This is a genomic window from Streptomyces sp. NPDC048606 (genome assembly GCF_040650855.1).
In the GTDB taxonomy this organism is placed as follows: Bacteria; Actinomycetota; Actinomycetes; order Streptomycetales; family Streptomycetaceae; genus Streptomyces.
Genome location: NZ_JBEZIB010000009.1, coordinates 56900 through 114570 on the forward strand (window position 1 = coordinate 56900; position 57671 = coordinate 114570).

Here is a 57671-nt window from a genome sequence, read left to right on the forward strand (position 1 = left end):
CCGTGGTGGAGCCGGTGGTCGAGCCCGTGGTGGAGCCGCTCGTCGTGGAACCGGTCGTGGCGCCCGTGGTCGTGCCGCCGGTCGTGGTGCCCGACGTCGTCCCGCCCGTCGTCGTGCCTCCGGTGGTCGTGCCGCCGGTGGTCGTGCCGCCCGTGGAGCCGGCCGACACGTCGATGGTGGCGCCGACGCCCACGGCTCCCGTCGGGGCGCACTTGGTGACGAACGTGCCGAACGAGAAGGTGACGGCGACGTCGTACTTGCCCGGGGTCAGGGTGATCTTCCCGGCCTTGGTGAGCTTCAGCTTGCCCTTCATCGTGGACATCCGCATCGGGGCCTTCTTGGGGATCGGCGGGTTCTTCTTCTCCCCGACGACCTTCAGCTCGCCTCCCCCGCCGACCGTGATCCAGCCGGTGGGCTGGACCGAGTCCTGCGGGATGTCCATCAGGTCCGTGTTGTTCGACGCGGGCTTGACGGTCTCCCAGGACACCTCGACCTCGTCACCGACCTTCGCGGTGGCGGGCGCGGTCACCTTGGCGGTGGTCTCGCCCTCCACCGGGCTGCCGCCGCCCGCCGGCGGCACGCACTTGACTTTGAAGCTGGTCTCGGCCGCCTGGGCGGGAGCGGCCCCGGTGGCCATGGCGGCGCCGCCGAGCAGCAGCGCGGTCAGGGCCGCGCTCACCCTCCGTTGGGTCTTCACGAATGTCCCTTCGTCGTCGAACGGTTCTCAGACGGTGCGGACGCCTGTGGTGCGGGTCCCGGCGCGCTGTCCGGGGTGAACCACGGCAGGACCGCCGTGGTGGTCTGGGGGGTGGGCGCGGGGGCCCGTCCGGGCGTGATCCTCGGGAGCCGGGCCGTCACGGCGCTCGCCACGTCCGGGAGCCGCCCGCCGCGGTGCCGGCCGGCGGCGGACCCGCCGCCGGGTCGCGGCCGGAACCGGTCGACGACGGCCATGCCGACGCGGAACAGGGCGGTCGGCACCACCACCAGCAGCAGGCCCCAAAACAGCAGCACCCCGTACGGGCGGTCCACGCCCCAGGGCTGGGTGGCCAGCAGGGTGTCCCCGTACATGAGGGAGACGGTGTGGTCGCCGTGCGCGCCGGCCGGGAGCGCCACGTCGAGGGCGATCTCGGCCTTGCCGCCGGGCGCGATGGTGCCCTTCCAGCGGGCCTCCTCCCAGGTCGGGGCGAACACCCCGCGGGCGGTGCCGAGGCGGAAGACGGGGTCCTTGACGGGGGCGGAGCCCAGGTTGCCGACGGTGACGGTGAACCTGCGGCCGGGCGGCGCCCCGAACCAGGTCAGCACCCCGTCCTCGCCCTTCAGGCGGACCCCGGTGAGCACGGCGAGCCGGGCGGTGCCCGCTTCGGCGGGGAGGTCCGCGACCGGATGGCCGGCGATCCTCAGGGGGACGGCGACGGTGGCCCCGTCCCCGTTGACGGAGGCCACGTTGACCACGCACGGGCAGGGTTTCGGCGGGGCGACGACGGCCAGCCGGGCCCCGAAGCGGCCGTCGTCGGCGACCGAGACGGCGGCTCCGTCGGCGTTGGCGCAGCTGTTGGTGCCGCCGATCATGTTCTGGCCGCAGACCAGCAGCATGACCATGGTCTTCGGCCGCCAGCCGGTGCCGTCGACGGTGATCTCGGTGCCCTGGCCGGCCTCCTGGAGGGAGAGCGTCACCGCGGGCCCGGCCTCGTCCGCGGCGGCCGGGCCGGCCGGCGTGAGGAGGGCGGCCGCGAGGAGGGCCGCCCCGAGGAGCAGCGCCGCGAGCAGGCGGGGCCCCGCGGCCCGGGGGGCGGTCCGGTGGGGGGTGGTCGGGGGGGCGGCCTTCGCGCCGGCCATGCGGCTCACCTGGTGGCTCCCGTCAGCTCGTGGTGCGGTACGTGGCGCCCCTCCCCGGGGGCCGGTCGGCGGTCGGGGTCGACGCCCCGTCGGCGGCGGCTCCGGCGGGCGCGCAGCAGGGCCCGCCCGGCCGCGAGGGCCCCGCCGAGGGCGATCAGGCCGGCGCCGGCGCGGGCGGCGGGGGTTCCGGGCAGGAACCAGGCGGTGGTGCGGGCGCCGGCGGGGGCCGCACCGGGGGCGGTGACCGTGAGGGTGAGGTCGACGCGGTCGAGGGCGGGGGCGTCCGGCCAGGGTTCCGTCAGCGCGAGCCGCCCGCCGGGCGGGAGCTCGACGGGCAGGGTGCGGGCGGCGGGGGCGGGAACGTCCCCGAGGCGGCCTCGGGCGGCCGGGGCGAGCACGGGGGCGGTGAGGACGACGTTGCCCCGGTTGACGAGGGTGTACGCGACGACGGTGGCGGCGCCGCGACCGCGCACGGAGACGTCCTCGACGGTGAGGGCGGCCAGCGTCGGGCCGCCGACCCGCAGGTGGATCCGTACGTCGACCTCGCGGCCGGCCTCGCCGGCGACGACGACGGCGGGGTGGTCCCCGGGGGTGGAGGCGGGCGGCACGCTGACGGTGAAGGGGACCACGGCGCGGGTGCGGGGCGGGATCCGCACGGTGTCGGCGGCGAAGCCGATCCAGGACCCGGCCCCGGCCCCGGACCAGGACCCGCCGGGGCGCCCGGCGGGGGCGTCGGCCCCGCGCAGGGTGACGACGCGTTCGCGGTCGGTGGTGTTGGTGAGCGCGAGGCGGTCCTCCAGCACGGTGCCGGGGGTGCCCGCGAGGTAGAAGTACGGGCGTGCGGGCGCCCCGGGGCGCCCGCCGGCGGGTTCGACGCTCCAGCCGGGCCCGTCGGCGGCGACCGCCGGCGCGGCGACGAGCCCGAGCACCAACCCGACCGCGAGCGCGAGCCCCGGCGCGGGCCGCAGCCACGCGCGCAGCCTCGGCCCGGGGCGGGCGGCCGTCCGGAGCGGGCCACCGGACCGGAGCACGGCACCGGACCGGGGCGGGGCATCGGGCCAGAGCGAGGCACCGGACGGGAGCAGGTTGCCAGGCCGAAGCGGGGCACCATGCCGGGGCGAGTCACCAGACGGTAGCGCGGCGCCAGACGGGAGCAGGCCGCCAGGCCGGAACGGGCCGCCGGACCGGGCCGTGGCACCAGGCGGGAGCGAGCCGCCGGACCGGGCCGTGGCACCAGGCGGGAGCGAGCCGCCGGACCGGGCCGTGGCACCAGGCGGGAGCGAGCCGCCGGACCGGAGCGCGGTACCGGACCGGAGCGGGCCACCGGACCGGGGCGGGCCGCCGGCGGGGTGGGGGCGGGTGGGGGGCTGGGGCATGGCCGGGCCGCTCCGTTCAGGACGGGTCGTGCCGGGGCCCGCGGCCGCGCCGGGTCAGCCAGAGCATCCCGGCGGCCCCGGAGAGCAGGACGGTGGCTCCGAGGGTGCCGAGGGCGAGGGCGGAGTCGGCGGGACCCGTCTGCGGGAGGGTGTCCCCCGGGGCGGCGGAGCCGGGCGGGGGCGCGTCCTGGCCGCCGCCGGCCGCCGTGACCTCCAGTTCGAGGGAGGGCTTCGGGCTGTTGCCGGGGGTGCAGGTGGTGGTGGTCCCCATGGCCTTGATGGTCAGCACGCCGGCGGTGAAGGTGACCTTGCCGCTCTTCTTCGGGGTGTAGGTGCCCGAGAGGTCGGTGATCTTGATGGGGGTGTTGGCGGGGGCGGCCTCGGGGTTGGGCGGCCCGGAGACCGGCACGGAGACCTTCTCGGCCCCGTCCGCCATGATCACGGCGCTGGGGTTCATCGCGCCCTTGCCGAGCTCGATGGGGCTGGAGGAGACGCCCTTCTGGAAGGACATCGTGAGCTTGTAGCCGTCGCCCTCCTTCACGGCCTTGATGTCGATGGGCGAGACCGCCGACTTGTCCCCGATGGGGGTCTGGCAGTTGTACTCGACGTCGACCACGTCGGCGTGGGCCGAGGGGGCGGCGAGCAGGACGGAGGCGACGGCGACGAGGGCCGGCGCGAGCACGGTGGAGCGTTTCCGGTCGGACACCTTCGGCACTCCTCGGACCACAGGTTACTGACGACACATCAGATCGGTGGCTCAAGGTACGCCCGGGGCGTTGAGGAGGGAAGACACGGGACGGGCCGGATCGACGGCCTGTCGGACGTACGGATTCCGGCCGCTCCGGGGCCTTCGGGCCCTCGGCCCCGGAGCGGTCGACGGGTCAGGCCGCGCGCACCCCGCGCTGCCAGACCGCGCGCACCAGCGGGACGCCCGGCCGGTAGGCGAGGTGGACGTGGCTCGGGGCGTCCAGCAGCGCGAGGTCCGCGCGGGCGCCGGGGGCGATCCGGCCGATGTCGGCGCGGCGCAGCGCGCGGGCGCCGCCGGCGGTGGCGGACCACAGGGCCTCGTCGGGGGTCATGCGCATGTCCCGGACGGCGAGGGCGATGCAGAACGGCATGGAACTCGTGTACGAGGAGCCGGGGTTGCAGTCCGTGGACAGGGCCACGGTGGCGCCCGCGTCGATCAGCCGGCGGGCGTCGGGCCACTGGGCGCGGGTGGAGAACTCGGCGCCGGGCAGGAGGGTGGCGACGGTGGTGTCGCGGGCCGCGGCGAGGGCGTCGACGTCGGCGTCGGTCAGGTGGGTGCAGTGGTCGGCGGAGGCGGCCTCCAGCTCCACGGCGAGCTGGACGCCGGGACCGTACGAGAGCTGGTTGGCGTGCACGCGCGGGATCAGTCCGGCGGCGGCGCCGGCGGTGAGGATCGCGCGGGCCTGGTCTCCGTCGAAGGCCCCCTTCTCGCAGAAGACGTCCACCCAGCGCGCGTACGGGGCGCAGGCGCGGAGCATCTCGCCGGTGACGAGGTCGACGTAGCCGGCCGGGTCGTCGGCGTAGTCCGGGGAAACGATGTGCGCGCCGAGGTAGGTGACCTCCTCGGTGTGGGCGGCGGCGATGCGCAGGGCGCGGGCCTCGTCGGCGACGGTCAGGCCGTAGCCGGACTTCGTCTCGAAGGTGGTGGTGCCCTGGCGGCGCGCCTCGTCGAGGTGGCGCAGCAGGTTGGCCTCCAGCGCGGCGTCGGAGGCGGCGCGGGTGGCGGCGACCGTGGTCCGGATGCCGCCGGCGGAGTAGGCGCGGCCGGACATGCGGGCGTTGAACTCGGCGGTGCGGTCGCCGGCGAAGACGAGGTGCGAGTGGGAGTCCACGAAGCCGGGGACCATGGCGCGGCCCTGCGCGTCGAAGCCCTCGTCCGCGGCCGGCGCCCGGTCGGCGGGGCCGACCCACACGACCTCGGCGCCGTCGATGACGACGGCCGCGTTCTCGATCAGGCCGAGGGGCGAGCCGTCGCCGAGGGCGGGGTCGTTGGTGACGAGGCTGCCGATGTGGGTGATGGCGGTGGTGGTCACGGGAGGTTCCTCTCAGAGCTGGGGGTCCCGCCGCCCGGCGCCCTCCCCGTGGCCCGGCTCCGGGGAGGGCGCGGGGCGGGGGAAGGGCCCGCCGCGGGCGGCGCGGTCAGGAGCGCAGGGCCGCGATGGCGGAGGCGAGGGCGGACGGGACGTCCTCGACCAGGGTGTGCCGGCCGTCGCGGACGATGTGCCGGCCCCCGACCACCGTGTGGCGGACGTCCGCGGCCGTCGCGGCGAACACGGCCGTCTCGGCGCCCAGCCGGGGCAGCGCCCCCGCCGTGCGGACGGAATCCAGGGCGAGGGTGGTGAAGTCGGCGGGCGCGCCCGCTTCCAGGCGGCCGGCGTCGGGGCGGCCGAGGGCCGCGTGGCCGTCTGCGGAGGCGGCGGTGAGCAGCGCGTTCGCCGTCCAGTGGCCCCGGGTGTGGCTGCGCAGCCGTTCGTTCAGCTCCATCGCGCGGGCCTCTTCGAGGAGGTCGACGACGGCGTGGCTGTCGCTGCCGAGGGACAGCGGGCTGCCGGCCCGCTGGAGGCGTACGGCGGGGCCGATGCCGTCGGCGAGGTCGCGTTCGGTGGTGGGGCACATGCAGGTGCCGGTGCCGGTGCCACCGATCAGGGCGATGTCGGCGTCGGTGAGGTGCGTGTTGTGGACGCCGGTGGTGCGCGGGCCGAGCACCCCGTGCTCGGACAGGAGCCGGGTGGGGGTGACCCCGTGGGCGGCCAGGCAGGCCTCGTTCTCGGCGGTCTGCTCCGAGAGGTGCACGTGCAGCGGCGCGCCCCGCTCGCGGGCCCATGCGGCGACGGTGGAGAGCTGGTCGGCCGGTACGGCCCGTACGGAGTGCACGGCCGCGCCGATCAGGGCGTGGTCGCGCGCCTTGAGGCCGGAGGCGCGTTCCGCCCAGGCGTCCGCGTCGCCGTCGGAGAAGCGCAGCTGGTGGGCGTTGGGGGCCTCGCCGAAGCCTGCGGCGAGGTAGGCGGTGTCGAGGAGGGTGATGCGGATGCCCGCGGCGGCGGCCGCCTCGATCAGGGCCTCGCCCATCGCGTTGGGGTCGGCGTACGGGGTCCCGTCGGGCGCGTGGTGGACGTAGTGGAACTCGCCGACGGCGGTGATGCCGGCGAGCGCCATCTCGGCGTAGGCGGCCCGCGCGAGGTCGAAGTAGGTGTCCGGGGTGAGGTTGCGCGCGATGCCGTACATGGTCTCGCGCCAGGTCCAGAACGTGCCGGAGCCGACCTGGACGGTGCCCCGCAGGGCCCGGTGGAAGGCGTGGGAGTGCGCGTTGGCCAGGCCCGGCAGGGTCAGGCCGCGCAGCACCTCGGCGCCGGGGGGCGGGGTGTCGGTTCCGGTGCGCACGGCGGCGACGCGGCCGTCGGCGGACACCTCCAGGGCGACGCCCGGCTCGACGCGGTGGTCGAGCCAGGCGTGTTCCAGCCAGTACGTCTTGTGCGCGGTCACCGGCACGCGAGTCCTTCCAGTACGTCGGCGAGGGCGAGGACTCCGGCCACGCAGTCGTCCTCGGCGGCGAACTCCCGCGGGGAGTGGGAGACGCCGGTGGGGTTGCGTACGAACAGCATCGCGGTCGGGACGGCCGCGGAGAGGATGCCGGCGTCGTGTCCCGCCCCGGTGCCGAGGACGGGTACGGCGCCGCCCAGGACGCGGTTGATCTCGTCGCGCAGGGCGTGCTCGAACTCCACGACGGGGGTGAAGGACTCGCGGACGACGGCGAGGTCGATGCCGTCGCGGTCGGCCTGTTCGCGGGCGGCCTTCTCGACGGCGGTGACGACCGTGTCGAGGGTGGCCTGGTCGGCGGCGCGGGAGTCGAGCCAGCCCCGGACGAGGGAGGGGATGGCGTTGACCCCGTTCGGTTCGACGGCGATCTTGCCGAAGGTGGCGACGGCGCCGGCGAGGGCGGCCTCGCGGCGGGCGGCGAGGACCGTCTCGGCGTAGGTGAGCATCGGGTCGCGACGGTCGACGAGGCGGGTGGTGCCGGCGTGGTTGGCCTCGCCGTGGAAGTCGAAGCGCCAGCGGCCGTGCGGCCAGATCGCGGAGGCGATGCCGACGCGGTCCCCGGACAGGTCGAGGGCGCGGCCCTGTTCGACGTGGAGTTCGACGAAGGCGCCGATCCGGGCGAGGCGTTCGGGGTCGGGCCCGATCGCCTCGGGGTCGTACCCGGCGGCCTCCATGGCCTGCGGGAGGCTGACGCCGTCGCCGTCGCGCAGCTCGTACGCCTTCTCCTTCGTCAGCTGTCCGGCGGCGAGTCGGGAGCCGACGCAGGCGAGGCCGAAGCGGGCGCCCTCCTCGTCGCCGAAGTTGGTGACGGCCAGCGGTCGCGTCGGGCGGGCGCCGCGGGCGCGCAGCTCGTCCAGGGCGGCGAAGGAGGACACCACGCCGAGGGGGCCGTCGAAGGCCCCGCCGTCGGGGACGGAGTCCAGGTGCGAGCCGGTGACGACGGCGTCGCCGGCGAGGGGGTCGCCGAGCCAGGCCCACTGGTTGCCGTTGCGGTCGACCTCGTACGTCAGACCGCGCGCCCGCGCCTGGTCGCGGAACCAGGCCCGGCAGTCGGCGTCGGCGCCGGTCCAGGCGTGGCGGCGGTACCCGCCGGAGTCGGGGTGGCGGCCGATGGGGGCGAGGTCGTTCCACATGGTGTGGAAGCCGGGGCGGGCCCGGTCGAAGCCCGCCGCCCCCGCCCCCGGGGCCCCGGAGGGGGCGCCGGGGGCGGGGGCGGCGTCGCGGCCGGTGTCGCTCACGCGGTGTCACCCTCGCGCATCGGGACGCGGACGCCGAGGTCGTCGGCGACGTTCTCGGCGATGTCGTAGCCGGCGTCGACGTGGCGGATGACGCCCATGCCGGGGTCGTTGGTCAGCACGCGGCGGATCTTCTCGCCGGCCAGCGGGGTGCCGTCGGCGACCGTGACCTGGCCCGCGTGGATGGAGCGGCCCATGCCGACGCCGCCGCCGTGGTGGATGGAGACCCAGGAGGCGCCGGAGGCCACGTTGACCATGGCGTTGAGCAGCGGCCAGTCGGCGATCGCGTCGGAGCCGTCGAGCATGGCCTCGGTCTCGCGGTACGGGGAGGCCACCGAGCCGCAGTCGAGGTGGTCGCGGCCGATCGCGAGGGGCGCGGCGAGGGTGCCGTCGGCGACCATGTCGTTGAAGCGCTCGCCGGCCCGGTCGCGCTCGCCGTAGCCGAGCCAGCAGATGCGGGCGGGCAGGCCCTGGAAGTGGACGCGCTCGCCGGCCATCTTGATCCAGCGGTGGAGGGACTCGTTCTCGGGGAACAGCTCCAGCATCGCCTTGTCGGTCTTGTGGATGTCCGAGGCCTCGCCGGACAGGGCGGCCCACCGGAAGGGGCCCTTGCCCTCGCAGAACAGCGGGCGGATGTAGGCGGGGACGAAGCCGGGGAAGGCGAAGGCGCGGTCGTAGCCGGCCAGCTGGGCCTCGCCGCGGATGGAGTTGCCGTAGTCGAAGACCTCGGAACCGGCGTCCATGAAGCCGACCATGGCCTCGACGTGGCGGGCCATCGACTCGCGGGCGCGGGTGGTGAAGCCGGCCGGGTCCTTGGCGGCGGCGTCGGCCATGTCCTCGAAGGCGACGCCGACGGGCAGGTACGACAGCGGGTCGTGGGCGGAGGTCTGGTCCGTCACGATGTCGATGGGGGCGCCTTCCGCGAGCAGCTGCGGGAGGAGTTCGGCGGCGTTGCCGAGCAGGCCGATGGAGAGCGGCTTGCGCGCGTCGCGGGCCTCGACGGCCAGCTGGAGGGCGTGGCGCGGGTTGTCGGCCTTGACGTCCAGGTAGCGGTGCTCGATGCGGCGTTCGATGGCGCGCGGGTCGACGTCGATGCAGATGGCGACGCCGTCGTTCATCGTCACGGCCAGCGGCTGGGCGCCGCCCATGCCGCCGAGGCCGGCGGTGAGGGTGATGGTGCCGGCGAGGGTGCCGCCGAACTTCTTGGCGGCGACGGCCGCGAAGGTCTCGTAGGTGCCCTGGAGGATGCCCTGGGTGCCGATGTAGATCCACGAACCGGCGGTCATCTGGCCGTACATGGTCAGGCCGAGGTGCTCCAGGCGGCGGAACTCCTCCCAGTTGGCCCAGTCGCCGACCAGGTTGGAGTTGGCGAGCAGGACGCGCGGGGCCCACTCGTGGGTCTGCATCACGCCGACCGGGCGACCGGACTGGACGAGCATGGTCTCGTCCTGCTTGAGGGTCCGCAGGGTGCGCACCATCGCGTCGTACGAGCGCCAGTCGCGCGCCGCCTTGCCCGTGCCGCCGTAGACGACGAGCTTGTCGGGGTGCTCGGCGACCTCGGGGTCGAGGTTGTTCTGCAGCATGCGCAGGGCGGCCTCCTGCTGCCATCCCAGGGTGCTGAGCTCGGTGCCTCGCGCGGCCCGTACGGGGCGGGGTCCTGACATGGCGGGTGCCTCCTCCGATGTTGGTCAATCCATTCACATCCTCTCCGGATGAATAGATCCAGTCAACAGCTGCGGGCGGGTCCGCCCGATGATGGGATGCGGACATGCCATCCGAGACGCACGACCCCGGCGCCGAAACCACCGCGCGCCGCGACCGGGCCGTACGGGCCGCCGTGGAAGCGGGCCTGCTCGACGCGGAGCCCGTGACCTGCCTCCTGGACGTGGCGGGCGTACGGGCCTCCGCCGCCGCCCTCACCGACGCGTTCGCCGCGCACCTGGCCCCCGGCACCCCGGTGCTGCACGCCTTCGCGGTCAAGGCCTGCCCCCTGGTCCCCGTCCTGCGCCTGCTCGCCGACGCCGGGCTGGGCTGCGAGGTGGCCGGCCCCGGCGAACTGGCCCTGGCACGGGCGGCCGGCCTCCCGGCGGAGCGGATCGTGCTGGACTCCCCCGCCAAGACACCGGAAGAACTGCGCGGGGCGCTGGCCCTGGGCGTCGCCGTCAACGCCGACAACCGCCAGGAGCTGGAGCGCCTCGACGCGCTGGTGGCGGCGGCCCCGACCACCTCCCCGATCGGGGTGCGGATCAACCCGCAGACCGGCGCCGGCGCCATCGACGCCCTGTCGACGGCCACCGCCACGTCCAAGTTCGGGATCGCCCTGCGCGACCCCGGCGCCCGCGCGTGGCTCGTGGAGGCCTTCGTACGCCGCCCCTGGCTGACCCGGCTGCACGTCCACTCGGGCTCGCAGGGGGTACCGCTCCCGCTGATCGCCGAAGGGGTGCGGGAGCTGCACGCGCTCGCCGAGGAGATCAACGCGGCGGTCGGACACCGCCGGGTCGACACCCTCGACATCGGCGGCGGCCTGCCCGTCGACTTCGCCTCCGACGCGCCCGATCCGACGTACGCCCGGTACGTCCGGACCCTGCGCGAGGCGGTACCGGCCCTGTTCGACGGCTCGTACGGCCTGGTCACCGAATTCGGCCGGTCGCTGCTGGCCAAGCACGGCACGGTGCTGGCGCGCGTGGAGTACACGAAGGTGACGGGAGGACGCCCCATCGCCGTGACCCACGCCGGCGTCCAGCTGGCCACCCGCACCGTGTACGCCCCGCGGTCCTGGCCGCTGCGGGTCCTGCCGTACGACGCGAAGGGCGCCCCGAAGACAGGCCCCCTCCTCGCGCAGGACGTCGCGGGCCCGGCCTGCTTCGCCGGGGACCTGCTGGCCACCGCCCGGGAGCTGCCGGAGCTCGCGCCGGGCGACGTCATCGCCCTGCCGGACACGGGCGCCTACTTCTTCACCGCCCATTACGGCTACAACAGCCTGCCGCGCCCGGCCGTGCACGGGTTCACCACCGCCCCGCCCGACGGGGTCCGCTTCGCGCCGGTCCGGCCGGCGCAGTCCACGGCCTCCCTCGTCGAGGAGGCGGGCGGCGCCTTCGCCGACGCCCTGCTGACCTGACCTGCCGAGCCGCCGACCCGCCGACCTACTCCACGAACAGGCCCCGGGCCGCGGCCCGGGCGTCGAAGGCCTCCAGTCGGGCCTGGGCGTCCGGGAGCGCGTCCGCCATGGCCTCCAGCAGCACCCGGCCCAGCAGCATCGGCGCGCACGCCGTGTCGAAGGCCAGGCCGGTGCCGACGGGCGCCGGGATCAGCAGGTCGGAGTACCGGGCCACGGGGGCGAACGCCGAGTCGGCGACCGTCACCACCGTCAGCCCCGCCCCCCGCGCGTGCTCCAGGGCCTCGACGACCTCGCGGGGGTGTCGGGGCAGGGCGAAGCAGATCAGCGCCGAGGCCCCGGCGCCGGCCGCCGCGTCGATCCGGTCGGCGAGCATGGAGCCGCCCTCGTCGAGGAGCCGTACGTCGGGGTGCACCTTCCCGGCGAAGTACGCGAACCCGCGCGCCTGCGAGGACGCCGCCCGCAGCCCGAGCACCGGCAGCGGCGCGGAAGCGGCGAGCAGCCGGCCGGCCTCCTCGACGGGCGTCGGGTCGGCGAGCATCGCCGAGAGCCGGCGCAGGTTCTCGATCTCGCCCTCGACGGCCTGCTGGTACTCGTTGTACGCCTCCTCGCGCACCGGCTCCGGCCGCCCGGCGGGCGCCACCTCGCGCAGGTGCCGACGCAACGCGGGGTACCCGTCGAAGCCCAGGGCCACCGCGAAGCGGGTCACCGAGGGCTGGCTCACGCCGGCCAGTTCGGCCAGTTCCACGCTCGACAGGAACGGCACCTCCGCGGCCCCGCGCACCATGCAGTGCGCGATCCGCCGCTGTGTCGGCGTCAGCCGGTGTCCCTCGAACAGCTTCTGCAGCCGCGCGGCCGGGCTGTCGCTCATGGCGCTCATGGCGCTCCCCTCCGTCCCGTCCCCGGTGAGATATTCACTCACGGTGCACTCTGCATGTGGTTATGCAGCTCGGCAAGCCGCGCCCGCGATCCGGGACGCACCGAGCACGGCGATAGGGGGGCTAACCCCAGTGCCCGGCGCCGCGGGCGTTCCTACGGTGGAGGGCATGACAGCCGACTCTCCGCAGGCCCAGGAGCTGAAGAAGGAACTCGTCGCGACCCTCGACGCCCGGCGCGAGCTCGGGCCTGAGTACGAGCCCGCGCTCGTGGAGTCGTTCGTCGAGAAGGTCGACACGCAGGTGCGACGCCGCCTCGCCGAGGAACGGCTGTCGTCCGCGCGGGGCGGTGGCGCCCCGGCCTGGGCGGCGGAGGGTGGCCTCGCCGAACGCTTCGGCTTCGCGGTCGTGACCCTGGTCCTGGCCGTCCCGCTCTCCGCCATCGGCGCCGCGCAGGCGGGCCTGGGCGGCCTGCTGGTCGCCTGGGCGGGCATCGTGGGCGTCAACCTGGCCCACACGGGCCGCCTGCGCCGCCGGGGCGAGTGAGCCGAAGGGGCGCGCCGGGGGAACAGCTCCGAACGCGCGGAGGAAACCGCGAGGAACGAGCGGTTTTCGAGCACGTACGGAGCTGTGAGCCCGGCTTTCGCGCCCCGGAGGCGAACCGAGCCCCGAAAAAGAGGTGGGCGGGGACCGCCGCACCCCCGGCCTGGGCCGGGGGGCGGGACGACGGCGGTCCCCGCGAGGGACACGGGCCGGGTCAGGGCCGTCCGCGTCCGTGACGTCCGCGGGTTCCGGGAGCCGCTCCGGAGGCCACGCAAGCGCCGCTCGTGGTGTCGGCCGGGCCGGGTTTCCCCGGTGTTCCCCGCCGACATCCACCACTGTGCCCCGGCCGTGTTAAGCCGGTGCTGCCGCCACGTGTCGGCTCCGTACCGTTCGCGCGAACGGTGCGGCGGGCCGGCCCGGGCCGGGGCGGGTGACTACTTCGCGCCCTTGGCGAGGAAGGCCAGGAGGTCCTGGCGGCTGACGACGCCGGTCGGCTTGCCCTCGACGAGCACGATGGCGGCGTCGGCCTCGCCGAGGACCCCCATCAGTTCGGAGACGGGCTCGCCGGAGCCGACCTGCGGCAGCGGCGCGCTCATGTGCTTCTCCAGCGGGTCGCCGAGGGAGGCGCGCTGGGCGAAGAGCGCCGCGAGGAGTTCCTTCTCGACGACGGAGCCGATGACCTCGGCGGCCATGACGTCGGGGTGGCCGGCGCCGGGCTTGACGATCGGCATCTGGGAGACGCCGTACTCGCGCAGCACCTCGATGGCCTGGCCGACGGTCTCCTCGGGGTGCATGTGCACCAGGGAGGGGATGCCGCCGTCCTTGTCGGCGAGGACGGCGCCGATGCGGGCCGCGGAGCCGGCCTCCTCCAGGAAGCCGTGGCCGGCCATCCACTCGTCGCTGAAGATCTTGCTGAGGTAGCCGCGACCGCTGTCGGGCAGCAGGACGACGACGACGTCGTCGGGGCCGAGGCCCTCGGCGGCGCGGAGCGCGGCGACGACCGCCATGCCGCAGGAGCCGCCGACGAGGAGGCCCTCCTCCTTCGCGAGGCGGCGGGTCATCTGGAAGGAGTCCTTGTCGGACACCGCGATGATCTCGTCGGTGACGTTGGGGTCGTAGGCGGTGGGCCAGAAGTCCTCGCCGACGCCCTCGACGAGGTACGGGCGGCCGGATCCGCCGGAGTAGACCGAGCCCTCGGGGTCGGCGCCGATGACCTTGACCTTGCCGCCGGACGCCTCCTTGAGGTAGTTGCCGGTGCCGGAGATCGTGCCGCCGGTGCCGACGCCCGCGACGAAGTGAGTGATCTTCCCCTCAGTCTGTTCCCACAGCTCGGGACCGGTCGTCTCGTAGTGCGAACGGGGGTTGTTCGGGTTGCTGTACTGGTCGGGCTTCCAGGCGCCCGGCGTCTCGCGCACGAGGCGGTCCGAGACGTTGTAGTACGAGTCGGGGTGCTCGGGGTCGACGGCGGTCGGGCAGACGACGACCTCGGCGCCGTAGGCGCGCAGCACGTTGATCTTGTCCAGGGACACCTTGTCAGGGCAGACGAAGATGCACTTGTAGCCCTTCTGCTGGGCCACGATGGCGAGTCCGACACCCGTGTTTCCGCTGGTCGGCTCCACGATGGTGCCCCCGGGCTTGAGCGCACCGCTCTGCTCGGCGGCCTCGATCATCCGGATGGCGATGCGGTCCTTCACGGAACCGCCGGGGTTGAAGTATTCGACCTTCGCCAGAACGGTGGCCTGAAGGCCTTCGGTCACACGGTTGAGCTTCACCAGCGGGGTGTTGCCGACGAGGCTGATCATCGAGTCGTGGAATTGCACCATGTTCTCCAAGGAGGGGACTCCACGGGTTCTCCGGGAGGTCCGGCCAGAGTATGCGGAAAGGGATTGACCGACCGTCCGTACGGGGCAGGTAGGTCAACAACGCCAGACAGGGAAGCGAGGTGGCCTGAAGGGTGTCCAGGGCGAGAACGGCCCGCCGGATCGCGGCGGGGGCAGCGTACGGCGGGGGCGGACTCGGGCTGGTCGGCGTGGCCACGGTCGGGCTGGTGCTGGCGGAGGTGCAGTTCGCGAAGCGCACGGTGGGGACGGGGCTGCCGGACCCGCCGCGCGCGGACGGGCTGTACGGGAGCGAGTTCGGCGGGCCGGAGCTGAGTCCGGGCCCGCTGCGCATGGGCATGCTGGGCGACTCCACGGCGGCCGGGCTGGGCGTGCGGCGGGCCCGTCAGACCCCGGGCGCGCTGTTGGCCTCGGGGTTGGCGGCGGTCGCGGAGCGGCCGGTGGAGCTGCGCAACGTGGCGCTGTCGGGCGCGATGTCCGACGATCTGGACCGTCAGGTGGGGCTGCTGCTGGACGGCGGCGGGCCGGTCCCCGACGTGTGCGTGATCATGATCGGGGCGAACGACGTGACGCGGCGGATGCCGCTGACCCAGTCGGTGCGGCTGCTGACGGCGGCGGTACGGCGCCTGCGGCTGGCCGGGTCGGAGGTGGTGGTCGGCACCTGTCCGGACCTGGGCACGATCGAGCCGGTGTACCAGCCGCTGCGGTGGATGGCCCGGCGGGTGTCGCGGCAGCTGGCGGCCGCTCAGACGATCGGCGTGGTCGCGCAGGGCGGGCGGACGATCTCGATGGGCGACCTGTTGGGCCCGGAGTTCGCGGCGAACCCGCGCGAGATGTTCGGCCCGGACTCCTACCACCCGTCGGCGGAGGGCTACGCGACCGCCGCGATGGCGGTGCTGCCGACGCTGTGCGCGGCGCTGGGCCTGTGGCCGGAGTCGGACCGGCTCGACGTGTCCCGGGACGAGGACATGCTGCCGGTGGCCAAGGCGGCGTCGGCCGCGGCCGGCGAGGCGGGCACGGAGGTCACGGGCGCCCGTGGGGCTTGGGCCCTGCTCAAGCACCGCCGCAGGCGGCGGGTTCCGGCCGAGGAGCTGCCCGAGCCGGCGACGGCCGGTCCGGCGGGCGCCCCGGGCCCGGCGCCGCTCCAGGAATCCGCCTGAGGGGCGGTTTCCGCCGGCCCGCGACCGCCCGCCCGGTCGGGCGGAGCGACCGGCATCACACGCCCGGGCCGGTGACCTCGACCGTACGGGGCGGTAACTTCGCATGCGGTCCCGCAACGACGCACCCCTTGGAGTCCCGATGCCCGAAGCCGTCATCGTTTCCACCGCCCGCTCTCCCATCGGGCGCGCCGGCAAGGGGTCCCTCAAGGACGTCCGCCCGGACGACCTGACCGCGACGATCATCCAGGCCGCGCTGGCCAAGGTTCCCGAGCTGGACCCGCGCCAGATCGACGACCTGATGCTCGGCTGCGGTCTGCCGGGCGGCGAGCAGGGCCACAACCTGGCCCGCATCGTGGCCGTGCAGATGGGCATGGACTACCTGCCGGGCACCACGATCACCCGTTACTGTTCCTCCTCGCTCCAGACCTCCCGGATGGCGCTGCACGCCATCAAGGCGGGCGAGGGCGACGTCTTCATCTCCGCGGGCGTCGAGACGGTCTCCCGCTTCGCGAAGGGCTCCTCGGACGGCCTGCCGGACACCCACAACCCGCTGTTCGGCGACGCGGAGGCCCGTACGGCCGCGGTCGCGCAGAGCGAGGGTTCGTCCTGGCGCGACCCGCGCGAGGACGGCCTGGTCCCGGACGCCTACATCTCGATGGGGCAGACCGCGGAGAACCTGGCCCGGCTGAAGGGCGTGACCCGTCGGGACATGGACGAGTTCGGCGTCCGTTCGCAGAACCTGGCCGAGGAAGCCATCAAGAACGGGTTCTGGGCCCGCGAGATCACCCCGGTGACCACCCCGGACGGGACGGTCGTCTCCAAGGACGACGGCCCGCGCGCCGGCGTGACGCTGGAGGGCGTCGAGGGCCTCAAGCCCGTCTTCCGCCCGGACGGCCTGGTCACGGCCGGCAACTGCTGCCCGCTGAACGACGGCGCCGCCGCGCTGGTCATCATGAGCGACACGAAGGCGCGGGAGCTGGGTCTGACCCCGCTGGCCCGCATCGTCTCGACGGGTGTCACCGGCCTCTCCCCCGAGATCATGGGCCTGGGCCCGGTCGAGGCGTCGAAGCAGGCCCTGAAGCGGGCCGGGCTGACCGTCGGCGACATCGACCTGTTCGAGATCAACGAGGCCTTCGCAGCGCAGGTCATCCCGTCCTACCGGGACCTGGAGATCCCGCTGGACAAGCTGAACGTCAACGGCGGGGCCATCGCCGTGGGTCACCCCTTCGGGATGACCGGCGCCCGCCTCACCGGCACGCTGATCAACAGCCTCCAGTTCCACGACAAGCAGTTCGGCCTGGAGACGATGTGCGTGGGCGGCGGCCAGGGCATGGCGATGGTGATCGAGCGGCTGAGCTGAGCCGGAGCGGAGGGTAGGGGTCGCCCGACGAAGGAGGCGGCACCTGCCCGCAGCGGTGGCGAAGCCCAGCGCGACCGAAAAGGCGAGCGGCTGAGCTGAGCCGGAGCGGCTGAGCCGATCCGGAGCGGCCGTCGATCCGGAGCGGCCGAGCCGAGCCGGTTCGAGGCGGAACGAATGTTTGAACCCGTGTCATAGCGGAGCGTGAGGGTTCGGATGCCGGTCGAGTCCGGCCCTCAGACGCCGCAAGGAATCCTCTAGATCCATGCGCTGTACTGACATCGATTCCAATCCCGTCGCGGCCGACCTGTGACCGAATCGCCCCCAGGATGTGACCTTTGTCCTGGGGGTTCGGTATTTGCCCAGGTCAAACGGCATCCCCCGACGGCCGCTGGGCCGAAAGACCTGTCCAATTCATGACGTAATGCACTGCACGCCATTCACAGCACAGGACAAGCTGATGTAGGAAGTCGGGGGATCGAATCAATCAGGAGTTAGTCAGTGAGCGCCATGTCTCTTGCCCTGCTGCTGACCACGGCCGCTGCCACGGCCGTGGGCGCTGCTGCGCTGCACGCCGTACACGGACTGCGCAAGCAGGTCACGGCCCTGCGCGGTGAGCTGACGGTGTCGGCCCTTGCGCGTGCCACGACCGTCCCCCACGCCCGCAGCGCCGTGGAGTCCCCCGCCGCCGAGATACGAGCCGCCGTGGCCGAAGCCCTCGCCGAGGAGCGGGAGCGGGAGCTGGCCGAGGCGCGTGCCTTCTGGGCCGCGCAGGAGGCCCGCGACGCCGCCGACGCCCCCTCGCTGCTGGGCGGCCTGCCCGGCCTCGGTGAGGAGAACCCGGTCTTCCTGCCCCGGCAGGCGGACCTGGTGGGTCTGGAGCCCGTCCTGGGCGACGACCTCGCCGACGAGTACCCGGAGGACTCGGCCGAGCTGGCCGCGGCCCGCCGGCGCCACCCCTCGCACCCCGACTTCGTCCCGGTCCAGCCGCACCCCGGCGCCGACCACGAGCGCACCGTCAACCGGCTGGAGGAGCTCGCGGAGGCCCGTACGGCCCTCGCGGACGTCCGCCCGGGCCCGCTGGGCACGCTGGACGTGTACGTCTTCACGGACGGCACCACGCTCTGCATGACCCCGGGGCACCGGGAGACCGCGGAGCGGCTGGCGCAGGCCCTGCGCTCGGGTACCGCGCCGGTCCTGCTGGGCGGCTCCGGCATCTCCGGCGCCTACGCCCTGACCTTCTCCTGCGGTGACGCCGAGGACCCGGACAGCAACGTCTACATCCTCGCGGACCGCGTCATCGCATCGCTCTGACTTCCGCCCGCTCCACCAGCGCCACGGCCTCGTCCAGCATCTCGGACGGGGCCTTCGCGTCGTCCGCCCGCGCCGCCGCCCCGGACGCCGCCTCCGCCGCCGCCGCGAGCGCCTCGGCGAGGTCCCGTCCGGTCACCGCGACCTGGTCGCCGACGACGAAGGGCCCCGCGTCCGGCACCTGACGGACGGCGCCCTGCGGGCCCTCCTCCAGCCGCCGGGCCCGCTGCGCCAGCTCGCGGGCCAGCTCCAGGGCCTCGGCCGCGGCGCCGCGCTGGAGACGGCTCTGCGGGGCGGCGCGCAGCCGGTCGGCGAATCGTTCGACGGCGTCGGTCAGCGGTGAGGTATCGAGCACGCGGCCGACCCTACGCGGCGCCCGGGCACCATTGCCAACGGGCGAACTCTCCGGCACGGTGACGTGAAGAGAACAGCACGGCGACACGTTCCGGAGGCGCCCATGTCCGTAGAGTTCTCCGAGCAGACCCATCGCAACATGATCGACAGAATCCCCCAGACCACCGGTCGTGCCATGTCCGACTGGCTGCGCACCGTCGACGAGGGTCCCTCGCTCGTCCGGTTCGAGGAAAAGGTCAGTTGGCTGCGCGGCGCGCACGAGCTGTCGTACGGCCAGGCCAAGGCGATCATCCACGAGTACGACCTGCGCAGAGCGGCACGCAGGTTCGGCTGAGCCCCGCCCGATCCGACCCTCTACGCGGGAAGGCCCCGCGAGCGGTGTGCTCGCGGGGCCTTCCCCATGCGTGGTGCCGCGTGCCGGCGGGGCCGGCCGGGTCGACTAGTCGTCGCCGGAGAGGATCTGGAACAGGCGCAGCAGCTCCAGGTAGATCCACACCAGGGTCAGGGTGAGGCCGAAGGCCGCCAGCCAGGCCTCCTCGCGCGGGGCGCCGTAGGTGACGCCGTCCTCGACCTGCTTGAAGTCGAGGGCGAGGAAGCAGGCGCCGAGGATGACGCCGACGATGCCGAAGACGATGCCGAGGCCGCCGCTGCGGAAGCCGAGGCCGTCACCGCCGCCGAAGAGGGCGAACAGCGAGTTGGCGAGCATCAGCAGGACGAAGCCGAGGGCGGCCGCCATGACGAAGCCGGTGAAGCGGCGCGTGACGCGGATCCAGCGCATCTTGTAGGCGAACAGCACGGCCGCGAAGACGCACATCGTGCCCAGGACGGCCTGGACGACCACGCCGGGGCTGATGTAGGTGCTGGTCACCATGCTGATGACGCCGAGGAAGACGCCCTCGAAGGCCGCGTAGCCCAGGATCAGCGCGGGGGACGCCTTGCGCTTGAAGCTCTGGACCATCGCGAGGACGAAGGCCACGATCGCCGAGACGATCGCGATGCCGTACGACACGCCCATGCGGGCGGGGTCGACGGGCAGGGCGATCCAGGCGATGGTCGCGGTGACGATCAGGGTGCCGAGCGTCATGGCCGTACGGGTCACGACGTCGTCGATGGTCATCGCGTTGCCGCGGACCGGGGCCGCCGGCATGCCGGTGGTCGGGTCGGTGGCGTAAGGATTCGTCGCGTACGGGTTGGTCGCGGTCCCGGCCTGCGCGGTCTGCGCCTCGAAGCCCGCGTAGCCGCCGTTGTCGCGGCTGAACCCCCGTCGCGAGAAGACCGGGTTACTGCTCCTCATCTCACTCCTCCATGGCCACCTTGCGCAGCCTTGCGTCAAGAGTAATGCGCTCGCAAAGAAAGCACCCTACTGCTGGAGGAGGATCTTAGGAGAAGACGCGGCGCGGCGCGGAGGATAAAAGGAGGATGTGCTGAAGTGCCCGGAGCCGGACTTGAACCGGCACGGCCCGAGGGCCAGCGAGGTTTAAGCTCGCCGTGTCTGCATTCCACCATCCGGGCAAGGCGCGGCGGGCCCCTGCAGAAAAGCCTTGAACGCTATGCGGAGCCTATCCGCAACCTCCGGGCACCCAGACGGACGTCTATCCGATGTTGTCTGATTTTATTGGTGATTGAGGGGGCGTCAGACCCGATAAGTCACGGTCGGCCCCCTTCCGGACACGAGTCGTCGTCGACCAGGGATTGACGGAATTTCGCCGCCCCGCGCCACCCCGCACGCCACCCCGGGCCGCCCTGCGCGCGCTCCGGCGCGCCGGCCCCGGCCCGAAGGTCCCGGCGGCGGTCCGGGCACCCGTCCGGGCGGCGCTCCCGGCCCGGTCCCGTCATACCAGAGGAGGATGCGCGGCCCGCCGCGATCAGACTCCAGTGGGCCAGCGAACGGGCACCGCGGCTGATCCCCGGCGGGGTGGGCGCCGGTGAGGATGGAAAGGTCCCGCCCCAGGCAGCAGCCGCTCGACAGGAGTACCCCGTGACCGCCATGAACTACGCCCCGCACACCACCCAGGCCGTGGCCGCCCGCGCCACGCAGCTGTCGAAGGTGTACGGCCAGGGCGAGACCCAGGTGGTCGCACTGGACAACGTGTCCGTCGACTTCGCCCAGGGGCAGTTCACCGCGATCATGGGCCCCTCGGGCTCCGGCAAGTCCACGCTGATGCACTGCGTCGCGGGCCTGGACACCTTCAGCTCCGGCTCGGTGCGCATCGGCGACACCGAGCTGTCCTCCCTCAAGGACAAGCAGCTCACCCAGCTGCGCCGGGACAAGATCGGCTTCATCTTCCAGGCCTTCAACCTGCTGCCGACCCTGACCGCGCTGGAGAACATCACGCTGCCGATGGACATCGCCGGCCGCAAGCCCGACCGCCAGTGGCTCGACACGGTCATCGAGATGGTGGGCCTGTCCGGCCGCCTCTCCCACCGCCCCACCCAGCTCTCCGGCGGTCAGCAGCAGCGCGTGGCCGTCGCCCGCGCCCTCGCCTCCCGCCCCGAGATCATCTTCGGTGACGAGCCCACCGGAAACCTGGACTCGCGCTCCGGCGCCGAGGTCCTCGGCTTCCTGCGCAACTCGGTGCGCGAGCTCGGCCAGACCGTCGTGATGGTCACCCACGACCCCGTCGCCGCCTCCTACGCGGACCGCGTCATCTTCCTCGCCGACGGCCGCATCGTCGACGAGATGGCGCACCCCACCGCCGACGGCGTCCTCGACCGCATGAAGGCCTTCGACTCCAAGGGCCGCACCAGCTGATCCGGGCCCGACCGGCCGCGAGGCCCGCGCCCCCGAAGCCCCCCGAAGCCCCTGACCACCCCCTGCCGCCCAGGCCGCAGCGGGGCTTCCTCCAGACTTTCCAGCCCCAGGACTGAGATCCCCATGTTCCGTACCGCCCTGCGCAACGTCCTCGCGCACAAGGCCAGGCTGCTGATGACGGTGCTCGCCGTCACCCTCGGCGTCGCCTTCGTCTCCGGCACCCTCGTCTTCACCGACACCCTCAGCAAGGCCCTGTCGAGCCAGTCCGCCAAGAGCTACGAGGGCGTCGCCGTCTCCGTGACCTCCTGGGGCCAGACCCGCAACGAGGAGGGCCAGAAGGAGGGCGAGCCGGGCATCAGCCGGCAGACCCTCGACAAGGTCAAGGCCCTCGGCGGCGTCGACGCCGTCTCCGGCCGGGTCTCCGGCTTCGCCGGCGTCGGCGACGAGAACGGCAAGCTGATCGGCTCCGGCTGGTCCAACAAGGGCTCCAACTACGCCCCCGTCAAGGACGGCAAGGACCCGCGCTACGCCTTCACCGAGGGCAGCGGCCCCGCCAAGGCCGACCAGGTCGCCCTCGACAAGGAGACCGCCACCCAGGGCGGCTACAAGGTCGGCGACAAGATCCGCGTCGCCACCAACGGCCCGGTGAAGGAGTACACCCTCTCCGGCGTCTTCACCACCGAGGACGGCGCGGTCAGCGCGGGCGGCAGCCTCGTCCTGTTCGACACCGCGGTCGCCCAGGAGCTGTACCTCAAGCCCGGCTTCTACGAGGAGCTCTCGATCAGCGCCAAGGCCGGCGTCTCCGCCGACCGCCTGCTGGCCGACGTCAAGCCGCTGCTCGACCCCAAGACCACCAAGGCCCAGACCGGCGCGGCGCTCGCCGCCGAGCAGGCCAGGGACGTGGAGAAGGGGATGACCAACATGAACCAGATGCTCCTGGCCTTCGCGGGCATCGCCCTCTTCGTCGGCGTCTTCCTGATCTACAACACCTTCACCATGCTGGTCACCCAGCGCACCAAGGAGCTGGCCCTGCTGCGCGCCGTCGGCGCCAACCGCGGCCAGGTCATGCGCTCGGTCCTCGCCGAGGCCCTCGTCGTCGGTGTCGTCTCCGCCGCGATCGGCCTGGTCACCGGTGTCGGCCTGGCGGTCGGCATGCGCTCCGTCATCGAGTCCTTCGGCGCCAAGCTCCCGGCCGGCGACCTCGTGATCGCCCCGGCCACGATCATCGCGGCCCTGGTCATCGGTGTCCTCGTCACCACCCTCGCCGCCCTGCTGCCGGCCTGGCGCACCGGCCGGATCGCCCCGGTCGCCGCCATGGGCAGCGCCCACCTGCCGGCCAGCGCGAAGTCCCTGGTCGTCCGCAACGTCCTCGGCTCGATCATCAGCCTCGGCGGCATCGGCGTGGTCTTCCTGGGCGTGTCCATGAAGGGTGACGGCCGCATGGTCATCGGCGGCGGCGCCTTCCTGCTGCTCGTCGGCCTGATCGTGATCCTGCCGCTGCTGTCGAAGCCGGTCATCGCGACGGTCCGCCCCGTGCTCCAGAAGGTGTTCGGCGTCCCCGGCAAGCTGGCCGCGCAGAACGCCGTGCGCAACCCGCGCCGCACCGCCGTCACCGCGGCCTCCCTGTCCATCGGCCTGACCCTGGTCACCACCCTGTCGGTGCTCGGCATCACCATGGGCAACGCCGTCGACCGGATGAGCACGGACAAGCTGAAGGCCGACTACCGGGTCTCCATGGCCGCCGACGGCATGAGCCTCGACAAGTCGGTCGCCGAGACCCTGGCCAAGTCCCCCGCGATCAAGGACGTCTCCCCGCAGGCCGACGGCTACTTCAAGGTCGGCGAGAGCTACCGCGCCGCCTCCGGCGTCAACCCGGCCGCCATCGGCCGCCTGCTGAACATCGAGACCGTCAGCGGCTCGGTGGACTCCCTCACCAAGGGCGAGGTCCTCGTCGCCGAGTCCACCGCGAAGAAGCAGAACCTCACCGTCGGCTCCACCTTCCCGATCCAGTTCGACGACGGCCAGAAGGGCACCCTCAAGGTCGGCGGCGTCTACAAGGACCTGGAGGGGCTGCTGTCCCCCTACGTCCTCGACAACCGGATCCTCGCGGAGCACAGCGAGGAGCAGTACATCCGCGAGGTGTACGTCAACGCCGCCGGCGGGGCCTCGAAGGCCGCCCAGCAGTCCGTCGTCGACGCCCTCGGCAAGAACCCGGCCATGACCGTCGCCACCCAGCAGGACATGCGCAACGAGCTGGGCGGCATCATCAACACGATGCTGAACATCATGTACGGCCTGCTCGGCATGGCGCTGATCATCTCGGTGCTGGGCGTCGTCAACACCCTCGCGATGTCCGTCTTCGAGCGGACCCAGGAGATCGGGATGCTGCGGGCCATCGGCCTGGACCGCTCCCGGGTGAAGAACATGATCCGCCTGGAGGCCGTGGTCATCTCCCTCTTCGGCGCCGTCCTCGGCGTGGCCATCGGCATCTTCCTCGCCTGGGCGGTCGGCACCACCTTCGCGAAGTCGGTCCCGAACTACGCGCTGGTCCTGCCGTGGGACCGGATCGGCATCTTCCTCCTGCTGGCCGGTGTGGTCGGCGTCCTCGCCGCCATGTGGCCGGCCCGCAGCGCCGCCCGGCTGAACATGCTGACCGCCATCAAGACCGAGTAACCCGCCCGGCGGAAGGCGCGGGAACGATACGGCAGGGCCCCGGGACACACCCCCGGGGCCCTGCGGCGTTCCCGGACCTCGGGGGCCCACACGGCCCCGCAGGCCCCGTACGACGCCACACGACCCCGTACTCGCCCTGACGCACCACCGTGCGCCCCCAAGCGCCCTGACGCACTCTCACGCGCCCCTACACACCCCTACGCGCCCCAGGTCCGGGTCCGCAGCGGCAGTCCGGAGGCTCCGCCCGGGCCGGGGCGCACCGCCAGCACCTGGTTGACCCCGAGGCGGCCGTGCTCGAAGCCCAGCGCGGACGCCGCCATGTAGAGCAGCCACACCCGGGCCCGGCCCGGCGAGGTGAGCCGTACGGCCTCCTCCCACCGCTCCTCCAACCGCGCGACCCAGGCCCGCAGGGTCAACGCGTAGTGCTCGCGCAGGCTCTCGACGTCGCGGACCTCGAAGCCGGCCCGTTCCAGCTCGCCGACGGTGGTCCCGAGCGGGGACAGCTCCCCGTCGGGGAAGACGTACGCGTCGATGAACTCGTCGATCCGGTACGCCTCCTCGTCGGCCTCCGGCGGGCGCGCGATCTGGTGGTTGAGCAGCCGGCCGCCGGGGCGCAGCAGGGCGTGCAGGGTGCGGGCGTACTCGCGGTACCGGTCGGCTCCGACGTGTTCGGCCATCCCGATCGAGGAAATGGCGTCGTACGGGCCGTCCTTGACGTCCCGGTAGTCCTGGACCCGGATCTCGACGCGGTCGGCCAGGCCCTCCTCGGCGACGCGCTTGCGGGCGTAGGCGGCCTGCTCGCGGGAGAGGGTGATGCCGGTGACGCGGACGTCGTACGAGCGGGCCGCGTGCAGGGCCATGGAGCCCCAGCCGCAGCCCACGTCGAGGAGCCGGTCGCCGGGCCCGAGGTCGAGCTTGCGGCAGACCAGGTCGAGCTTGTCGCGCTGGGCCTCCTCCAGGGTGCCGCCGGGGGTCCAGTAGGCGCAGGAGTACACCATCGAGGGGCCGAGGACGTGGCCGTAGAACTCGTTGCCGACGTCGTAGTGGTGGCCGATGGCGGCGCGGTCGCGGAGCTTGGAGTGGCGCACGCCGGAGCGGCCGGCGACCTCCTCGGCCGGCGGCGCGGGCGCGGGCCAGGGCCGGGCCAGGGCGAGCAGTTCCCGTACGGCGGCCCGGCCGGCCGGATCGCGCAGCAGGGCGGCGGCGCCGGCGGCCCGCGGGGACAGGCGGGGGCGCAGGGCGTCGAGCCGGCCGCGGGGGGCCGGCTCGGGGGCGGGGCCCGGCGCGGCGGCGGCCTCGCGTTCCCAGAGCAGGCCGCCGACCCGGTCCAGGAGGTCGAAGAAGTCGCCCTCGACGGTCAGGTCGCCCGCCACCCAGGCGCGGGCCAGGCCCAGCTCCCCGGGCTTCCACAGCACCCGGCGCAGGGCCCGGCGGTGGGCCAGCACCAGGGTGGGGGCGGTGGGCGGGCCGGCCTCGCTGCCGTCCCAGGCCCGTATGCGCACGGGCACGGGGGCGCCGAGCAGGGTTTCGGCGAGCGCGGCCAGCCGCGGCGCGGCGTCGGTCATGGTGGGCACCTCCTGGAAGCTCCGATCGAACGCCCTACCCGGTGCGCGCGCCGGACATGCCGAAGGGGCCGTCCGCACCACGGATGGCGGACGGCCCCTTCGGTGAGGTTCCGTTGAAGCTCCAGTTCCGGCGAAGCCGGACCCGGTGGAGGTGCCGGCGAAGCCGGACCCGGTGGAGGTGCCGGCCGAAACCGGACCCGGGTCAGGAAGCCTTGGCCTTCTCGGCCGGGGCAGCGGCGGCGGCCGGGGCCGGCGCCGGCTTGGCGGCCTCGTAGAACTCCTCGCGGGGGGTCTCCAGTGCTCCGAGGGAGACGACCTCGCGCTTGAGGAACATGCCGAGGGTCCAGTCGGCGAAGACGCGGATCTTGCGGTTCCAGGTCGGCATGGCCATGCCGTGGTAGCCACGGTGCATGTACCAGGCGAGCCGGCCCTTGAGCTTGATCTTCATCTTGCCCATGACGATCATCGCGACGCCCTTGTGGAGGCCGAGGCCCGCCACCGCACCCTTGTTGGAGTGCGAGTACTCCTTCTGCGGGAAGCCCCGCATGCCGGAGACCACGTTGTCGCCGAGGACCTTGGCCTGACGCAGCGCGTGCTGGGCGTTCGGCGGGCACCAGGCGTTCTCGACGCCGGCCTTGCGGGACGCGACGTCCGGAACCTGGGCGTTGTCGCCCGCGGCCCAGATGTAGTCGCTGCCCTGGACCTGGAGGGTCGGGGCGGTGTCCACGTGACCGCGCGGGCCGAGCGGCAGGCCGTAGCGGGCCAGCGCCGGGTTGGGCTTGACGCCCGCGGTCCACACGATGGTGTTGGAGTCGACCTCGAGGCCGTTCTTCAGCACGACGTGGCCGTCGACGCAGGAGTCCATCGAGGTGTTGAGGTAGATCTCGATGCCGCGGGACTCGAGGTGCTCCTTGCCCCAGGTGCCGAGCTTGGGCCCGACCTCGGGGAGGATCTTGTCGGCCGCGTCGACCAGGACGAAGCGCATGTCCTCGCGCTTGATCGTGGAGTAGTACTTCGCGGCGTCGCGGGCCATGTCCTCGACCTCGCCGATCGTCTCGGCACCGGCGAAGCCGCCGCCGACGAAGACGAAGGTGAGGGCCTTGCGGCGGACGTTCTCGTCCGTCGTGGACTCGGCCTTGTCGAGCTGCTCGAGGACGTGGTTGCGCAGGCCGATGCCCTCTTCCACGCCCTTCATGCCGATGCCCTGTTCGGCCAGGCCGGGGATCGGGAAGGTGCGGGAGACGGCGCCGAGCGCGATCACCAGGTAGTCGAAGGGCAGCTCGTACGCCTCGCCGACCAGCGGCGTGACGACGGCGACCTTGCGGTCCTGGTCGATGGTCGTGACCCGGCCGGTGAGAACCTCAGCCTTGGGCAGCACGCGTCGCAGCGGGACGACGACGTGCCGAGGCGAGATGCTGCCTGCGGCCACTTCGGGGAGGAAGGGCTGGTAGGTCATGTACGAGCGCGGGTCGACGACCGTGACGGTCGCCTCGCCGTAGCGCATCTTCTTCATGATGCGCTTGGCTGCGTACAGGCCTACGTACCCACCTCCTACAACGAGGATCCTGGGACGCTCCGTGGTGCTCATGAGAATGAGTATCCAGCACCCCAAGGGGTGATGCTCGTGAGCCCCTTCACAAGGTGCCGGGGGGTCTCTGCTACACTCCGCCGCCCACGTGACCCAGATCATGACGCGCAACGGGAACCACACCGCAACGGGAGTCGTTGTTCACCCGGTCTGAACTGGCCCGTAGCCCCCCAAACGGAGTGCACGGACGAGCTTCGTCCTTACCTCCGATACGAAACCCGCAGCCTCCGTTCATCGCACAAACGAGCGCCGAAACGGCCTTCCGACCCTCACAACCGCCCCGAAGGACCCCTTCGCCGGGCCCGTGGACTCTTTTTCCTTGTGAAGAACTTCACGAAGTTCGTGTGGACGGGAGGACTTTCGGCCTCCGAACGAGCCTCCCGACAGACCCCGTCCAGCCCCGATCCAGCCCCGCTCAGGGCCCGGAACGGCCCTTTCCGCACGCGACGGGCGGCGCCCCCCACGGGTCCGGGAAGCGCGCCGACGCGGCGCGCAGCACGCGTGTACACGTTCCCGCGTACACTGCGGTCATGAGTGAGAACGCTGTGACCGTGCGTGAAGCCCGCGCCCACCTCGCGGACCACATCAACCGGGCCGAGCAGGGCACTCCGACCATAATCACCCGCAACGGCGCCCCGGTGGCCGCTCTGGTTCCCATCGCGGACTTCAACGCGCTCGAAGCGGCGGCCGACGAACTGCTCGCACGCGAGGCGGAGGCCGTCCTGGCCGAAGGCGGGCCGACCGTGACGATGGCCGAGCTGCTGGCCGACCTGTTCAGCGAACGAGGTGACGGCGCGGCGTGAAGTACGCGTTCCGGTTCACCACCGCGGCACAACGGCAGCTCCGGGCGATCGACAGGCCGGCCGCGATGCGCATCCTCGCCGCTCTGACCGCGCTGGGCGACGATCCGTACCGCGAGGACGCGGACGTCAAGAAGCTGACCGGGCCCTCCGGTCTCTACCGTCTCCGGGTGGGCGCCTACCGGATCGCCTATCAGGTCCTGGACGGCGAGCTCGTCGTCCTCGTCGTCAAGGTCGGCGACCGGCGCGACGTCTACCGCGGCATCTGAGCCGACGTCCGGCTCCCGCCGGCGGCGGTGGTGCCCCGGTCGATCGACCGGGGCACCACCGTCCGGTGACCCGACGGGTCAGACGCGCCGCTTGTCGGCCCCGGCCGCCTCGGCGATCGAGAAGGCGATGCCGTCGAGGATGTCGTGTTCCGAGACGACGACCTCGCGGGCGCCGGTGCGTTCCATGATGGCCAGCAGGACCAGGGCCCCGGCGCCGATCACGTCCACCCGGCCCGGGTGCATCACCGGGATCGCCGCGCGTTCGGCGTGCGTGGAGGTCAGCATCCGCTCGCTGATCTCGCGCACCCGGTCGTAGGAGATCCGGGAGTGGTGGATCGCCGCGCTCTCGTACGCGGGCAGGTCCAGCGCGATGCCGGCCACCGTGGTGACCGAGCCGGCGAGGCCCACCAGGGTGCGGGCCTCGGCCAGCGGGACCGTCCGCGCGGCCAGGTCCAGGGCCGCCTCGATGTCGGCGCGCATGGCCGCGACCTGGTCGGGGGTCGGCGGGTCCGTGACGACCCCGTCGACGACCAGGTGGCGCTCGGTCATCCGGACGCAGCCCACGTCCACGGAGCGGGCCGCCCGCACGTGCGCGTCGCCGACCACGAACTCGGTGGAGCCGCCGCCGATGTCCACGACCAGGAACGGCTGCTCCAGGTGGTCGGCGCCCACCAGCTCCCGGGTGGCGCCGGTGAAGGAGAACTCGGCCTCCTGGTCCCCGGAGATCACCTCCGGCTCCACGCCCAGGATCTCCACGACGCCCCGCACGAAGTCGTCGCGGTTCTCGGCGTCGCGCGAGGCCGAGGTGGCCACGAAGCGGATCCGCTCGGCGCCGAACCCCTCGATCACCTCCGCGTACGCGCGGCAGGCCTCGAAGGTGCGCTCCAGGGCCTCCGGAGCCAGTCGGCCGGTCTTGTCCACGCCCTGGCCCAGCCGGACGACGGTCATCCGCCGGTCGAGCTCGACCAGCTCGCCGGTGACGGGGTCGCAGTCGGCGACGAGCAGGCGGATGGAGTTCGTACCGCAGTCGATCGCCGCGACCCGGGTCACGCGTCGACCTCTTCCTTCTCCTGCGCGCACGGCGTGACGCAGGCGCCCTTGGCCCACCACTCGGGCAGCATCGCGAGGGCCTCGTCGCCGAAGGGGTTCACCCCGGGACCGGCGGCCAGGGAGTGGCCGACCAGCACGTGCAGGCACTTGACCCGGTCCGGCATGCCGCCGGCGCTCGGGAAGCCCTGGAGCACCTCGATGGCGTCGCGGCGCGTGATGTAGTCCTCGTGCGCGGCCCGGTAGGCGGCGGCCAGCTCCGGGTCGTCGGCGAGCCGGGCCTGCATCTCCTTCATCACGCCGTTGGCCTCCAGCGTGCCGATCGCGGAGGCCGCGCGCGGGCACGTCAGGTAGTACAGCGTCGGGAAGGGGGTGCCGTCGGGCAGCCGCGGGGCGGTCTCGACGACGTCCGGCTGGCCGCAGGGACAGCGGTGCGCGATGGCGCGCAGCCCGCGCGGGGGGCGGCCGAGCTGCTGCTTGAACGCGTCGATGTCCGCGTCGGTCGGCTCGGTCCGGTCGGTCTGGGGCGGGGGCGTCTGCATGCCTGGAGGAAGTCTCTTCGTTCGGTCGTACGGGGTGTGTGGGTCGGTCAGTCGCCGGGGCGGTCGGCCTTGTCGACGCCGTCCCAGACGTTGGAGTACCAGGGGCGGTCGGAGCCGGCCTGCCCGGCGCGGCGGTGCTCCGCGGCCTCGGCCGCGGGGTCGGTCATGATGTAGCCGGTCTCCCCGGGGCGCAGGAAGTGCAGGTGCCTGCGCGCCTGCTGCTCGGCGTAGGCCGGGTCCTGCCAGCGGGCCTTCTCGTCGCGGAGCTGTTCGAGGCGCTTGCGCGCGTCGTCGGCGGACCGCTGTTGCCGGGCGATCTCCGAGCGCTGGGAGACGTACTGGCGCATCGGATACGCGAGGGCGACGACCAGCGTACAGAGGACGAGCACCAACAGGGCCGCGCGGCCGGTGAGCCGGCTGCGGCGGATGTGCCGGCGGGACTGCGAGCGGTAGACGTGCGCGGCGGTCCGCTCCCCGAGTTGCCGGAGCCGGGTCGCCGTCGAGAAGGTGGAGAACCGATCCCGGTTCCCGGCCATGGTCCCGCCTCCCCTGGTGCGCGCTACGCAATACGTCCCCGCACACGGTACGGGACCGAGTGCGGGGACGTACGGAGGCCGGCGCCGCGAGGCGGCAATCAGCCCTTGAAGCGCGGGAAGGCGCTGCGGCCGGCGTAGACGGCGGCGTCGTCGAGGATCTCCTCGATGCGCAGCAGCTGGTTGTACTTGGCGACGCGGTCCGAGCGGGCCGGGGCGCCGGTCTTGATCTGACCGCAGTTCACGGCGACGGCGAGGTCGGCGATGGTGACGTCCTCGGTCTCGCCGGAGCGGTGGGACATCATGCACTTGAAGCCGTTGCGCTGGGCCATCTCGACGGCGTCGAGGGTCTCGGTCAGCGAACCGATCTGGTTCACCTTCACGAGCAGGGCGTTCGCGGAGCCCTCCTCGATGCCGCGGGCCAGGCGCTCGGGGTTGGTGACGAAGAGGTCGTCGCCGACGATCTGGACCTTGGAGCCCAGGCGGTCGGTGATGGTCTTCCAGCCGGCCCAGTCGTCCTCGAACAGCGGGTCCTCGATGGAGACGAGCGGGTACGCCTCGACGAGCTCGGCGTAGTAGTCGGTCATCTCGGCGGCCGAGCGGGACTGGCCCTCGAACTCGTACTTGCCGTCCTTGTAGAACTCGGACGCGGCGACGTCGAGCGCGAGCGCGATGTCCTTGCCCGGGGTGTAGCCGGCCTGCTTGATGGCCTCGATGATGAGGTCGAGCGCGGCGCGGTTGGACTCCAGGTTGGGGGCGAAGCCGCCCTCGTCACCGAGACCGGTGGACAGGCCCTTGGTGTGCAGGACCTTCTTGAGGGTGTGGTAGACCTCGGCGCCCCAGCGCAGGGCCTCGGAGAAGGTCTCCGCGCCGATCGGGGCGATCATGAACTCCTGGATGTCCACGTTGGAGTCGGCGTGCGACCCACCGTTGAGGATGTTCATCATCGGAACGGGCAGCAGGTGCGCGTTCGGGCCGCCGAGGTAGCGGAACAGGGGCAGGTCCGAGGCCTCGGAGGCGGCGTGCGCCACGGCCAGGGAGACGCCGAGGATGGCGTTGGCGCCGAGGGAGCCCTTGTTGTCGGTGGCGTCCAGGTCGAACATGGCCTGGTCGATCAGGCGCTGCTCGGTGGCGTCGTAGCCGACGAGCTCCGGGCCGATCTGCTCGATGACGGCGAGGACGGCCTTCTCGACACCCTTGCCGAGGTAACGGTTGGGGTCACCGTCACGGAGCTCGATGGCCTCGAACGCTCCGGTGGAGGCACCGGACGGAACGGCAGCACGGCCGGTGCTGCCGTCGTCGAGGCCCACCTCGACCTCGACCGTGGGGTTGCCTCGGGAGTCCAGGATTTCCCGGGCTACGACGACGTCGATGGACGGCACGAGCATCTCCTTCTGGGATGTGACGCTGGGTGTGCGGTGGCGTGTCGGGCCGTGGGACGGCCCCTGCCGACTAGAGCCTAACCGGCTCCGGGCAGTGGGCCCGCCGACCGCCCGGGTCCTGGGACGAAAAAGGGCCCGAATACCCTTCTTCCCGGACATAGGTCTCCCGTTCTTTCGAGCGCGACGGGAGCGAAGCGGGCGCGGAGCGGTCCGCTCCGGGTGTCGGGCCGGTCCGACACGGGTGCGCGGAGCGGCCCGACGCGGGCGCGGACCGAGCGCGCGGGCCCGGTGTGCGGACACGCCGAACGCCCGGCGTGCGAGTGCTCGCGCGCCGGGCGTCGTGGTGCTCCGGACGCCCCGACCGGTGCGGTCGGGGCGGCCGTTACGCCGGGATTCAGCTGAGCTTCAGCTTCTGGCCCGGGAAGATCAGGTCGGCATCGGAGACGATGTCCTTGTTCAGCTGGAAGAGCTTCTCCCAGCCGCCCTTGATGTTGTTCGCGGCGGCGATGGTGCCGAGGGTGTCGCCCTCCTTCACCACGTACGAGCCGTTGCCGGTCTGCACGGTGCCCGCACCGGTGCCGGCCTCGGTCTTCGGGGTCGACGGCTTCGGGGCCGGGGTGGCCGGCTTCGAGGTCGACGGCTTCGAGGACTGGTTCTCGACCTTCGGCGTGGCCGGCTTCGCGGGCTTGGCCGGCGCCGGCTTCGAGGTCTCGGGCTTGGTCTGCGGCTTCGACGGCTTGGCCGGGGTGGTGGTCGAGCCGCCGCCGTTGTAGGCGGACTTGGACAGGCCGACGCCGCAGTGCGGCCAGGCGCCCTTGCCCTGGCCCTTGAGGACCTTCTCGGCGATGGCTATCTGCTGGGCCTTGGTGGCCTTGTTGGCGGTGGCGGCGTACGCCTTGCCGCCGTAGCCGGCCCAGGTGGAGGCGGAGAACTGCAGACCGCCGTAGTAACCGTTGCCGGTGTTGATGGCCCAGTTGCCGCCGGACTCGCACTGCGCGACCTTGTCCCACTCGGAGGCGGTGGCGGCGCTGGCGGTGCCCGCGGTCATCAGCGGGGCGGCGACGGCGACACCGGCGACACCGGCGAGCGTGACGATGCGGACGGCCTTGGAGCCGCGGCGGTGCTTGCCCTTGCCGGAAAGCAGCATGAGGTTCTCCTCACCGACGCCTTCGAGGTGAGCTGTCGGGTTCGGGCGGATGAGTTGCCCGGTCGTGCGTCGAGCGCACGGCTTAACCCCTAGCCGGTCAAGTCCCGTCCGAGGACGAGCCGTTCCGGCGCCTACCTTGGTTCCCCCGCTCCTGCCTTCGGCGCTTGCGCGACGACTGTTCCCCCCGTCCGCCGGCAGGATTCGGCGATGCGGTCGAAGGTGCCCACGGTGGTGAGCGATTCAGAAGGTAGACAGGTCTCTCCCCGATGTTCAACGTGTGACATCAGGGAGAAACCGGCCTACTTGCCCTCCGGGAAGGCGTGTTTTCGCAGGTGAGAGCCCGGTTTGCGGAAGTTCCGGAACGTGACACGCCAGTTGACCGGAAGAGACGCATGTCTCATTTACCGATAACGGACATTCAACTCTTTACGGGTGTCCGAACTGCCCCTATTTCTTGGTTAGATCCAGATTCTGGCCGGGCTTGATGAGGTCCGCGTCCCCGCCGATGACCTGCTCGTTGGCCTTGTAGATCTGGTTCCAACCGCCCTTGACGCCGTTGGCGTTCGCGATGGTGGCCAGGTTGTCGCCCGCCTTCACGGTGTACGTGGGCGCGGGGGTGGCCGCTGACGGGGTGCCAGGGGCGCCGGGGACCTCGACGGCCGCCGGGCCGCGGTGCTTGCCGGCGCCGTCGGTCGCCTCGGTGCCCGCGGTGGGCGTGGCGCCCGGGGCGGGCGTGGCACCCGGCGCGGGAGTGACGCCCGGGACGGCCGGGGCGGTGGGCGTCGGGGTGCCGGTCGGGTTCGCCGGGTCCACGGGGGTGGTCGGGGTGACGGGCGCGGTCGGGTTCGCCGGGTCCACGGGCGCGGTCGGGGTGACCGGCGCGGTGGTCGGCGGAACCGTCGGGGTGGTCGGCGGCGTCGTGTAGTCCGGATCGGGCATGACGGGCAGTCCGCTGGAGGGGCCGAGCGGGTAGTCCGGCAGCACGCTGGGGCTCGGCGCCAGCGGGCCCTGGCCCGGCTGCTGCGTCGGGGCGCCGAAGTCCGTCGGCCGGTCGGTTCCGGTGACGGGCACCGAGTGGTCGGGGCGCGAGGGGGTGGGGGCCACCGGAGCGGGCGTCTTGGCGTCGCCCGGGTCGACGGCGGCGGCCGGACCGTTCTGCGTCAGCCCGGCCGAGGCGGCGCACAGCGGCCAGGCCTGGGGGCCCTGGGAGGCGAGCACGCGCTCGGCCACCGCGATCTGCTGGGAGCGGCTGGCGAGGTCCGGGCGCTCCGCGTAGGCGAGTCCGCCCGCGTTCTTCCACTGTTCCAGCGTGAACTGGAGGCCTCCGTAGGCCCCGCTGCCGAAGTTGGCGCTCCAGGTGCCGCCGCTCTCGCAGTCGGCGACCTTGTCCCACGTGGCGGTGTCGGCGGCGCTCGCGTTCGTGGCGGCGAGCAGCGGCAGGGCCAGAGCGGAGCCGGTCACTCCTGCGGTGACCACCAGTGCGGGTACCTGGCGGGGGCGTCTGTGGCGGCCGTTCCCGGGAAGCATGAGGCTGCACCTTTCGCATAACGGCGGGGTAACGGCAGAACCTAGCCGCCTTCGAACGGATGTCACAAGTTCGATCGGTGACTGACTTACGGTCAACCGCCGCCCCGGAGGCTCCCGATCCGCCCTCCGTCAGGAGCCCGCCGCTCCGCTCATCCGTTTCGGGGTGTGAAGCGGACGGGAAGGGTGCGCAGGCCACGCATGATCAGTCCGCCGCGCCAGCGCAGGTCCGTAGGGGGAACGGCAAGTTCCAGATCCGGCAGACGCGTCAGCAAAGTCGCCAGGGCCGTCTGCCCTTCGAGACGGGCGAGCGGGGCGCCGAGGCAATAGTGGATTCCGTGCCCGTATCCAAGGTGCTGATTGTCACTTCGGGAAAGGTCCAGGATGTCCGGTTCGGCGAACCGTTCGGGGTCGCGGTCGGCCGCCGCGAGGACCACCAGCACGGGATCCCCGGTCTCGATCCGGCGGCCTCCCAGGGTCAGCGGCTCGGTGGCGAACCGCCACGTGGCGAGTTCCACCGGACCGTCGTAGCGCAGCAGCTCCTCCACCCCGGTCTCCAACAGGGCCCGCTCCCCCGCCGCGAGGGAGGTCTGGAGGCGTGCGCGCTGGTCGGGGTTCATGAAGAGGGAGTGGACGCCGTTGCCGATGAGGTTCACGGTCGTCTCGAAGCCGGCGAACAGGAGGATGAAGGCCATCGCCGTGGCCTCGGCCTCCGTGAGGTGGTCGCCGTGGTCGCTGGCCCGGATCAGGTCCGAGATGAGGTCGTTGCCCAGATCGTCCCGCTTGCGGTGGATCAGTTCCCCGAGGTAGGTGCGCATCTGCTTCACGGAGCGGGCCACCCCGCCGCGCGGCCCGCCGCCGTGGCGGATCATCATCCCCGCCCAGTCGCGGAAGTCGTCCTGGTCCTCGCGCGGTACGCCGAGCATCTCGCAGATGGCGTAGATGGGGAGCGGGAAGGCGAACTCGTGGATGAGGTCCGCCTCCCCCTTCGCGCAGAACCCGTCGATGAGGTGGTCGGTCAGCTCCTGCACGCGCGGGGTGAACTCGGCGACCCTGCGCGGGGTGAACGCCTTCGACACCAGCCGCCGCAGCCGGGTGTGGTCCGGCGGGTCGATGTTCAGCAGATGCGTCATCAGCTCCGCCTTGCGTTCCCCCGGAATCCCGGTCTTGCCCTTGGCGTGCGCCGGCTCCGCGTGGTGCGCCGGGTTCTTGCTCAGGCGCTGGTCCGCGAGGGCCTGGCGGGCGTCGGCGTACCGGGTCACGAGCCAGGCCTCGACCCCGCTCGGGAGCCGGGTGCGGTGCACCGGGGAGTGCTCGCGCAGCCAGGCGTAGGCCGGGTAGGGATCGGTGGCGAACTCCCAGTCGAAGAGGGTCGGCGCCTCGGGGACGTCGGCCCCGTCGGGGGCGGTGGGCTGGTTCGCGGAGGTCTGCTCATGCACCCGACGACCGTATCCCGGGCCGCGCCGCCCACCCCATATGCGCGGTTCGTCGCGGCTGTCCGTAGATCGACCATCGCTTGACCTCGGCTTCCTCGACGCTCCTACTTTCGGTTCTGTGGACGTGAGGATCTTGAAAAGCAGCTTCGCGGTGGTGGAGAGACGGGCCGAGCACGCGGTCAAGTTCTTCTACTCGCACCTCTTTTGGCACAACCCCGGCATACGTGAACTCTTCCCGGCGTCCCTGGAGGACATGGAACGGCAGCGGGACCGGCTCTTCGCCGCCCTCACCCACGTCGTCGCCCACCTGGAGACCGAGACCCTCGTCCCCTATCTACGCGACCTCGGCCGCGACCACCGCAAGTTCCTCGTCGGCCCCGAGCACTACGCCGCCGTCGGCGCCAGCCTGCTCGCCGCGCTCGCCGAGACCTCCGGCGAGGCCTGGACCCCGACCGTGGAGAAGGCCTGGACCGAGGCCTACGCCATGATCGCCGACGCCATGACCGCCGGCGCCGCCGAGAGCACCGACCCGCCCTGGTGGGAAGCGGAGGTCGTGCGCCACCTGCGCTACGGGCGCGACATCGGCGTCCTCACCCTGCTCCCGCGCACGCCGCTCCCCTATGTACCGGGCCAGTACGTGAGCGTCGCCAGCACCCGGGTGCCGACCACCTGGCGCACGTACTCCCTCGGCAACGCGCCCCGCCCCGACGGCACCGTCGACCTCCACGTCAGCCGGATCGAGGGCGGCCGGCTCAGCAACGCCCTGGTCCGCGAGACGCTGCCCGGCGAGGTGCTGCGGCTCGGCGCCCCCGGCGGGGCGCTGACCCTGCGCCGCACCGGCCGCCCCGTCACCCTCATCGCGGCCGGGACGGGCTGGGCACCGATCCGGGCCATGTTGGAGGACCTGGTCCAGCACCCTCCCGATCACGACGTACGCCTCTTCGTGGTGGCCCGGGACGCCGCCCACCTCTACGACCGGCCCCTGATCGACTCGTACGCCGCCGGCCTCGGGCGGCTCGCCGTCACCTACATCACCCCCGCCCCCGGACAGCACCGCAACCAGGCCACCGACCGGCTGGCCACCGCGCTCGGCCACCGGGGCATGTGGCCGGAGCAGGACGTCTACCTGAGCGGGCCCCCGCAGTTCGTCGAGGAGACCGCCCACCTGTTGGAGGAGCTCGGCACCCTCCCCGAACGCCTCTTCCACGACGCCCTGCCGGCCGCCGCCGTCGGCCGCGCCCGGCCGGTGGGCTTCGGCGAGTGGTTCCTGAACCGGCCCGCCCCCCAGTGGCACAACCCCTCGGCCCGCGCCCCGCGCCCGCGCTGAGCCCGAAGGGCCCCCGACCGGCCCCGCCGGATCCGGGCGCCGCGGCGGGCCGCCGGCGGGCGCGTCAGCGGCCGACGCCCTCCGCCGCGCGGATCGCGTCCCGGTAGGCGCGGGCCGCGCCGCGCAGCGCCGTCTCGGGGTCGATCCCCCTCGCCTCGGCGCGCGCCGCGAGCGCCAGCAGCTCGTACCCGACCCCCTCGCCCCGGGGCAGCTCCACCTCCACGCCGCCCGTACGCGCCCGGCCGGCCAGCTTGGCCGCGAGCGCGAGGGCCGGCTGGGCCGGCGGGACGCCGTCGGTGACCGACTCGCGCCGCTTCTCGACGGCCTTCGTGGCCTGCCAGTGGGCGTTGACGTCCTCGGGGGACTCGGCCTCGGCGTCGCCGAAGACGTGCGGGTGGCGGTGGATCAGCTTGGCGACCAGGTCCCCGGCCACGTCGTCGATGGAGAACGGCGCCGCGTCCACGTCCGTGTCCGCGTCCCCTTCCTCCCCTTCTTCTTCTCCCGCTCCCGCCGCCTCGGCGTCCGGCCCGGCCGTGCCGCGCAGCGGGGCGCCCTCCTGCGCGATGCGCGCGTGGAAGAACACCTGGAGCAGGACGTCCCCGAGCTCCTCGCGCAGCGCCGCCCGGTCCCCGTCCTCGATGGCCTCGACCAGCTCGTACGCCTCCTCGATGGCGTACTTCACCAGTCCCTCGTGCGTCTGCCGCGAGGTCCACGGGCACTCGCGCCGGACCCGGTCCATCACCTGGACCAGGTCGAGCAGCCGGGCACCGGGCAGGTCGTAGGAGCCGGGCAGCAGCTCCAGGTCCGGCATGTCGACGCGGCCGGAGCCCGCGAGGCGGGCCAGCCCGTCGGTCAGGTGCCGATCGCCCTCGCCGCCGGGGATCACCACGACGGTGCGACCGCCGGCGCAGGCCTCGACGAGCGCGTGCGCGTCGGGCGCCTCGTGCGCCACCTCCACCCCCGCCTCGCGCAGGTACGGCAGCTGCGGGTGGTCGGCGTCCGCGCACAGCACCCGGTCCGCGGCGTGCAGGGTCCGCCAGGCCGGCCAGGACAGCAGGCCCGGGGCGACCCGGTGGCTGGCGGTCAGCAGGACGATCCGGCCGGTGTCCGCGCCGGCCGGGGCGTCGGGGGCGGCGGTGGCGGCGTCGGCGGGGACGGGGGCGGGTTCGGCGGTGTGGTCGGTCACCCTCCGAACCTACCTCCGGCCGGCGGGATCAGGCCCCGGCGGGGGCCGCTTCCTCGGGCACGGTCCGCTGGGTGATCCACGGGGTCTGCTGGTCGCCCAGGATGATCTGCCGCGCGTCCCAGCGCCCGTAGCGCGGGTTGACCTCGATGTGCAGGGCCTTCGCCGCCTCGCCCAGCTTGGTCAGGGCCGCCTCCTGGCTCCCGTAGTGCGCGAACAGCTTGTCGCGCAGCAGCTTGAAGCGGGTGTCGGCGTCCATCTGGCCGGGGGCCAGCTGCGCCTGCTCCAGCGCGGCCTTGGCGAGGGTCTTCTCGTCGCCGGCCTGTTCGAGCTGCGCCTTGCGGACGTCCTCGATCTCCTTGGTGCTCACGCTGACCCCGGCGTCCTTGGCAGCGCGCTCCAGGACGGCGGTCTGGATCATCTTGTTGAGCTTGAGCCGTTCCAGACCGGCGGTCGCCCCGATCAGCTGCGCGCTCTGATCGGAACGGTTCTGCGCGGTGCGGACGTCGTTGACCTGGGCCTGGAGGGCGGAGGTGGTGATGCGTTCACCGCCGACGACGGCCGCGGTGCCGGGGCGGGTCTCGCCGGAGCAGGCGGACAGCAGGGGGGCCGCCACGAGCAGGGCGGCGGAGACGGAGAGCGCTGTGCGACGGTGCAAAGGAGCCTCCAGGGCCGGGAGATTGTGCGTCGGTGCACAAGGCCGTGCGGTGATCGATGGTATGAGGTCAGGGTGGTACGGGCCACCGGTTCGACCAACGATTACGGGGGTGTTGGGGTGCGAGTTCACCCTCCGGCTACCGCCGGGCCCTCCGTTGCTGCGATGGTCGGGACCACCATGTCGACTTCGCAGCTCTCCCCGCACCACACCGCCCGAGGCGACGCGACCGCCCGACCCCCGCGCCCCGCCGGCCGCCCGGCCGCCCTCCTGGCCGGCGCCTCGGGCCCGGCCCTGGCCGCGCTGCTCGCGGCGGTCGCCGTCTGCGCCGGGGACGCGGTCGCGCGGGTGTTCCCGTACGGTCCGCGCCACCGCAGCGTCAACGACCTCGGCAACCAGTTCGTGCCCTTCCACGCGCACCTGTGGGACCTGCTGCACGGGCGGGCCGACGGCGGTCTCCTCTTCAACTGGCAGTCCGGCTTCGGCAGCTCCTTCCTGCCGGACTGGGGCACCTACCTGACGAGCCCCTTCGCCGTGCTCGTCGCCCTGTTCCCGCGCGAGGACATCGACCTCGCCGTGTACGTGGTCACCGTCCTCAAGATCGCCGTCGCCGCGGCCGTGATGGCCCGGCTGCTGCTGACCCAGCGGCGTGGGCCGCGGTGGGCGGCGGGGCTGCTGGCGGCCTCGTACGCGCTGTGCGGCTGGTCGGTGATCGAGGCGTCCTACAACCCGATGTGGCTGGACGGGTTGATCGCCTTCCCGCTGCTGTGCCTGACCGGCGAGTGGGCCCTGCGCGAGCGGCGGCCGGTGACGGGGGTGCTGGTGGTCGCCCTGTGCTGGACGGCGAACTTCTACACCGCCTACATGGCGACGCTGGGCGCCGCCCTGGTGCTGGTGGTACGGGTGGTGCTGACCCGCGACGGGTGGCGCGAGCGCGCCCGGGTGACGGCCCGGGGGGCGGTGACCTGCCTGCTGGGGATCGCCCTGGCGGCGCCGGTGCTGGTGCCGCTGTTCCTCAGCTCGAAGCAGGCCTACCCGGGGTGGTCGCGGGAGTTCGGACCGGTGCCGTGGGCCGACCTGTTCGCCCGGCTGATGCCGGCGACGTACTCCTTCAACTCCCCCGCCGTCTTCGTGGGGACGGGGACGCTGCTGCTGGTGGCCGCGCTGCCCTTCCACCGGGCGGCGCCGGCGCGGGTGCGGTGGTGGTGGGCCGGGCTCGTGGTGGCGGTGGCCCTGTCCTTGCAGTGGGCGCCGACCCACCTGGCCTGGCACGTCTTCGCCACCCCGAACGGCAGCGCGTACCGGCAGACCTTCGTCCTGGCCGGGATCGTGGTCATCGCCGCCTGGACGGGACTGGCCTGCGGCCCGCCGGCGCCGCGCGCCCTCGCGGGCGGCGCGGGCCTGCTCACCGCCGCCGCCCTGTGGTCGGCGGCGAGCCCCCTGGCCACCCCCTGGGGGACCGGTCTGTTCTGCGGCGGGCTGCTCCTGGCGGGCCTGGCCTGGTGGGCCCTCGTACGCCGCCGGCTGATCGCCCCGGCCGCCGCCGTGCTCGGCGTCGTCCTGGTGGCGCAGGCCGCCGCGACGACGGCCCACGGCCACCGGGGCAAACTGGCCGGACTGGACGACTACCCCGCGTGGGGCGCCGCCCACGGCGCGCGGGCCGCCGCGCTGGCGAGCGCCGACGGCTGGCCCGCGTACCGCACCGACGCCGGCCGGCCCGCCCTGTCGGGCAACGACCCGATGCTGCTGGGCGGACAGGGCGGCGCCTACTACAGCAGTCACACCCCGGACGTGTTCACGCGCACGATGGCCGCGCTCGGCGCGGGCTGGACCTCCCGGGGCCGCAACGTGCAGAGCCTCGACAACCCGGTGACGGACGCCCTGTTCGCGGTCGGGGCGCGGCTGCGGCCCGACGGCACGGTCGTGCGCGCGGACGCCCTGCCGCTGGTCACCGTCCGACCGGCCGGTCCCGTACCGGCCTTCGGGGACTCGCCCTTCGCCAACCAGGAGCTGCTGCTGGGCGCGCGGGTCTACGAGGAACCGGTCGCGCCCGGCGTCTGCCGGGCGGGGACGGAGGTCTTCCTGTGGGCCCCGGAGTACAACGCCACGGCCCGCCTCGCCGACGGCCGGCCCCAGCGCCTGAACGGCAACGCCCCCCGCAACCGGGCGGCGCTCCAGCCGATGGGGCGCTCGCGCGGACCGGCGTCGAGGCTGATCTTCGACCGGCCGGCGCCCGCGTCCTGGACGCTCGGCTGCCTGGACGCGGACCGGTTCGAGGCGGCGGTGGCGACCCTGCGCGCCTCCGCCGCCACGTCGGTGACCGTGTCGGACGCGGGCCTGCGGGCCACCCTCCCCGCCGGGGGCGCCCGCACGGCGGTGGTCTCCGTACCGGCCGTCGCCGGCTGGAGCTGTGACGGGCGGCCCGCCTCGGCGCACCTGGGCCTGCTCGCCGTGCCGCTGGAGGCCGGGGACACCGGCGTGAGCTGCTCGTTCCGGCCGCCGGGACTGGTCGCGGGCGGAACCGTGGCGGGTCTGGCGCTGCTGGCGGTGGCGGGGGCGGCCCTCACGCGCCGGCGGTCGCGGGAGCGGGACGCGCCCCGTCAGGCCTCGCCGTCGGTCGCGTCCGCCGGAGCGAGCGGGGCGACCACCGGGGCGACGTAGTGGTCCTCGGCGTCCGGGCCGCCGAACAGGGAACCCCCGAAAGCCTCGTACTTGCCCGCGCCCGAGCACCGGAGGTCACCCCGGAAGAGGGACAGGGCGTCGACCCAGGCGCGGGGGCGCGGGGGCCGGGCGCTCACCGCACCTGCCCCAGCCACTGGAGCGTGCGGCGCACCTCCACCGGCAGGGGGTGGCCCGGCCCGTGCAGCCGGTCCGCGTCGAACAGGAGGCGCACCAGGGTGTCGTGGGCCGCCGCCCGGTCGCCGAGGGAGAGCAGCAGGTGCGCCATCCGGCGGCGGACCTCCAGGGGCAGGCCCGGGTCCGGGTTGGCGTAGTGGTTCTCGAACAGCGGCAGCAGCGAGCGGTATTCCGCGAGGGCCGCGGCCGGCTCGCCGAGCTGCTCCAGGCACTGGGCGGCGTCGTAGCGGAAGCGCAGGGACTGCGGGTCGCCGGCGGGGAACTCGTCCGCGAGGCGCCGCAGTTCGGGCAGGGCCCGGCGGTACTGGCCGTCGTCCATGAGCGTGGCGGCGTACTGCTTGCGCAGGCTGCGCACCACCGGGGAGTGCTCCCCGTGCTCGGCGGCGGCGGCCGGCAGGATCCCGCCCAGGATGTCCACGGCCCGGGTCAACTGGCCCTGGTCCAGGAGCTTGCGGGCCTCGTCCACCGCGCCCGGGATGTCCGGGCGGGCCGGCGCCGGCGGCGCGGTCGGCCGGGGCGGGACGGCGGTGGCCCGGTCCGGCCAGGGGGCCTGCGGGCGCAGGAAGGGACGGGTCGGGTCGAGGGGGCCCGCGGGGAGGCGGGCGCCGCGGGCCGGCAGCAGCGGTTCGAGGGCCTCGTAGACCTCCTGCGCGGAGCCGGGGCGGTCCTGCGGGTCCTTGGCGAGCAGGCGCATCAGCAGCGCCTCCAGCTCCGGCGGGACGTCGGGGCGCGCGCCGCGGACGGGCTGCGGGGGCTCGTACAGGTGGCGGTGCAGGACGCCGAGGGCGGTGGAGCCGGCGAAGGGGACGTTTCCGCTGAGGAGTTCGTACAGCAGGACGCCGAGGGCGTACAGGTCGGTGTACGGGCCGACGGCTCCGCCCATGGCCTGCTCGGGCGCCATGTAGGCGGGGCTGCCGATCGGGGATCCGGTGCTGGTGAGGCGGGTGGTGTCGGTGTCCATGACGGAGGCGACGCCGAGGTCGAGCACCAGCACGGTGCCGTCGGGGCGGATCATCACGTTGCGGGGCTTCAGGTCGCGGTGCACGATCGGCACCGCGTGCACGGCCGACAGCACCGCGCACAGCTGCGCCACCACCGAGACCGCCCAGGGCCACGGGTAGGGGTCGTGCTCGGCGAGGTGGTCGGCCAGGTCGGAGCCCTCGACGTAGCCCATGACGAGGAACAGCTCGTCGCCGTCGCTGCCGGCGTCGTGGACGGTGACCAGGCCCGGGTGGTCGACCTGCGCGGTGACCCGGCACTCGCGCACGAAGCGGCGGCGCAGCTCCTCGGCGACGGTGCCGGGGCCGGCGACCTTGTCGGGGCGCAGCAGCTTGACGGCGACGCGGCGGTCGAGGCGCCGGTCGTAGGCCGTCCACACCTGGCCCATGCCGCCCTGGCCGAGGATGGTGGCGAGCTGGTAGCGCTCGCCGATGACGCGTTCGGGCTCGCTCACTGCTCGGGTCCGCGGGGCGTCGTGTCATGGGGGTCGCGGTACGGGCCGCCGGGTTGGGGCGGCTGCGGGGGCTGCGCCGGGGTCTGCTTGCGCAGCAGCTCGCTCAGCTCGTCGAGTTCGGCGCGGACCTGGCCCAGGCGCGGGGCGGGCGTGTGCTGCGGCGGGGCGGGCTGGGGCGGCGTGGGCCGCGGCGGGACGGGCGTGGGCGCGGAGGCCTGCGGGTAGCCGTAGGACGGGGCGCTTTGCTGGGGCGGCAGGGGCCGGTGCTGCGGGTGGGGCGCCTGCTGTGGCATCTGCCGGTGTCCGGCGTACGGGTCCTGCGGGGCGGGGTACCAGTGCGCGGGTGGCGCGAGGGCCGCGGCGGCCTTCGCCTCGTGGTGGCGGATGTCGCAGACGAGGTAGTAGGCGCAGACCACGAAGCCGGTGAGGATCGAGCCACCGGCGCCGACGTTGCCCTGCCAGCCGTTGGTCTCGGCCGTCGGGTCGAGCTCGATGAACACGATCCAGACGATGGACAGCAGTCCGCTGAGGACCAACAGCGCCCAGTCGCGGCCCCTGCGGGTGAGCAGCGCGAGTCGCAGCAGCGCGCCCCAGGCGAAGAAACCGCAGGTGAGCACCGGCAGAGCCGTGAACACCACGCGCAGCGTCATCGCGGCCCCGGACACGGGCCGGTGGCCGTAGGGGCCTTGCTGCGGCGGGAGGCCGGGGGCGTGCATCGCTGCTCCTGACGGGGCGTACGGAAGGGGTCGACGTCTGAGCGTATACAGCCTTTCCGGCCGTTCGTGAGGGGATGGACGCAACCGTTGCGAGGTCGCAGCACATCCCCGTCGCGAAGCCCACCGTGTCGGGGGCGGCCGGGGGCGGCCGGGGGCGGGGCGGGGGCGGGGCGGGGCTCAGTCGGGGGCGACCGAGCCGTCGGACAGGCCGTCGTAGAGCCCCTGGACGAGGCGCTCCCCCAGCCGTCCCGCCTGGCGCAGCGCGTCCTCGAACTCGGCGAGCGCGCGGAAGCGGTCGCCGTAGCGGCGTTGTTCGGCGGGGGCGAGGTGGGGCAGCCTCAGCCGGCGCACGTCGAGGCGGGTGGCGGTGGAGGCGTGGCTGCTGGCGCGGCGGGTGCCGGCGGTGCCGCGCAGGAACCCGGCGAGGAACCAGGGGTCGAGCGCGGCCGGGTCGGGGCGCAGCAGTTGGAGGTTGCGGCCGAGGACGGCGCCGGCGCCGCTCGCCGGGTCCGTGCCGACGACGCGGGCGGTGCCGGCCGCGCCGACGACGGGCACGACGACGTCGCCGGGCCGCACGACGACCGGCTCCTCGGTTCCGGGTCCGGACGCGGCGGTGGTGGTGGCGGAGGGCGGGCCGGCGAAGTGGACGTCGTGTTCGGTGAGCAGGGGCAGCGTTCCCTCGACGGAGGCGCTCGCGGTGCCGGTGCGCAGCAGGAGGACCCCGGCGCGGGCGAGTTCGCCGATGGTGGTCTGCGCGGCCTTGGGCGCGGTCTCGGCGGCGGGCGCGCCGGGCGGCGGGGTGAGGCGGGCCGCGCGGGTCAGGGTCTCGTCGAGCCGTTCGCGTACGGCGGCCAGTTCGGCGAGGCCGCCGGCGGCGCCGGGGGGCGGCAGGTGGCGGGCGGGGGTGAGGTCGACCTCGTCGTCCAGCAGCTCGACGACGGGCACGACGCGGCTGACTCCGGGCACCTCGGGCGCCGTTCCGGTGCGGTCGTACGCCGTCCAGGAGGTCAGTACCGCCTCGTGGACGGCGGGCCACGCGGCCCGCGCCTGCCCCGGGGCCTGCCCGGGGCCCTCGGGCACCAGGCCGGCGGTGTCCACGAGCAGCAGTCCGGCCGGGGCCGGGCCGGGGGCGGGCCGGCGCAGCACCCACAGCTGGAGCGGGATCCCGTACGGGGGCGCGGCCCCGGCGGGCAGGGAGACGACGGCCCGCAGCGCGCCCCGGCGCAGCAGGTCGGCCCGGATGCGGCGGCCGGAGCGGCGGGCGGCGACGGCGGGCGGCATGAGGAGCACGGCGGTGCCGCCCTCGCGCAGGTGGGCCAGGGCGTGCTGGATCCAGGCGAGTTCGGATTCGGTGCGGGCGGGCAGGCCGTACTCCCAGCGGGGGTCGTAGGCCAGTTCCTCGTGGCCCCAGCCCCGTTCGTTGAACGGGGGGTGGCACAGGACGGCGTCGACGGCCGCGCCGGCGAAGGTGTCGGCGCGCAGGCTGTCGGCGGCGGCGGCGCGGACCCGGGCGGATCCGTGCAGGGCCAGGCGCAGGGCGGCGAGGGCGGCCAGTTCGGGTGCGGAGTCCTCGACGTGGAGGGTGTCGGCCCCCTTCAGGGCGCGGAGCAGGCCGCCGGTGCCGCAGGCGGGGTCGAGGGCGGTGCGTACGCCGGGGCCGGCGAGGGCGGCCATCAGCTCGGCGCAGCCGTCGGGGGTGAGGGTGTACTGGCGGGGGTTGGCGTCGAGGTGGCGGCCGAGGAGGAACTCGAAGGCCTTGCGGGCGCCGTCGGCGCGGTGGCCGGCGGCGAGTTCGGCGGCGGCGCGCAGCAGGGGGACGGGGGTGGCGCCGGGGCGGGGGCCGAGGGTCGGGGGCCGGTCGGTGCCGAGGCGGTCGGTGAGCACCTCGGCGGTGGCGTCGGGCAGCAGGGCGGCCATGCGGGCGTCGGAGCCGGCGGCGAGCTCCAGCCACCGGGCGGGGCGGTCGCGTACGACGAGCAGGGCGGCGCCGACGTCGACGAGGGCGGCGACCGCGCCGCCGGGGTGGGAGGCGACCTGTTGCCAGAGCCGTTCGCGCAGGGGGACCTCGGCGAGTTTGCCCTGGGAGCGCAGCCAGTCCTCCACCTCGGACAGGGCGAAGGAGGGGCTGGTCTCGGTGCCGCCCACGGGTTTGGGGAAGTCGGGGTGCCTGCGCCGCCAGTTGCTGACGGCGGCCCGTCCGACGCCGGCCAGGCGGGCGATGCCCGCGGCGGTGACCTCGGCGGCCGGCTCGGGGGCGGTCTCGGCGGTGGGCCCGGGGTTGCCTGCGGCGTGGGGGGCCGCGCTGTCCTCCTGCATGGCCGGAGGATACCCGTACACACCCACGAGATCCCTTCACAGCGTGAATATGAGATTCCGCGTGAACACCGTTGACTCGGTTCACAAGCTCTGTTGTGATGAGCCCGTCAAACGGCGGCGAGCAGTCGCGGGACCCGGCCTGGGCCCCGCCCACGGCAGGAACAGGAGCACTCCCATGTCCCAGTCCCACACCCCGCGCACCGGTTGGATCGCCCGTCACAAGGTGCTCACGGGATGCGGCGCCGTCCTCACCCTCGTCCTGGTCGGGGCGTGCGGCGGCACGGACACCCCGAAGGACGGCAAGAGCACCGCCAAGGCAAAGCCGGCGGCCTCCTCCGCCCCGGCCGGCAAGCCCTCGACCGGGGCGCAGCCGAGCCAGGGCGGCCAGAGCTCCAAGCCGGCCGAGGAGAAGAAGAAGGCCGCCCTCAAGGGCGCAGGCACCTTCCAGGTGGGCTCGGACGTCAAGCCCGGCACCTACCGCACCACCGGCAACAAGGACCTGGGCTGTTACTGGGAGCGCCTGAAGGACGCCTCCGGCGAGGTCGAGTCGATCATCGCCAACGACAACGTGACGGGCGCGAGCTACGTGACCATCGCGGCGACCGACAAGCTCTTCAAGTCCAGCGGCTGCAAGGACTGGGAGGCCGTCGACCCCAAGGCCGCGGGCGGCTCCCCCAAGGCCGAGGCGGCGGGCGACGGCGGCATGTTCAAGGTCGGACTCGACCTCGCGCCCGGCACCTACAAGTCGACCGGCCCCGCCGAGGGCTCGACGGGCTGCTACTGGGAACGCTCCAAGGACGCCGCCCACACCGTCGACTCGATCATCGCCAACGAGAACCCGGAGGGCCCGGCGGTCGTCACCATCGCCGCCGGCGACGGCTACTTCAAGACCACGGGCTGCGCCCCCTGGAAGAAGTCCTGAACCACGGGAGAGCCACGTGTCGGGGCGTACGGCGGCGCGCCCCGGGGACCGGCCGCCGTACGCCCCGGGTCGGACCGGGTCCCGTTCGCCCCCCCCGGGGGGTCCGGAGCTCCGGGCCCCCCGGGGGTGCGGTTACGAGCCCAGGATCGTCGTCAGGAACTCGCCCGTCCACGCCAGCAGTTCGCGGCCGACCAGCGGCTTGCCGCCGACCCGGGCGGTCTTCGGGCGCGGGACCAGCACCTGCGAGGTGGCCGGCTTGAGCACCGTGCCCGGGTAGAGCCGCTTCAGGCGCAGCTCCTGCGACTCGCGCAACTCCACCGGTCCGAAGCGGATGTTGGGCCCCTGGAGGGTGATGTCCCCGACCCCGCAGGCGCGCGCGAGCATCCGCAGCCCCGCCACCAGCAGCAGGTTCTCCACCGGCTCCGGCAGCTTGCCGTAGCGGTCGGTGAGCTCCTCCCGTACGGCCTTGATGTCCGCCTCGGAGTTGGCCGCGGCGATGGACCGGTACGCCTGGAGGCGCAGCCGCTCGCCCGGCGCGTAGTCGTGCGGGACGTGCGCGTCGACCGGCAGCTCGATCTTCACCTCCAGCGGCGGCTCCTCCTCCACCCCGCCCTCCACGGCGGCCCGGTAGTCGGCCACGGCCTCGCCGACCATGCGGATGTACAGGTCGAAGCCGACGCCCGCGATGTGCCCGGACTGCTCGCCGCCGAGCAGGTTGCCCGCGCCGCGGATCTCCAGGTCCTTCATCGCCACGTACATGCCGGCGCCCATCTCGGTGTGCTGGGCGATCGTCGCGAGCCGCTCGTGCGCCGTCTCCGTCAGCGGCTTCTCCGGCGGGTACAGGAAGTACGCGTACCCGCGCTCGCGCCCGCGCCCGACACGGCCGCGCAGCTGGTGGAGCTGGGAGAGGCCGAAGTTGTCGCCGCGCTCCACGATCAGGGTGTTGGCGTTGGAGATGTCGATGCCCGACTCGACGATCGTGGTGGACACCAGCACGTCGAACTTCTTCTCCCAGAAGTCCACGACGACCTGCTCCAGGGCCTGTTCGGACATCTGGCCGTGCGCGGTCGCGATCCGCGCCTCCGGCACGATCTCGCGCAGCTTGGCGGCGGCCCGGTCGATCGACTCGACCCGGTTGTGGATGTAGAAGCACTGCCCCTCGCGCAGCAGTTCGCGGCGGATCGCGGCGCCGATCTGCTTCTCCTCGTAGGGGCCGACGAAGGTCAGCACCGGGTGGCGCTCCTCCGGCGGGGTGGTGATCGTCGACATCTCGCGGATGCCGGTCACCGCCATCTCCAGGGTGCGCGGGATCGGCGTCGCGGACATGGTCAGCACGTCGACGTTGGCGCGGAGCTTCTTCAGCTGCTCCTTGTGCTCGACGCCGAAGCGCTGTTCCTCGTCGACGATGACCAGGCCCAGGTCCTTGAACCTGGTCTCCTGGGAGAACAGCCGGTGCGTGCCGATGACCACGTCCACCGAGCCCTCCTTCAGCCCCTCCAGGGTGGCCTTGGACTCGGTGTCGGACTGGAAGCGCGACAGCGCCTTCACGTTGACCGGGAACTGGCTGTAGCGCTCGGAGAAGGTCCCGAAGTGCTGCTGCACCAGCAGGGTGGTCGGGACGAGGACGGCGACCTGCTTGCCGTCCTGGACGGCCTTGAAGGCGGCGCGGACCGCGATCTCCGTCTTTCCGTAGCCGACGTCGCCGCAGATCAGGCGGTCCATGGGGACGGACTTCTCCATGTCCTCCTTGACCTCGGCGATGGTGGTGAGCTGGTCGGGGGTCTCCGCGTACGGGAAGGCGTCCTCCAGCTCGCGCTGCCAGGGGGTGTCCGGGCCGAAGGTGTGGCCGGGGGCGGCCATGCGCGCGCTGTAGAGCTTGATGAGGTCGGCGGCGATCTCCTTGACGGCCTTCTTCGCCCGCGCCTTGGTCTTCGTCCAGTCGGCGCCGCCGAGCCGGTGCAGGGTCGGGGCCTCGCCGCCCACGTACTTGGTGACCTGCTCCAGCTGGTCGGTGGGGATGTAGAGGCGGTCGCCGGGCTGGCCGCGCTTGGCGGGGGCGTACTCGACGAGGAGGTACTCGCGGGTGGCGCCCTGCACGGTGCGCTGCACCATCTCGATGTAGCGGCCGACGCCGTGCTGCTCGTGGACGATGTGGTCGCCGACCTCCAGGGTGAGGGGGTCGATGGACTTGCGGCGCCGGGTCGGCATCCGGCCGAGGTCCTTGGTGGCCGTGCGCTGTCCGGTCAGGTCCGTCTCGGTGAGGACGGCCAGCCGCAGGGCCGGGTCGACGAAGCCGTTGTCGATCGAGCCGCAGGCGACGTGCACGATCGAGGGTTCCAGGGCGCCGAGGTCGGCCTCCAGGCGGGCGGCGATGCCCTCGCCGCCGAGGACCTCGACGGTACGGGCGGCCGGGCCGTGGCCCTCGGTCAGGTAGACGGTGTGCCAGCCGTCGGCGATCCAGCCCTTGGTGTCGGCGAGCGCGCGGGCGGTGTCGCCCCGGTAGGCCTCGGGGGCGCGCATGCCCAGCTTGAGGGTGTCCCCGCCGGCCAGGTCGGCCTCGTCGGCCGCGAACGGGGAGACCGACCACCACATCATGCCGAGCTCGCGGGCGTGTTCGCGGACGTCCGCGATCCCGCGCAGCGAGGCGGCGCCCACGTCGATGGGGGCCTCGCCACCACCGGCGGTGGCCGCCCAGGAGGCCATCAGGAACTCCTGGCTGGTGGCCACCAGGTCGGCGGCCCGGGTGCGGACCCGCTCCGGGTCGCAGACCACGGCCATCGACCGCGCGGGCAGGACGTCGATCAGCAGTTCCATGTCGTCGACGAGGACGGGCGCCAGCGACTCCATGCCCTCGACGGCGATCCCGTCGGCGATCTTGTGGAGCAGTTCGCCCAGCTCGGGGTGGGCCTCGGCCAGCGCGGCGGCCCGCTCGCGCACCTCGTCGGTCAGCAGCAGCTCACGGCAGGGCGGCGCCCACAGGCCGTGCTCGGCGATCTCCAGGGAGCGCTGGTCGGCGACCTTGAAGTAGCGGATCTCCTCGACCTCGTCGCCCCAGAACTCCACGCGCAGCGGGTGTTCCTCGGTGGGCGGGAACACGTCGAGGATGCCGCCGCGCACGGCGAACTCGCCGCGCTTCTCGACGAGCTCGACCCGGGAGTACGCCGCCGCCGCGAGCGCCCGCGTGACGTCGCCCAGGTCGACGCTCTCCCGCTGGCGCAGGCTCACCGGCACCAGGTCCCCGAGCCCCTTGACCTGCGGCTGGAGCACCGAGCGGATGGGGGCGACCACCACCGAGACGGGACCGGCCGCCGGGTCGTCCGGGCTCGGGTGCGTCAGCCGGCGCAGCACCGCGATGCGGCGGCCCACGGTGTCGCTGCGCGGGCTGAGCCGCTCGTGCGGCAGCGTCTCCCAGGACGGGTAGTCCACCACCTCGTCGGGGGGCAGCAGGGAACGCAGCGCGGCGGCGAGGTCCTCGGCCTCCCGTCCGGTGGCGGTGACGGCGAGGACGGTCCGCCCGGTCCGGGCGGCCAGCGCGGCGATCGCGAAGGGCCGCGCGGCGGGCGGGCCGACGAGGTCCACGTGCATGCGGTTGCCGTCCCCGGCCGCGGTGACCGCCTCGGCGAGGGCCGGGTCCCGGGTGACGGCGTCGAGCAGTCCGTGCAGGCTCATGAAGGGGGCTTTCCGTCCTGGAAGAGTGCGGAGGGGCAACGCGAAGGACCCGACACGTGGAACGGGCCGGGGGTTCCCACCCTACGACGCGGCCGGCGGGCGCGCGCGAAGGATTCCGACCCCCGACACGCCGGGCCGCCCGCCCCGCCGGTCGGGCCGGCGCGCGCGGCCGGGGCCGCGCCCCCGCGGGCGGGGAGCACCGGGGCGGGCACGGGGGCGCACGACCGGGCACGGGCCGAGGCACGGGGTCGGGGAACGGGTCGGGGCACGGGCCGAGGCACGGGCCGAGGCACAGGTCGCGGCGCAGGACGGCGCGCGGCCGGGCGGGGCCTCGGGCGGCCGGCGCCGACCGGCAAAAGCGGAGGGTGCGGCTCCAAAGCGGGCCGGGGGCGGGGGCTCGCACGGCCCGGGCCGGGGGTGGGCCCGGGGGCGGGTCCGGGGCCTCACCCGTTCGGGTGCGAAAATCCGTCCGTATGCCGATACCCCCCGGGACGCCCCCGATCCCCGAGGAGCCCGCCGCCGCCGAGGCCGCGGGCTCCTCGGCGTCCCGCGCGTCCCTCGCCGCGACCGGCCGCGCCCCGTACCGGCGACGGGCGGCCCGCCTGGCCCCGTACGCGCTGACGGTCCTGCTGTTCCTCGCGTACGCGACGCTCTCCCTGGCCCGCCACCGGCGGATGGAGGAGTACTCCTGGGACCTCGGGATCTTCGAGCAGGTGGTGCGCTCCTACGCCTGGCTGCGGGCGCCCGTGGCCGACCTGAAGGGGCCGGGCTTCAACATCCTCGGGGACCACTTCAGCCCGATCGTCGCCCTGATCGCCCCCTTCTACCGGCTCCACCCGAGCCCCGTCACCCTCCTCGTGGTGCAGGCGGCCCTGTTCGCGCTGTCCGCCCTGCCCGTCACCCGGGCCTCGATCCGCCTGCTCGGGCAGGCCCGGGGGCTCGCGCTCGGGGCGGCGTACGGGCTGTCCTGGGGGGTCCAGCGGGCCGTCGACTTCGACTTCCACGAGATCTGCTTCGCCGTGCCGCTGCTGGCCTTCGCCCTGGAGGCGCTCCTCGCGCGCCGCTGGCGGGCCGCGCTCGCCTGGGGGGCGCCGCTGCTGCTGGTCAAGGAGGACCTCGGGGTCACCCTGGCGGCGTTGGCCCTGGTGGTGGCCTGGCGGGCCCGGGCGGACGACCGCCGCGCCGCCCGACTGGCCGTGGCGGTGGCCGCGGCGGGCGTGCTGGTGGCCGCGCTGGTGTTCACCGTGGTGATCCCCTCCTTCGCCGGCGAGGGCTACGCCTACTGGGAGAAGCTCGACCGCCCCGGCGGCCCGCTGCGGGGGCTCGGCACGAAGATCGCCACGCTCGCCTGGGTGCTGCTGCCCACCAGCGGGTTGCTCGCGCTGCGCTCCCCGCTGCTGCTGGTCGCCGTGCCCACCCTCGGCTGGCGCTTCGTGTCGGGCGAGCCGCACTACTGGTCCACCGACTGGCACTACAGCGCCGTCCTGATGCCGGTCGTGGCCCTCGCCCTGGCCGACGCCCTCGACACCGTCCGCCGCGGCGGCCGGCCGTGGCTGCGCTCCTACGCCCTCCAGCTGCCCGCCGCCGTGCTCGCGGCCGCCCTCGCCCTGAGCGCCACCATCCTGCCGACGGCCCGGCTCGGGGAGCGGAGCCCGTACACGACGCCGGCCCGGGTGGCCGCCGTCGAGGAGCTGCTCACGGCGATCCCGGACGGGGCGTGGGTGGAGGCCGACAACGGGCCGCTCGGCCGGCTGACCTCGCGCTGCCGGGTGATGTGGATCGGTGACACCCGGGGGGTGCTGCCGGCGTACCTGACCTTCGACAACTCCGACGAATGGGCCGGCGACCCGGTCGAGTACGCGGCCCGGCTGCACCCCGGGGCCCGGTTCGCCCTGGTGGGCGAGGCGGGCGGCGTGGTGCTGCTCGCCCGCGTCTGACCGGCGCCGGCCCCGGGACGCGCACCGCCCCCGCACACGCGCACGCGCACGCCCCGCGCACGGCGCCGGCCCCGGGCCGTCCTCGCGGACGACCCGGGGCCGGCGGTTTCCCCCCGTACGACCGCCGCGCCGGCTACTCGCTCGCGATCGCGTTCAGGACGTTCATCCGCCCCGCCCGGAAGGCCGGGACCAGCGCGGCGAACAGGCCCACCAGGGCCGAGCCGGCGAACACGCCGAGGATCGTCGGCCACGGGATCTCCAGCACCTTCAGGCCTTCGAGGGCCAGCAGCTGCTGCGCGGTCGCGCCCCAGCCCATGCCGAGGCCGAGGCCCAGGAGGGCGCCGAAGAGGGCGATGACCACCGACTCCAGGCGGATCATGCGGCGCAGCTGGCGGCGCGAGAGGCCGATGGCCCGCATCAGCCCGATCTCCCGGGTCCGCTCGACCACCGACAGGGCGAGGGTGTTCACGACACCGAGCACCGCGACGATGATCGCGAGGCCGAGGAGCCCGTAGACGATGTTCAGCATCTGGCCGACCTGGTCCTTCAGGGCCTCCTTGTAGTCGGCCTGGTTGCGGACCTTGTACTGCGGGTACTCGGCGAGGGCCTTCTTGACGTCCTCGTAGGCGCTCGCCGCCTGCCCGTCCTTGGCGGTGGCCAGCAGCATGAAGGGGCGCGGCATCCGGTCGGCGGGCAGGTTGGCCTGCACCAGCGCGGTGCTGACGTACTTCGCGCCCTTGTCGAGGTTGCCCTCGTCGAGGGTGATCGCGGCCACCTTCAGCCGGACGGTGTTGCCGCCGGTGAGGGCCACCGTCAGCTCGTCGCCGAGCTTGACGCGGTGGGCGTCGGCGTAGAGCGAGCCGACGGAGATGGCGTTGGTGCCGTACGCCGCCGCGTGCTCGCCGGCCACCGTCTTGCGCCGGATGTCCTCGGCGTAGGTGGGGTCGGTGACGCTCAGCCGCTCGTCGACGGTGGAGCCGTCGGGGGCGGTGACCTTGGCCGTGACCTGGCGGTAGGCGGTGACGTGGTCGAGGCGGGTGCTGCCGCGCATCGCCTGTTCGGCCTGGGGCATGACGGGCTGACCGGTCTCGGAGGCGACGATGTAGTCCGCGCCGACCGACTTGTCGAGCTCGTCGGTGGCGGAGGCCACCATGGAGGAGCCGACCACCGACAGGCAGGCGACCAGCGCCAGTCCGATCATCAGCGCGGCGGCGGTGGCGCCGGTGCGGCGCGGGTTGCGCAGCGCGTTGCGCTCGGCGAGCCGGCCGACGGAGCCGAAGGGCCGCAGGACGACCCCGGAGAGGACGCGGACGACGCCGGCGGCGAGCAGCGGGCCGATCATGATGAAGCCGATCAGCGTGAACAGCACGCCGACGCCCAGCCACAGGGAGCCCGCGCCGGCCTTCTCGGCGGCGGTCGCGAGGTAGAGGCCGGCGCCGCCGATGCCGGTGACGACGAGGCCGAGGACGGCGCGGACCATGCCGGCCTTGCGGTCGCCGGGGTTGCCGGAGTCGCGCAGGGCGGCCATCGGGGAGACCTTGCCGGCCCGGCGGCCCGGGACGTACGCGGCGACGACGGTGACGACGATGCCGAGGACGAGGCCGGCGACCGGGGTCGTCCACACCACCGTCAGGTCGCCGGTGGACATCTCCATGCCCAGCAGGCCCATGAGCTTCATGAGGCCGATGGCCAGGCCGATGCCGGCGGCGACGCCGAGCAGGGAGCCGACCAGGCCGAGCAGGAAGGCCTCGACGAGGACGGAGCGGTTGATCTGGCGGCGGTCGGCGCCGATGGCGCGCATCAGGCCGATCTCGCGGGTGCGCTGGGCGACCAGCATCGAGAAGGTGTTGAAGATCAGGAAGATGCCGACGAGGAAGGCGATGGCGGCGAAGCCGAGCATCGCGTACTTCAGGACGTCCATGAAGGCGCCGACGTCCTTGCGGTTGGCGTCGGCCGCCTCCTTGGCGGTCTGGAGCTTGTGGGAGCCGGCGCCGAGGGCGTTCGCGACGTTCTGCTTGAGCCGCTCGTCGCTCACCCCGTCCTTGGCGGTGACGTTGACGTGGGTGAAGGCCCCGGCGGACCCGAGCAGGCCGGTCTGCGCGGTGGGGGTGTCGAAGTAGACGAGGGTCGCGCCCGGGTTGGTCACCTGGAAGGTGGCGATGCCGCTGATCTTCGAGCGGAGGTCGCCGTTGAAGGTGATGGTGCGCAGTTCGTCGCCGAGGGCGAGGTGGTGCTTCTTCGCCGTGTCGTTGTCGATCATCACCTCGGTGGGGCCGCGGGGGGCCTTGCCCGAGGTGATCTTCATGGACTTGAGCTCGTTGTCGTTCCAGTTGCCCGCGAGGGTGGGGGCGCCGGTGGTGGAGCCCATGTTCTCGTTCTTGGCGTTGACGACCGTGACGGCGGTGGAGACGACCCCGCCCTCGGCGGACTTCACGCCCTCGGCGCCCGCCACCTTGGCGACGACGGCGGCGTCGAGGGTCGGGGGCCTGCCGGTGTCGGGGATCTCCTCGCCGACGTCGGACTGCTTGGGGCTGACGGTGACGTCGGAGTTGGTGACCGCGAACAGCTTGTCGAAGGTCGTGTTCATCGTGTCGGTGAACACGAGGGTGCCGCAGACGAAGGCGACGGACAGCAGGACGGCTATGGCGGAGAGCGCCATGCGCCCCTTGTGCGCGACGAAGTTGCGTCGCGCCGTCTTCATGACGGTCACGAGGTCCGCCCGCGTGCGTCGAAGTCCTTCATGCGGTCGAGGACCTGGTCGGCGGTGGGGGCGTGCATCTCGTCGACGATGCGGCCGTCGGCGAGGAAGATGACGCGGTCCGCGTAGGAGGCGGCGACGGGGTCGTGGGTGACCATCACGATGGTCTGGCCGAGGGCGTCCACCGACTGGCGCAGGAAGCCGAGGACCTCGGCGCCGGCGCGGGAGTCGAGGTTTCCGGTGGGCTCGTCGCCGAAGATGATCGCCGGACGGGCGGCGAGGGCGCGGGCGACGGCCACGCGCTGCTGCTGACCGCCGGACAGCTCGGTGGGCCGGTGCTTGAGGCGGCCCGCGAGGCCGACGGTCTCCACGACGCGGTCGAGCCACTGCGGATCGGGCTTGCGGCCGGCGATGTCCATGGGGAGCGTGATGTTCTCCAGGGCGTTCAGCGTCGGCAGCAGGTTGAAGGCCTGGAAGATGAAGCCGATCTTGTCCCGGCGCAGCCTGGTGAGCTTCTTGTCCTTCAGGCCGGTGATCTCGGTGTCGTCGAGGTGGATGTGGCCGCTCGTCACGGTGTCCAGTCCGGCCAGGCAGTGCATCAGCGTGGACTTGCCGGAGCCCGAGGGACCCATGATCGCGGTGAACTGCCCCCGGTGGATGTCGACGTCCACCTCGTCGAGGGCGACGACGCGGGTCTCGCCGGATCCGTAGGCCTTGACGACCTTGCGCGCCCGGGCCGCGACGGCGCCGTGGCCGCCGATGTCCCCGTGCCTGGTTTCGGTCATCGCCGATGTCACGGTCTTCTCCCCTGTTCGTGGTGCCTGTGGCCGTGTCCGCCCGCGTGCGCGCGTCGCCGCCTCGAAGTCTGCGCGGCGGGGCCGGCCGACGCGCTGGTGCCCGTCGCCGTATCCGCCGGGGGGTTAACCCCACCCCCCGGCTCCCCGCCCGTAGGAACCAGTTAAGGACGCGAAAGGACCTTCGGCCTCCTCCGCCGGGACGAAAGACCCCTGGGCCGGAATGCTGACCCACCCCTAGGGGATGTCCACCCTTCGGACCGTCCGGGGTCGGGGATACCCTCCGGCGCACCCCCGGTGAGATGGTGTTTCCTTCGGACGGGGGAGGCAGGGGTGGGGACAGCCGAGCACGGGGCGCGCGCCTGCGGCGAGGACGCGACCGGCCCCGACGCGGCGGCCGGGGGAAAGGTTTCCGCCGGCCCGGACGCGGCCACGGGCGCCACGACGACGGGCGCGACGACCGCGGGCGCCACGACCGCCGGCAGCGTCACCGGCGTGCCGGGGCGGCCGCCCACCGCCGTGGTCGTCGCCCTGATGCTGTGCATGGCCCTGGTGGCCCTCGACAGCACGATCGTCTCCACCGCCGTCCCCCAGATCGTCGGCGACCTCGGCGGGTTCTCCGTCTTCTCCTGGGTCTTCTCCGGCTACCTCCTCGCCGTCACCGTCACCCTCCCCGTCTACGGCAGGCTGAACGACACCCTGGGCCGCAAGCCCGTGCTCCTCTTCGGCACCGCGCTGTTCCTCGTCGGCTCGATCCTGTGCGCCTTCGCCTGGAACATGGCCGCGCTCATCGCGTTCCGGATCGTGCAGGGGCTGGGCGGCGGCGCCCTCCAGAGCACCGTGCAGACCCTGGCCGCCGACCTCTACCCGCTGAAGGACCGCCCCCGCATCCAGGCCCGTATGACCACCGTGTGGGCCTCGTCCGCCCTCGTCGGCCCGGCCCTCGGCGGACTGCTCGCCCAGTACGCGGGCTGGCGCTGGACCTTCCTGATCAACGTCCCGCTCGCGGGCCTCGCCCTGTGGCTGACCGCCCGCCGGCTCGTGGAGCCCGTACGCTCCCCCGGCCGCCGGGGGCCCGTCGACTGGGCCGGGGCGCTCGGGGTGTTCGCCTGCGGCGGGCTGCTGCTGTTCGCCCTGGTGCAGGGCGGGGTCGCCTGGCCCTGGCTGTCCGCCCCCTCCCTCGGGCTGCTGGCCGCGAGCGCGGTCGCGGCCGTCGTCGTCGTCCGCGTCGAGCGTCGGGCCGAGGAGCCGATCCTGCCCGGCTGGGTCTGGCGCCGGCGCACCATCGCCGCCGTCAACCTGGCCCTGGGCGCGCTGGGGCTG

General features: G+C 73.5%; 45 protein-coding genes, 1 tRNA gene and 1 riboswitch (2 of these 47 running past the window's edge). Of the genes, 15 read left to right on the top strand and 31 right to left on the bottom strand.

Annotation, left to right across the window (positions count from 1 at the left end):
* The 8 genes from AB0D01_RS12045 to hutU all read right to left on the bottom strand — a co-directional run.
* Positions 1-697, bottom strand: partial view of a hypothetical protein gene (locus AB0D01_RS12045; RefSeq protein WP_363055011.1) — the 5' portion only. The gene continues 662 nt to the left of window position 1, outside the view; 697 of the gene's 1359 nt are visible here — the first part of the coding sequence; it begins with the start codon at positions 695-697; the stop codon falls past the left edge of the window.
* The gene (locus tag AB0D01_RS12050) at positions 694-1836 is read right to left on the bottom strand and encodes a hypothetical protein (protein ID WP_363055012.1); all 1143 of its coding nucleotides are present in this window, start codon (positions 1834-1836) and stop codon (positions 694-696) included. Before AB0D01_RS12050 ends, AB0D01_RS12045 begins: the two co-directional genes overlap by 4 nt.
* Before the next feature lie 5 nt (positions 1837-1841).
* Entirely contained in the window at positions 1842-2867 is a 1026-nt protein-coding gene (locus AB0D01_RS12055; RefSeq protein WP_363055013.1) for a hypothetical protein, read from the bottom strand.
* Positions 2868-3228: 361 nt separating this feature from the next.
* A complete protein-coding gene (locus AB0D01_RS12060) occupies positions 3229-3918 on the bottom strand; it encodes an LPXTG cell wall anchor domain-containing protein (protein WP_363055014.1) in 690 nt (229 codons plus the stop codon).
* Positions 3919-4093: 175 nt separating this feature from the next.
* Positions 4094-5272 (bottom strand): imidazolonepropionase, encoded by a 1179-nt coding sequence (hutI, locus tag AB0D01_RS12065; protein WP_363055015.1) that lies wholly within the window; start codon positions 5270-5272, stop codon positions 4094-4096.
* A gap of 106 nt (positions 5273-5378) precedes the next feature.
* The gene (locus AB0D01_RS12070) at positions 5379-6722 is read right to left on the bottom strand and encodes a formimidoylglutamate deiminase (protein WP_363055016.1); all 1344 of its coding nucleotides are present in this window, start codon (positions 6720-6722) and stop codon (positions 5379-5381) included.
* A complete protein-coding gene (locus AB0D01_RS12075; protein WP_363055161.1) occupies positions 6719-7909 on the bottom strand; it encodes an allantoate amidohydrolase in 1191 nt (396 codons plus the stop codon). Before AB0D01_RS12075 ends, AB0D01_RS12070 begins: the two co-directional genes overlap by 4 nt.
* Before the next feature lie 101 nt (positions 7910-8010).
* Positions 8011-9675: a urocanate hydratase gene (gene hutU / locus AB0D01_RS12080; protein ID WP_363055017.1), complete on the bottom strand. Its 1665-nt coding sequence runs from the start codon at positions 9673-9675 to the stop codon at positions 8011-8013.
* A gap of 104 nt (positions 9676-9779) precedes the next feature.
* Here hutU and AB0D01_RS12085 point away from each other — a divergent pair, with 104 nt between their 5' ends.
* Positions 9780-11129: a diaminopimelate decarboxylase gene (locus tag AB0D01_RS12085; protein ID WP_363055018.1), complete on the top strand. Its 1350-nt coding sequence runs from the start codon at positions 9780-9782 to the stop codon at positions 11127-11129.
* Between the two features lie 25 nt (positions 11130-11154).
* On the opposite strand, the gene AB0D01_RS12090 is transcribed toward AB0D01_RS12085, so the two are convergent.
* The gene (locus AB0D01_RS12090; RefSeq protein ID WP_363055162.1) at positions 11155-11997 is read right to left on the bottom strand and encodes a MurR/RpiR family transcriptional regulator; all 843 of its coding nucleotides are present in this window, start codon (positions 11995-11997) and stop codon (positions 11155-11157) included.
* A gap of 175 nt (positions 11998-12172) precedes the next feature.
* On the opposite strand from AB0D01_RS12090, the gene AB0D01_RS12095 reads away from it, so the two are divergent.
* Positions 12173-12547 (top strand): hypothetical protein, encoded by a 375-nt coding sequence (locus AB0D01_RS12095; RefSeq protein WP_363055019.1) that lies wholly within the window; start codon positions 12173-12175, stop codon positions 12545-12547.
* A gap of 431 nt (positions 12548-12978) precedes the next feature.
* Here the strand turns inward: AB0D01_RS12095 and AB0D01_RS12100 are convergent, their stop codons facing one another.
* Positions 12979-14364, bottom strand: coding sequence for a cystathionine beta-synthase (locus AB0D01_RS12100; RefSeq protein ID WP_363055163.1), 1386 nt, complete (start codon positions 14362-14364; stop codon positions 12979-12981).
* A gap of 134 nt (positions 14365-14498) precedes the next feature.
* Between AB0D01_RS12100 and AB0D01_RS12105 the strand changes: the two genes are divergently transcribed.
* The 3 genes from AB0D01_RS12105 (at position 14499) to AB0D01_RS12115 (ending at position 18213) form a co-directional block, all read left to right on the top strand.
* On the top strand, positions 14499-15542 hold the full coding sequence (locus AB0D01_RS12105; protein ID WP_363055020.1) for an SGNH/GDSL hydrolase family protein: 1044 nt from the start codon (positions 14499-14501) through the stop codon (positions 15540-15542).
* Positions 15543-15681: 139 nt separating this feature from the next.
* Positions 15682-16902 (top strand): acetyl-CoA C-acetyltransferase, encoded by a 1221-nt coding sequence (locus AB0D01_RS12110; protein ID WP_363055021.1) that lies wholly within the window; start codon positions 15682-15684, stop codon positions 16900-16902.
* 507 nt (positions 16903-17409) lie between these two features.
* A complete protein-coding gene (locus AB0D01_RS12115) occupies positions 17410-18213 on the top strand; it encodes a hypothetical protein (RefSeq protein WP_363055164.1) in 804 nt (267 codons plus the stop codon).
* On the opposite strand, the gene AB0D01_RS12120 is transcribed toward AB0D01_RS12115, so the two are convergent.
* Positions 18197-18565, bottom strand: a complete 369-nt coding sequence (locus AB0D01_RS12120) for a hypothetical protein (RefSeq protein ID WP_363055022.1) — start codon at positions 18563-18565, stop codon at positions 18197-18199. The two genes, AB0D01_RS12115 and AB0D01_RS12120, sit on opposite strands and share 17 nt — an antisense overlap.
* Positions 18566-18667: 102 nt before the next feature.
* On the opposite strand from AB0D01_RS12120, the gene AB0D01_RS12125 reads away from it, so the two are divergent.
* The gene (locus AB0D01_RS12125) at positions 18668-18898 is read left to right on the top strand and encodes a DUF4287 domain-containing protein (protein WP_363055023.1); all 231 of its coding nucleotides are present in this window, start codon (positions 18668-18670) and stop codon (positions 18896-18898) included.
* 105 nt (positions 18899-19003) lie between these two features.
* Here AB0D01_RS12125 and AB0D01_RS12130 read toward each other — a convergent pair whose 3' ends face one another.
* Both AB0D01_RS12130 and AB0D01_RS12135 read right to left on the bottom strand, forming a co-directional pair.
* On the bottom strand, positions 19004-19858 hold the full coding sequence (locus AB0D01_RS12130; RefSeq protein ID WP_363055024.1) for a Bax inhibitor-1/YccA family protein: 855 nt from the start codon (positions 19856-19858) through the stop codon (positions 19004-19006).
* Between the two features lie 136 nt (positions 19859-19994).
* Positions 19995-20076, bottom strand: a tRNA-Leu gene (locus AB0D01_RS12135).
* A 475-nt stretch (positions 20077-20551) separates the two neighbouring features.
* On the opposite strand from AB0D01_RS12135, the gene AB0D01_RS12140 reads away from it, so the two are divergent.
* Together AB0D01_RS12140 and AB0D01_RS12145 are read left to right on the top strand one after the other, a co-directional pair.
* A complete protein-coding gene (locus AB0D01_RS12140) occupies positions 20552-21316 on the top strand; it encodes an ABC transporter ATP-binding protein (protein ID WP_363055165.1) in 765 nt (254 codons plus the stop codon).
* Between the two features lie 123 nt (positions 21317-21439).
* A complete protein-coding gene (locus tag AB0D01_RS12145; RefSeq protein ID WP_363055025.1) occupies positions 21440-23989 on the top strand; it encodes an FtsX-like permease family protein in 2550 nt (849 codons plus the stop codon).
* A gap of 197 nt (positions 23990-24186) precedes the next feature.
* Here the strand turns inward: AB0D01_RS12145 and AB0D01_RS12150 are convergent, their stop codons facing one another.
* Positions 24187-25554: a cyclopropane-fatty-acyl-phospholipid synthase family protein gene (locus AB0D01_RS12150; protein WP_363055026.1), complete on the bottom strand. Its 1368-nt coding sequence runs from the start codon at positions 25552-25554 to the stop codon at positions 24187-24189.
* 202 nt (positions 25555-25756) lie between these two features.
* Positions 25757-27142, bottom strand: a complete 1386-nt coding sequence (locus tag AB0D01_RS12155) for an NAD(P)/FAD-dependent oxidoreductase (RefSeq protein WP_363055027.1) — start codon at positions 27140-27142, stop codon at positions 25757-25759.
* A 530-nt stretch (positions 27143-27672) separates the two neighbouring features.
* On the opposite strand from AB0D01_RS12155, the gene AB0D01_RS12160 reads away from it, so the two are divergent.
* On the top strand, positions 27673-27945 hold the full coding sequence (locus AB0D01_RS12160) for a type II toxin-antitoxin system Phd/YefM family antitoxin (protein ID WP_363055028.1): 273 nt from the start codon (positions 27673-27675) through the stop codon (positions 27943-27945).
* Positions 27942-28211 (top strand): type II toxin-antitoxin system RelE/ParE family toxin, encoded by a 270-nt coding sequence (locus AB0D01_RS12165; protein WP_363055029.1) that lies wholly within the window; start codon positions 27942-27944, stop codon positions 28209-28211. The genes AB0D01_RS12160 and AB0D01_RS12165 overlap by 4 nt, the downstream gene beginning before the upstream one ends.
* Before the next feature lie 78 nt (positions 28212-28289).
* Here AB0D01_RS12165 and AB0D01_RS12170 read toward each other — a convergent pair whose 3' ends face one another.
* From AB0D01_RS12170 to AB0D01_RS12200, 7 genes are all read right to left on the bottom strand, one after another.
* Positions 28290-29261: a Ppx/GppA phosphatase family protein gene (locus tag AB0D01_RS12170; RefSeq protein ID WP_363055030.1), complete on the bottom strand. Its 972-nt coding sequence runs from the start codon at positions 29259-29261 to the stop codon at positions 28290-28292.
* On the bottom strand, positions 29258-29800 hold the full coding sequence (locus AB0D01_RS12175) for a DUF501 domain-containing protein (RefSeq protein WP_363055031.1): 543 nt from the start codon (positions 29798-29800) through the stop codon (positions 29258-29260). The genes AB0D01_RS12170 and AB0D01_RS12175 overlap by 4 nt, the downstream gene beginning before the upstream one ends.
* Before the next feature lie 47 nt (positions 29801-29847).
* Positions 29848-30336 (bottom strand): septum formation initiator family protein, encoded by a 489-nt coding sequence (locus tag AB0D01_RS12180; protein WP_363055032.1) that lies wholly within the window; start codon positions 30334-30336, stop codon positions 29848-29850.
* A gap of 98 nt (positions 30337-30434) precedes the next feature.
* The gene (gene eno / locus AB0D01_RS12185; protein WP_363055033.1) at positions 30435-31721 is read right to left on the bottom strand and encodes a phosphopyruvate hydratase; all 1287 of its coding nucleotides are present in this window, start codon (positions 31719-31721) and stop codon (positions 30435-30437) included.
* A 388-nt stretch (positions 31722-32109) separates the two neighbouring features.
* Positions 32110-32862 (bottom strand): transglycosylase family protein, encoded by a 753-nt coding sequence (locus AB0D01_RS12190; RefSeq protein ID WP_363055034.1) that lies wholly within the window; start codon positions 32860-32862, stop codon positions 32110-32112.
* A 2-nt stretch (positions 32863-32864) separates the two neighbouring features.
* A riboswitch (cyclic di-AMP (ydaO/yuaA leader) is annotated at positions 32865-33035 on the bottom strand.
* A 274-nt stretch (positions 33036-33309) separates the two neighbouring features.
* Complete coding sequence (locus AB0D01_RS12195; RefSeq protein ID WP_363055035.1) at positions 33310-34389, bottom strand: transglycosylase family protein; 1080 nt, start codon at positions 34387-34389, stop codon at positions 33310-33312.
* A 149-nt stretch (positions 34390-34538) separates the two neighbouring features.
* Complete coding sequence (locus AB0D01_RS12200) at positions 34539-35825, bottom strand: cytochrome P450 (protein WP_363055036.1); 1287 nt, start codon at positions 35823-35825, stop codon at positions 34539-34541.
* A gap of 121 nt (positions 35826-35946) precedes the next feature.
* Between AB0D01_RS12200 and AB0D01_RS12205 the strand changes: the two genes are divergently transcribed.
* Entirely contained in the window at positions 35947-37149 is a 1203-nt protein-coding gene (locus AB0D01_RS12205) for a globin domain-containing protein (protein ID WP_363055037.1), read from the top strand.
* A gap of 64 nt (positions 37150-37213) precedes the next feature.
* Here AB0D01_RS12205 and AB0D01_RS12210 read toward each other — a convergent pair whose 3' ends face one another.
* Positions 37214-38245 (bottom strand): MazG family protein, encoded by a 1032-nt coding sequence (locus AB0D01_RS12210; protein WP_363055166.1) that lies wholly within the window; start codon positions 38243-38245, stop codon positions 37214-37216.
* A gap of 118 nt (positions 38246-38363) precedes the next feature.
* Positions 38364-38990: a SurA N-terminal domain-containing protein gene (locus tag AB0D01_RS12215; protein WP_363055038.1), complete on the bottom strand. Its 627-nt coding sequence runs from the start codon at positions 38988-38990 to the stop codon at positions 38364-38366.
* 177 nt (positions 38991-39167) lie between these two features.
* Between AB0D01_RS12215 and AB0D01_RS12220 the strand changes: the two genes are divergently transcribed.
* The gene (locus tag AB0D01_RS12220) at positions 39168-41648 is read left to right on the top strand and encodes a YfhO family protein (RefSeq protein WP_363055039.1); all 2481 of its coding nucleotides are present in this window, start codon (positions 39168-39170) and stop codon (positions 41646-41648) included.
* Here AB0D01_RS12220 and AB0D01_RS12225 read toward each other — a convergent pair.
* From AB0D01_RS12225 to AB0D01_RS12240, 4 genes are all read right to left on the bottom strand, one after another.
* Positions 41588-41785, bottom strand: coding sequence for a hypothetical protein (locus tag AB0D01_RS12225; RefSeq protein WP_363055040.1), 198 nt, complete (start codon positions 41783-41785; stop codon positions 41588-41590). The two genes, AB0D01_RS12220 and AB0D01_RS12225, sit on opposite strands and share 61 nt — an antisense overlap.
* Positions 41782-43296 (bottom strand): serine/threonine-protein kinase, encoded by a 1515-nt coding sequence (locus tag AB0D01_RS12230; protein ID WP_363055041.1) that lies wholly within the window; start codon positions 43294-43296, stop codon positions 41782-41784. The genes AB0D01_RS12225 and AB0D01_RS12230 overlap by 4 nt, the downstream gene beginning before the upstream one ends.
* On the bottom strand, positions 43293-44012 hold the full coding sequence (locus AB0D01_RS12235; protein ID WP_363055042.1) for a hypothetical protein: 720 nt from the start codon (positions 44010-44012) through the stop codon (positions 43293-43295). Before AB0D01_RS12235 ends, AB0D01_RS12230 begins: the two co-directional genes overlap by 4 nt.
* A gap of 177 nt (positions 44013-44189) precedes the next feature.
* Positions 44190-46328 carry an N-6 DNA methylase gene (locus AB0D01_RS12240; protein WP_363055043.1) on the bottom strand — a complete coding sequence of 713 codons (2139 nt, stop codon included), beginning with the start codon at positions 46326-46328 and terminating at the stop codon, positions 44190-44192.
* Between the two features lie 175 nt (positions 46329-46503).
* Here AB0D01_RS12240 and AB0D01_RS12245 point away from each other — a divergent pair, with 175 nt between their 5' ends.
* The gene (locus AB0D01_RS12245; protein ID WP_363055044.1) at positions 46504-47250 is read left to right on the top strand and encodes a hypothetical protein; all 747 of its coding nucleotides are present in this window, start codon (positions 46504-46506) and stop codon (positions 47248-47250) included.
* A 132-nt stretch (positions 47251-47382) separates the two neighbouring features.
* On the opposite strand, the gene mfd is transcribed toward AB0D01_RS12245, so the two are convergent.
* The gene (gene mfd / locus AB0D01_RS12250) at positions 47383-50919 is read right to left on the bottom strand and encodes a transcription-repair coupling factor (RefSeq protein ID WP_363055045.1); all 3537 of its coding nucleotides are present in this window, start codon (positions 50917-50919) and stop codon (positions 47383-47385) included.
* Between the two features lie 473 nt (positions 50920-51392).
* Between mfd and AB0D01_RS12255 the strand changes: the two genes are divergently transcribed.
* Entirely contained in the window at positions 51393-52856 is a 1464-nt protein-coding gene (locus tag AB0D01_RS12255; protein ID WP_363055046.1) for a DUF2079 domain-containing protein, read from the top strand.
* A gap of 133 nt (positions 52857-52989) precedes the next feature.
* Here the strand turns inward: AB0D01_RS12255 and AB0D01_RS12260 are convergent, their stop codons facing one another.
* Together AB0D01_RS12260 and AB0D01_RS12265 are read right to left on the bottom strand one after the other, a co-directional pair.
* Positions 52990-55566, bottom strand: coding sequence for an FtsX-like permease family protein (locus AB0D01_RS12260; RefSeq protein ID WP_363055047.1), 2577 nt, complete (start codon positions 55564-55566; stop codon positions 52990-52992).
* Positions 55563-56351: an ABC transporter ATP-binding protein gene (locus AB0D01_RS12265; protein ID WP_363055048.1), complete on the bottom strand. Its 789-nt coding sequence runs from the start codon at positions 56349-56351 to the stop codon at positions 55563-55565. The genes AB0D01_RS12260 and AB0D01_RS12265 overlap by 4 nt, the downstream gene beginning before the upstream one ends.
* 330 nt (positions 56352-56681) lie before the next feature.
* On the opposite strand from AB0D01_RS12265, the gene AB0D01_RS12270 reads away from it, so the two are divergent.
* On the top strand, positions 56682-57671 hold the 5' portion of the coding sequence (locus tag AB0D01_RS12270) for an MDR family MFS transporter (RefSeq protein WP_363055049.1). Its footprint extends 663 nt past the window's final position; 990 of the gene's 1653 nt are visible here — the first part of the coding sequence; its start codon is at positions 56682-56684; its stop codon lies beyond the right edge, outside the window.

Excerpts from the sequence above, each read along its gene's own strand:
- AB0D01_RS12175 (WP_363055031.1), bottom strand. The coding sequence starts at position 29,800 with ATGCAGACGCCCCCGCCCCAGACCGACCGGACCGAGCCGACCGACGCG.
- AB0D01_RS12180 (WP_363055032.1), bottom strand. The coding sequence starts at position 30,336 with ATGGCCGGGAACCGGGATCGGTTCTCCACCTTCTCGACGGCGACCCGG.
- AB0D01_RS12125 (WP_363055023.1), top strand. The coding sequence starts at position 18,668 with ATGTCCGTAGAGTTCTCCGAGCAGACCCATCGCAACATGATCGACAGA.
- AB0D01_RS12150 (WP_363055026.1), bottom strand. The coding sequence starts at position 25,554 with ATGACCGACGCCGCGCCGCGGCTGGCCGCGCTCGCCGAAACCCTGCTC.
- AB0D01_RS12095 (WP_363055019.1), top strand. The coding sequence starts at position 12,173 with ATGACAGCCGACTCTCCGCAGGCCCAGGAGCTGAAGAAGGAACTCGTC.
- AB0D01_RS12235 (WP_363055042.1), bottom strand. The coding sequence starts at position 44,012 with ATGCACGCCCCCGGCCTCCCGCCGCAGCAAGGCCCCTACGGCCACCGG.
- AB0D01_RS12195 (WP_363055035.1), bottom strand. The coding sequence starts at position 34,389 with ATGCTTCCCGGGAACGGCCGCCACAGACGCCCCCGCCAGGTACCCGCA.
- AB0D01_RS12115 (WP_363055164.1), top strand. The coding sequence starts at position 17,410 with ATGTCTCTTGCCCTGCTGCTGACCACGGCCGCTGCCACGGCCGTGGGC.
- AB0D01_RS12220 (WP_363055039.1), top strand. The coding sequence starts at position 39,168 with ATGTCGACTTCGCAGCTCTCCCCGCACCACACCGCCCGAGGCGACGCG.
- AB0D01_RS12190 (WP_363055034.1), bottom strand. The coding sequence starts at position 32,862 with ATGCTGCTTTCCGGCAAGGGCAAGCACCGCCGCGGCTCCAAGGCCGTC.
- hutU (WP_363055017.1), bottom strand. The coding sequence starts at position 9,675 with ATGTCAGGACCCCGCCCCGTACGGGCCGCGCGAGGCACCGAGCTCAGC.
- AB0D01_RS12085 (WP_363055018.1), top strand. The coding sequence starts at position 9,780 with ATGCCATCCGAGACGCACGACCCCGGCGCCGAAACCACCGCGCGCCGC.
- AB0D01_RS12130 (WP_363055024.1), bottom strand. The coding sequence starts at position 19,858 with ATGAGGAGCAGTAACCCGGTCTTCTCGCGACGGGGGTTCAGCCGCGAC.
- AB0D01_RS12050 (WP_363055012.1), bottom strand. The coding sequence starts at position 1,836 with ATGGCCGGCGCGAAGGCCGCCCCCCCGACCACCCCCCACCGGACCGCC.
- AB0D01_RS12090 (WP_363055162.1), bottom strand. The coding sequence starts at position 11,997 with ATGAGCGACAGCCCGGCCGCGCGGCTGCAGAAGCTGTTCGAGGGACAC.
- AB0D01_RS12140 (WP_363055165.1), top strand. The coding sequence starts at position 20,552 with ATGAACTACGCCCCGCACACCACCCAGGCCGTGGCCGCCCGCGCCACG.
- AB0D01_RS12075 (WP_363055161.1), bottom strand. The coding sequence starts at position 7,909 with ATGTGGAACGACCTCGCCCCCATCGGCCGCCACCCCGACTCCGGCGGG.
- AB0D01_RS12145 (WP_363055025.1), top strand. The coding sequence starts at position 21,440 with ATGTTCCGTACCGCCCTGCGCAACGTCCTCGCGCACAAGGCCAGGCTG.
- eno (WP_363055033.1), bottom strand. The coding sequence starts at position 31,721 with ATGCTCGTGCCGTCCATCGACGTCGTCGTAGCCCGGGAAATCCTGGAC.
- AB0D01_RS12155 (WP_363055027.1), bottom strand. The coding sequence starts at position 27,142 with ATGAGCACCACGGAGCGTCCCAGGATCCTCGTTGTAGGAGGTGGGTAC.
- AB0D01_RS12160 (WP_363055028.1), top strand. The coding sequence starts at position 27,673 with ATGAGTGAGAACGCTGTGACCGTGCGTGAAGCCCGCGCCCACCTCGCG.
- mfd (WP_363055045.1), bottom strand. The coding sequence starts at position 50,919 with ATGAGCCTGCACGGACTGCTCGACGCCGTCACCCGGGACCCGGCCCTC.
- AB0D01_RS12255 (WP_363055046.1), top strand. The coding sequence starts at position 51,393 with ATGCCGATACCCCCCGGGACGCCCCCGATCCCCGAGGAGCCCGCCGCC.
- AB0D01_RS12245 (WP_363055044.1), top strand. The coding sequence starts at position 46,504 with ATGTCCCAGTCCCACACCCCGCGCACCGGTTGGATCGCCCGTCACAAG.
- AB0D01_RS12110 (WP_363055021.1), top strand. The coding sequence starts at position 15,682 with ATGCCCGAAGCCGTCATCGTTTCCACCGCCCGCTCTCCCATCGGGCGC.
- AB0D01_RS12240 (WP_363055043.1), bottom strand. The coding sequence starts at position 46,328 with ATGCAGGAGGACAGCGCGGCCCCCCACGCCGCAGGCAACCCCGGGCCC.